The sequence below is a fragment of the Arthrobacter ipis genome (genome assembly GCF_014694315.1).
GTDB classification, from domain to species: Bacteria; Actinomycetota; Actinomycetes; order Actinomycetales; family Micrococcaceae; genus Arthrobacter; species Arthrobacter ipis.
Genome location: NZ_JAAOXD010000003.1, coordinates 884985 through 942655, shown reverse-complemented (window position 1 = coordinate 942655; position 57671 = coordinate 884985). Strand labels below are relative to the sequence as shown.

The following is a 57671-nucleotide window of genomic DNA, read 5'->3' as shown; positions in this document are numbered from 1 at the left end:
CCCGTGCATTTTGCGGCGAGTCCGAGGGCGCGCTCCAGTCCGTAAACACCACCCGCGCCCCGTACCTGTTGAGGGCTTCCAGCTTTTCGGAGGAGATGGAATCACCGGTGACCACCACCACCGGGTGGCCGGTCAGCGCCCCGATCAGGGCGAGCCCGATTCCCGTGTTTCCGGATGTGCTCTCCACAATGGTCCCGCCGGGCTGCAGCTCGCCGCTCCGCTCGGCCGCCCGGACCATGCTCAGTGCTGTCCGGTCCTTGATGGAACCGCCGGGGTTCTCCGATTCAAGCTTGACGAACACGGTGCTCCCCAGCCCGCGGCTCAGCACATTCAGCGGCACCAGCGGAGTGTTCCCCACCCGCGCCAGCACAGCATCAGCGTCCAGGCCCGAATCAACGATAGTCGCCACGTGCCTTGGCTGACGGCCGCTTCCCGTCACGGTGGTCATGATCCTCCTCCGCGGTCATTCGGGCCCGCGTCATGCGGGCCCCCGGCGTCCGGGCCGCTGCCATTCGGAGCACCGGCATTTGAACCGTCCGGATCCGCTGTCCTGAGTTCCGGCAGTCGTGCCAGCAAATCCCCCAGCGCAGTACGCGCGCTGTCGACCAGTACCGCCGCCGGCAGTTGACCGGCCAGCAGTTCCGACAGCCGGGCCACGACGGCGCCGCTGCCTGCTCCGGGCTCCCGGATTTCCGCCTCCCGCAGATCTGTGTCCTGCGCCTCCGCCAAAAGGTAGGAGGCCGTCAATGCCTCGATGGTGAGGAGTTTGGCGGCGGCCTCCACCGAGCGCTGCAGCTGCTGGAGGGCAAGCGGGGCCAAGGTGGAGTGGTCCTCCACGTCCGCGGACAGGGTGGGGGCACCCAGCGTGGCGGGTGCCGCCAGGAACTTCAGCTCGGCCAGGAGGCCGGCGGCCGAGTACCAAAGCAGTCCCGGCAGGTCCTCTAACGCGAGCGGCGTGCCCGCCCGGGCGGCCTCGAGGTTGAGCTGCCGGATGAGGCGCTGCGGCGGATAGAGCTTGGCGATCCGCCGCTCGCTACTGATTCCGACATGGGCCAGTCCCAGCCGCAGCGCCTCGAACGCCAGGGCCAGCTGCATGGGCTGGAAGTTTCCGCCGGACACCATCCGGCCCGAGGCCACATCCGTCAGCGGGTTGTCGCCCCGGCCGTTGAGTTCCACCTCGAGCGCCTCGGCCAGGGCGGTCACCTGGGCCCGGAACGCACCGTGTGTCTGCGGCGCGGCCCGGAAGGACAGGGCGTCCTGGACCGACACCTGCCGCCGCGGGTCTTCCAGCCAGCCGCCGCGCACCAGGCGCCGGACGTTGGCCGCCGAGACGCGCTGGCCGTCCACCGCCTTGGCCGACTGGACGGCCGGCGAAAACGGGCTGAGGTTCCCGCCGCCGTCGTACCTTGCGGTGGCCTCAAGCGAGAGCGCCAGCGCGGTGTCCGCCAAATCGGCCAGCCACCGGATGCGGCAGAGTTCCAGTGCGCCTGCACCGATCGAATAGGAGTTGGCACTGACCAGCGCCAGGGCCTCGCCCGGCGCCAGGACCAGCGGTTCCAGCCCGGCAGCGGCAAGGGCCTCCGCGCCGTCCTGCAGGCCGCCGTCGGGAGCAAGCGCCTGCCCCTCCCCGATGGCGACGGCGGCAACCGCCGCCAACTGGGTGAGGTCCGACGAGCCGACGGACCCGTCGCGCGGAACGGCAGGCACCACGCCCCTGTTGAGCAGTTCGGCATAAAACCGGGCAGTTTCCGGGCGCACCCCCGAGCCTCCCCGCGTGAATCCGATGAGCCTGGCCAGGATCAGGGCCCGGACTTCATCCCGGTCCAGGAGTGCGCCGACGCCGCTGTGGTGGTAGCGCACCACCTGCAGCTGGAAGTCGAGGATGGATTCCTGCTCCACGGCGGTGTCCCGGCCGGAGCCGAGCAGGGTGTTGAGTCCGTAGACCCGGTGGCCGGAATCGATGGCCGCCTGCACCACCTCGCGGGACAGCCCGACGAGTTCGAGGGCTTCGGCGCTGAGCACCACCGCCACTGTGGGATCGGCAGCCGCGGCAGCTACGTCGTCGGCACGGATATGGGCCGCCCCGACCAGGAATGTGCCGCGCTGGAGGCCCGGCATCAGTCCGTCGTGTCCCCCGGGCCCATCCGTAGAACCAGGCCCTGCCATTGCACCAGCCCCGGCCGCCATGGCGTCAGAAGTCCAGCAGGTTCCGGCGGAAGCCGCCGTCGCCGTAGCTTGTCCGCAACAGACCCCGACGGCGGAGCACCGGCGCCAGCCTGTCCAGCACGCCGTGAATGGTGGCCGGGTCCACGAAGCCGGAGAAGAGGAACCCGTCTCCGCCCACTGCAGCCCCGGTTTCCTCGAGATGGTCGGCAATTTCCTCCGCCGTGCCGATGATGGTGTCGCCCGCGCCGCCGCTTCTGGCCTGCAGGATCTGCCGCAGCGTGGAACCCGGGGGCGCAGCCTTGGAGAAGTGCTCCAGGGTGCCCTGGTTGCTGTTGGTGCTGAGCTCGGGGAGGGGCGCGTCGAGGTCGAACTGCTTGAAGTCGATGACGGACAAATAGGAGATCGAATTGAGCTGGCTGTCGATTTCCCGCTGGGTCAGCTCCCGGCGGGCGGCCCGCAGCTCCTCCGCTTCAGCCCTGGAGCCGGTCACGGTGGGTTTGAGGACGAACAGCACCTTGACGTCGTCGGGGTTCCGGCCGGCGGCGGCTGCCTCGGCGCGGATGGAGTCCCGGTACGCCTTCATGCCGTCGGCGCCGCGGGCCAGGGCGATCGCAACATCCGCGTTCGCACCGGCGAAGGCCTTGCCCCGCGGGGATGCCCCGGCCTGCACCAGCACCGGCTCCTCCGGCAGCGGGGCCGTGTTCAGCGGTCCCCGGACCTTGAAGAACTCCCCCTCGTGGTGGATCGGCCGGACCTTGGTGTGGTCCGCGAAGATCCCTGCCCGGGTGTCCTCCCGGATGGCGTCCGGTTCCCAGCTGCGCCAGAGCTTCCGAACGACGTCGACGAACTCCTCGGCCTTCTCGTAGCGGAGGTCGTGCTCGATCTGCTGGTCCAGTCCGTAGTTCTGCGCGGCAAGATCGCTCCCGGAGGTCACCACGTTCCAGCCCAGCTGCCCGTTGGAGAAGTGCTGCAGGGTGGCCAGCAGCCGGGCGGCGGTGAACGGCGGGTAGAAGGAGGCGCTGATGGTGGGAACAATGCCCAAATGCTCCGTGGCGGAGAGCAGGTACGGCACCAGGGCCAGCGGATCGTGCTTCGGCGCAAAGGACGCCTGCGCCAGCGAGACCTCCGCGCTGCCGCCGTAGGTGTCGGGGACGGTGAGGGAGTCCTCGATGATGAACAGGTCCAGTCCCGCCCGCTCAAACTCGCGGACCGCATGCTGGTAGGGGGCGGGCTTCCTCCAGTCGTAGCCCATTCCGTAGCCGGGGGTCCCCCAGCCCTGGACCCCGAAGCCATGGCCCACAAACCATCCAAAGTGCAGCATGGGAGTCACTGTATTCGGGGTCGAATCATTCACTGCGGCCTGGTTTCATCCGGCGTTACGGCGGTTCATCTCCCGTCATTATCCTCCCGGCCACATGCTTTGTAACCGCAACGCGGGGGGCCACGCCCGCCGGGTTCCCTGGCCGAGCTTGCGAGGGAAGGGAGCGGGTGGGGACACTTACAGCCGCTTCCACACCCCTTATTGGGCGATATCTGACCTCGCGTTGCTGTTCGGTCCGTTACGGAAGATGACGACGGCGGCGGTGCGCGCCGCTGTCGTCAGTGTTACGTTTTTGGGGAGTAATGAGTACCGGCATTAAGCCCTGACTGGCCGGTCGGCAACCCTCCATCCACGGCGGGGTGCCTCAGGTGAATACTCGGCATATCGACCACTTCGAGCTGCAAGCGTGAGAAAAGGAGATCCGTCGTGTCAGACGCCCCCGCCGTAGCAACGCTGCCGTCCCAGCAGGATAAACCCGAGGAAAAGCTGTCCTACCGCCTAATCACGGGGCCGGACGACCGTGCGTTCTGTGAGCGCGTCTCGGCTGCCCTTGCCGAGGGGTACGTGCTGCACGGCAGCCCTGCCGCCACCTTCAACGGCACCGGCGTCATCGTGGCCCAGGCCGTCGTCCTGCCCGCCGCCATCGCCAGCGCAGACGCCGCCGTCGCCACCGCCGTGGACCGGCTGGACTCCGACGAGGACCTCGCCGAAGAAGCTTACGAGGGCCACGCATGAGCTACGCGGGAGACCTCACCCCGCAGGACGCCTGGGCAAAGCTTGAACAGGGCGCCGTCCTGGTGGATGTCCGCACCGAGGGCGAATGGGCGCACATCGGTGTTCCGGACACTAAGGCAACGGACAACGATCCCCTGTTCATTCAGTGGACCTTTCCCGGCGGCATCCCCAACCCCGACTTCGTGGAGCAGCTGAAGCAGCAGGCGCCGGAGGATACGGGCGTGGAGCTGGTTTTCCTGTGCCGCTCCGGCCAGCGCTCCATCGCGGCGGCAATCGCCGCCACCCAGGCGGGTTTCACCGCCTACAACGTCCTCGAAGGCTTCGAGGGCGAACCCGACCGATACGGTGAGCGCACCGTGAACGGCTGGAAGAACCGCGGCCTGCCGACGAACCTGGGAAAGAACTAAGTTGACCTTCAATCACGACGCCGCCGGCTGGAGCCCCGATACCCAGGCCGTCCGCGGCGGGCTTGACCGTACCAATTTCCAGGAAACCACCGAGCCCGTTTTCCTGAACTCCGGGTTCGTCTACGAGTCCGCCGAAGCCGCGGAGCGTGCCTTCACGGGCGAGGACGAACGCTTCGTCTACTCGCGCTACGGCAACCCGTCCGTGGCCACCTTCCAGGAACGGCTCCGCCTGCTCGAAGGCACCGAGGCGTGCTTTGCGACGGCGTCCGGGATGTCCGCCGTGTTCACCGCCCTGGGCGCACTGCTCGGGGCCGGGGACCGCGTGGTCGCCAGCCGTTCCTTGTTCGGCTCCTGCTTCGTGATCCTCAACGAAATCCTGCCGCGCTGGGGTGTGGAGACGGTGTTCGTGGACGGTCCGGACCTCGAGCAGTGGCGTGCCGCCCTCTCGGTGCCCACCACGGCCGTCTTCTTCGAATCCCCGTCCAATCCCATGCAGGAAATCGTGGACATTGCGGCGGTCAGCGAACTTGCCCACGCCGCCGGCGCCAAGGTTGTGGCGGACAACGTCTTCGCCACCCCGCTGCTGCAGCGCTGCGGGGACCTGGGCGCGGACGTGGTGGTCTACTCCGGCACCAAGCACATCGACGGCCAGGGCCGGGTGATGGGCGGAGCCATCCTGGGCACCAAGGAATTCATCGACGGCCCGGTCAAGCAGCTTATGCGCCACACTGGTCCGGCGCTCTCCTCATTCAATGCCTGGGTCCTCACCAAGGGCCTGGAGACCATGGCGCTGCGCGTCAACCACTCGTCCGCCACGGCGCTGCGCCTGGCCGAATGGCTGGAGGCCCAGCCCGCCGTCAACTGGGTGAAGTACCCGCTGCTCAAGTCGCACCCGCAGTACGAACTGGCGGCCAACCAGATGAAGGCCGGCGGCACCGTCCTCACGCTGGAGCTTGCGACGACGGCCGGCCAGTCGGGCAAGGAGGCCGCCTTCGCGCTGCTGGACGCCCTGAAGATCATCGACATTTCCAACAATCTGGGCGACGCCAAGTCGCTGATCACCCACCCCGCCACCACGACGCACCGGGCCATGGGACCGGAAGGTCGTGCCGCGATCGGGCTCAGCGATGGAGTGGTGCGGCTGTCCGTCGGCCTGGAGGACGCGGATGACCTCGTCGCGGACCTGGAACAGGCACTCAAGCAGATCTGACTTCTCATTTCTGGCGTCCTTGAGAACGCAGGTGCGGCACGGTTTAGTGGGTGGACCAGCAGGGTTTACCCAGGGTTTACACGGCTGGTCTTGTTAGGCTCCGAGTGCACTGGGCAGACTCTAATAACACCGATGAACCGACTAAACCCAGTCGGTTCAGCACCCCACCCAAGGACAGACGCAGCGATGCGTTCGGGGCCGCGGCCGCGAAGACGCTGCGTGCAGCCTCCCTGACCGGAAGGACCGCCATGGCCGCAGTATTCGAAGTTTTTGTTGACGCAGAGTCCCAGTTCCGGTTCCGGCTGAAGGCCCCCGATGGATCCGTGCTGGCCATCTCCGCACCTTTCGAGGACAAGCGCGCGGCTGCGGCCGGCATCGCCGACGTCCGCGAATGCGCCGGGACGGGGCTCATCGCGGACCTCTCGCCTGCGGCAGCTCCGGTGACAGGGTCCGCTTCGGTGACAGGGGCTCAGGTTCAGGCGGCCGTTCCGGCGCCAGCACCGGCCCAGGTTCTGCCGGCACGGCCCGACCACCGCAGGCAGGGATTCGGCACGAAGCGCACGCCGTCGGAGGCTCCCGGTTCGCCGCTGTGCAGGCCGGCGGCAGCTGCCGAGCCGCCGCAACCAGCTCCCCGGCAACTGATGTACGTAATGAAGGGCCAGCGGGAGTCCGCCGGACAGAGCCACAAGGCCGCCCCGACCTCGCATGACGCCGTACGGCTTTAGTACCGCTCGGCGTAACAGGCACCGGGACGGTTTTACTTAGGTAAGCCTTAACTAATATCCTCATGCGGTGACCACGCAGCTTGATTTCGCGCGGGTACCCTTCGCCGCCGATCTGGCCGGCCACGGGGACAGGCCCGCCATCCTTACCGACAATTTCACTCTCACCTACCGGGACCTGGCACGCAGGGTTGATGCCCTCGCCCTCCGGCTGGGCACGCAACGGCGCCTCGTGGCACTGGCTGCAGCGAACGACGTCGACTCGCTGGTGGCGTATCTCGCCGCCCTGGTAGGCGGTCACCCGCTGATCCTGCTGCCGGAGGACAAGCCGGCGGCACTCGAGTCCCTGGTGGCCGCGTACGACCCCGATGTGGTGCTGCGCTCAGCCAACGGAGAGACATTGTTTGAGGAGCGAAGGCCCGGAACCAGGCACGAACTCCATCCGGACCTCGCGCTGCTGCTCAGCACGTCCGGCTCCACGGGTTCGCCCAAGCTGGTGCGCCTGTCCTCCGCCAGTCTGCAGGCCAATGCGGAGTCGATTGCCGAATATCTGGACATCGGCCCGGAAGACCGCGCCGCAACCACGCTGCCGATGTCCTACTGCTACGGGCTGTCCGTGATCAACAGCCACCTGCTGCGGGGTGCGGGCCTGGTACTCACGGACCTGTCCGTTGTTGACCCGTGCTTCTGGGAGCTTTTCCGTACCGGCGGGGCGACGTCGTTCGCGGCGGTGCCGTACACGTTCGAGCTGCTGGAGCGGGTGGGCTTTGCCGGCATCGACCTCCCCGGCCTGCGATATGTCACGCAGGCAGGAGGCCGGCTCGCCCCCGAACGCGTGCAGAGCTATGCCGAGCTCGGCCGCCGGAAGGGCTGGGAGCTGTTCGTGATGTACGGCCAGACGGAAGCCACCGCCCGGATGGCCTACCTTCCGCCCGCGCTGGCCGCCGAACACCCGGGCGCCATCGGCATCCCGGTTCCCGGCGGCGCCTTCCGCATCGAGCCGGTTCCCGGCCTCGAGCACGGCGAACTCGTTTACACCGGGCCCAATGTCATGCTCGGCTACGCGGAGACACCGGAAGATCTGGGCGCCGGCCGCACGGTCCACGAACTCCGCACCGGCGATCTGGCCCGGAAACACCCCGCCGGCGTCTATGAAGTGGTGGGGCGGCGCAGCCGGTTCGTCAAGATCGTTGGCCTCCGGGTTGACCTCGGCCAGGTGGAGCGCATCCTGGGTGACCTGGGCGTTGAAGCGGCAAGCGCCGGCACCGACCAGGGCCTTGTGGTCGCCGTCGAAGGCAGCCACGACGCCCAGCTGCTGTCCAAGGTCCTCGCCCAGGGTATCGGGCTGCCCCGTACGGCCCTGGAGCTGCACGCCGTCGAGCATCTCCCCCGCCTGGCCACCGGGAAGGTGGACTACCCGGCGGTCCTGGCCCTCTCAACACCGGCGCTCTCTGAGCCGGCGCCGTCCGGCGCGGGGCCGGACCGCTCCCGACCGGACGACGTGCGGCGGATCTTCCAAGACACTCTGGAGCGCCCCGGCATCGGCGACGGCGATACGTTCGTCTCGCTCGGCGGCGACTCGCTGTCCTATGTGGCCACGTCCGTCCGCCTGGAGCAGCTGCTGGGCCATCTCCCGCCGGACTGGCACGTGACGCCGGTCCGCGACCTGGAGCAGCAGCCAGGGACTAAGCCAGCCGGAAAGATGCGGCGGTTCTTTGCCCCGATCGAGACCAGCATCGTGCTGCGGGCCGTGGCCATTGTGCTCATCGTCGGCACCCACGTGGGGCTGATGAAATGGCCGGGTATGGCCCACGTGCTGATGGCGGTGGCCGGCTACAATTTCGCCCGCTTCCAGCTCAGCGGGGAACGGTTTCCCCGGTTCCGGCGCCAGCTCACCAGCGTCGCCAGGGTGGCGCTGCCCAGCACGGCGTTCATCGGAGTGGCCTACCTGATCACCGACCGGTATACGCTGGCCAATGTCCTGCTCCTGAACTCCGTGGTCGGCCCCGAAGCTGTGACCACGCAGTGGCATTTCTGGTTCATCGAGGTGCTGGTCTACATCCTCCTGGGCATGGCGGCCCTGCTGGCCATGCCCTGGGCGGACCGGGCGGAGCGGCGGTTCCCGCTGCTCTTTCCGCTTGCCCTTACCGGCTTCGCGCTGCTCTCGCGCTACGACATCGTGGATCCCGGTGTTCCCCACCCGTCCCCGACCCTGTGGCTGTTTGTCCTGGGTTGGGCCATTGCCCGGACCCGGACAGTGGTTCAGCGGTGTGCGGTGTCAGTCCTCGCGATCCTCACGGTCCCCGGGTGCTTTTTCGGGGATGCGAACCGTGAGCTGACGCTTGTTGCCGGAATCCTGCTGCTCACCTGGCTGCCCACCCTTGCCGTGCCCAGGGGACTGCAGCGCCTGACGGTGCTTCTGGCCAGCGCTTCCCTCTACGCATACCTGGTGCACTGGCTGGTCTACCCGCTGCTGGCAGCGACCAGCCCGGCCCTTGCCGTGGCGGCGTCCCTGGCGGCCGGGATTGCATACTGGGCGCTGTGCACTCGCGTCATGGGCCTGATGGGGCGGAGTGGCTGGCGGCCGTTCCGGGGAAGGCTCAGGCAGCCGTAAGCTCAAACGGGCTGAAGCTCGCGGGCTGCCACGGCAGAGATAAGCACGGAGCCGGCAGCCGTGACGGGGTCAATGACGGGGATCCCCAACCTGCGCCGCAGGACGTCCGTCATGCCGATGCTCGTCAGCCCGGCACTCGCCTCGAGAATGACATCCGCGCCGGCGTCCGCCAGCATGTGTGCGGCGGCAAGCGCATCGAAGATGCCTGTTGGCAGCAGGAAGCCGTCCGGCGTCTCCACACTCTCGGGGCCATCGATCAGGAGCATGCGGTCGCCGAGGGCGTCGGATATGGGACCGGGCACTGAGTGCTTGAGGCCAAGCACTCCCACCCGGCCGCCGAAGGCGAGTGCTGCCGCAGCCGCCGCGGAGCCGGCACCGATCACGGGAATGTCCAGCAGGGCGCGCACCTCCGGCAACCCGGGATCGGCGGCGCAGCTGATGATCAGTGCGTCGACGTCCGAAGCCATGTCCAGTGCAAGCTCCACTACCTTGGGCACGGCACCCTGCAACGAGTCAGCGTCATAGACTCCCGAGGGCTGGTCCGGAATGCACCGGGTGGTGACATCGAAGCCGAAGGTGTCGCGGAGCAGCTTTCCGTGCGAGTTGAGCAGTCGCCGGTCGGTGGTGGTTAAAGCCCTGATGATTCCTACGCGCATGGTCTATTCCTTCCCCCGGGCGGGTGTTGTGCTTTCACACTAGCCAGCCGACGTTTCACGTGGTTTACCGCAAAATGACCACCGGAAACATTCCGGCCCCATGAGCGCGGACTGTGCGGGTCAGTGCGCGGAGTCAGAGCGAGGAGTTAGAGCTGGCGGACGCGCAAGAGTTCCGGGGCGTCCGCGGCATCGGGGCCGACGTACTCCCCGGTTCCCTTGTGCGTGGCGCGCACGGCGTGCGCGACGACGGCGCCCAGCCCGCCGTCGTCGGGCTCTGCTTTGTCCAGCACCACCTGGCGGATGCCGCGCTGCTCAGCAGCGCCGGTGCCGCGTGCGAAGATTGCCTCGACGCCCTGCCGGGCCAGTTCAATTTCGCCGTTCTCGGACAGCACCGGCTCCAGGAAATCGACCAGGGAGTCCACCACGTCTTCGGCAGGCACGGGCCGGAAGCTGCCGAAGTCCAGCAGTTCACCGCGCAGGCCAAAGTTGCTGGCCTGCCAGGCGGCCATCCGCAGCAGCACCGTTGGCACGGGTGCCGGCTCCACGCCCTCACGCCATTCCCGGCATGCCGATTCCACGAGCGCACGGACCAGGACGGCGATCAGCGCGGCGTCCTCGGCGCGGAGGCAGACGTCGGCCACCCGCACCTCCACGGTGGGATGGTTCCGGGAGAGGCGCGCGTCGAAATAGATCATCCCCTCGTCCAGCACCACTCCGCTATCCAGCAGCCGGCTCACCGTGCGGCGGTAGGTGGACAGATTGCCGTAGATGGCGGACGGGCCCGACGACGGCCAGCGGTTCCAGGCCTGCGTCCGGTAGCTCTCGAACCCGGTTTCCACGCCGTTCCAGAACGGGGAGTTGGCACTGAGCGCGATCAGGACGGCCAGCTTGTCCCGGATCCTGTCCAGCACTGCCACGCCTTCGTCGGCGGATTCGATGTAGGTGTGCACATGGAAGCCGCAGGTGAGCTGCTCCTGGGCGGTCAGGCCGAACCGTTCCAGCATCCTGGCGTAGCGCGGGTCCGGCGTGGTGTGGCTGGAGAGGGCCAGCGGCGAGGTGGCCAGGGCCGCAATCCGCGCATCGTGGCCCTGGGCGGCTTCGTCAGCCAGTGCCCTGCCGGCGCGGATCTGGCGCAGCAGTTCCGCATGGTCCAGGCACGGGCGTGTCTGCGTCTCGATCTGCTCGAGCTTGAGTTCTGCGCTCAGGCCCATTTCGTCGTCGTCGCACTTGGTTTCGGCCTTTTTCTTCACCAGCCGGGGCCTGCCCGGGGCGTCGTCGGCAGCGAGTTTGCGGCGCGCCAGCAGGGCATCGGCGAGCGCCAGCGGTTCCCCGCTGTCCGGATCGACGATCAGGAGCTCTTCCTCCACGCCAAAAGTCCGCATGCCTACATTGTGCGCCAGACCAACGGAAACGTCCCCGACATGACGAAGCGCGAACGGACACTTGGGGCCCTTGAAGGGCGCGCCACAAGGGGCCCAAGTGTCCGTTCGCGCTTGGTTTATCGTCAGTCCTGGAAGTACTCGATCTTGGCGCCGATGGTGTTAAGCCGTTCCGCGAGGTCCTCGTAGCCGCGCTCGATGACATAGATGTTGCGCAGCTCGGAAACTCCGCGGGCCGCCAGCATGGCCAGGAGGAGGCAGGCAGCGGGACGCAGCGCGGGCGGGCAGCCCACCTCCGCGGCACGCCAGCGCGTGGGGCCGTTGACGTAGATGCGGTGCGGGTCCAGGAGCTGTATCCGGGCACCCAGTTTGTTCAGCTCCGTCAAGTAGATCGCGCGGTTCTCGTAGACCCAGTCGTGGATCATGGTCTGGCCCTCGGCGTTGCCCGCGATCACCGCGAAGAACGGCAGGTTGTCGATGTTCAGCCCCGGGAACGGCATCGGGTGGATCTTGTCCTCCGGCGCGCGCAGCTCCGAGGGCTTCGTGGTCACGTCCACCAGCCGGGTGCGCCCGTTACGGGCCATGTACTCGCCGGAGACCTCCAGCTGCTGGCCCATCTGCTCCAGGGTGGCCAGCTCGATCTCCATGAATTCGATGGGCACCCGGCGGATGGTCACCTCTGAGTTGGTGACAATGCCGGCGGTGATGAGGCTCATCGCCTCGATGGGGTCTTCCGAGGGGAAGTACTCAATGTCGACGTCGATGGTCGGTTTGCCGGTGATCTTCAGCGTGGTGGTTCCGACGCCGTCGATCTCCACGCCCAGCCGCTGCAGGTAGAAGCAGAGGTCCTGGACCATGTAGTTGGGGCTGGCGTTGCGGATGACCGTGGTGCCGCGGCGGTGGGCGGCGGCCATGATGGCGTTCTCCGTAACGGTGTCGCCGCGCTCGGTCAGCACGAAGGACCTGTCCAGTTCGTCAGTGGGAGGTGCCTGCACGCTGTAGAAGCCGGAACTGGCCTCCACGGACAGACCGAACTGCCGCAGTGCCTGCATATGCGGCTCCACGGTCCGGATGCCCAGGTCGCAGCCGCCGGCGTAGGGCAGCCGGTATTCATCGGTCACGTCAAGCAGCGGGCCCAGCAGCATGATGACGCTGCGGGTCCGGCGCGCAGCCTCGGCGTCCATGGACGCCAGGTCCAGATTCGCGGGCCGGCGGAGGCGGAGGTCGTTGTCGTTGAGCCAGGTGCATTCGACGCCAATGCTGCTCAGAACCTCGACGATTCGGTTGACTTCCTCGATGCGGGCCAGCCGGCGCAGCGTGGTGGTGCCACGGTTGATGAGGCTGGCGCATAGGAGGGCGACCCCGGCGTTCTTGCTGGTGTTGACGTCGACGGAGCCCGACAGCGTCCTGCCGCCCTCTACGCGGAGGTGGGTCATCTGGGATTTGCCGAGCTGGACGAAGCTGCGGCCGAAGATGGCCTCCAGGCGCTGGATCATTTTCAGGCTCATGTTCTGCTTGCCCTGTTCCATGCGGGCCACGGCACTTTGGCTGGTGCCGAGTTCCGCGGCCAACTGGCCCTGGGTCCACCCTTTCTGCCCGCGGGCATCGCGGAGCAGAAGGCCAACATGTTCAACAGTCTGTTGTGTCATGGAGAAAAATATATCAGATATGAGCTATTTTTGCGTCGTGTGCCTTTGGAAGGGTCACACGACCCGTGATATACCCGTTACACGCATAAGCATTCGATAACGGGGCTCCGTCCGTGTGACAGTAGCTGTGATGGCCTGTGCAGCCTGGGTCAAGGACCGTGCATCGGCCTTGACCCGGTCCCGCATCCGGGAGCAAGCTAGCGGTACCTGTTGCGGCCATGAGGGGATGGGAGGCCGCCATGTCCATTTTCAGCTTTGCCGTGCTGGGCAGGAAACACCCCGTTGGGCCTCCGGCTTCAGCCCTGCTGTCCTTCGTGGTGGCTACAGCCGTAGGGTTCATCCCGGGACCGAGGCTCGACGACGGCGCTCCGCCGGCACCCGAATCAACCGTCACACAAGCCTCGCCCAAGGCTTCTGCCACTTCCAGCGGCGCCGCACAGGCGCAGCCGCCCGCGTTCCCGCAATCCCCACGGCCGGTGGCCGGTCAGCCCGTACGGCCGCCTGAGTCCGGCAGGGCCCCCTTGGGCAACGATGTCTCCTGGCCGCAGTGCAGCGGCGAACTGCCCGATGACCCTGCGTTCGCGATTGTCGGAGTCAACAACGGGCGCGCCAACACCACCAACCCCTGCCTCCACCAGCAGCTTGACTGGGGGGAGGACGCAGCTGGGGGGACCGGCCAGCCCCGCCTTGCGCTCTATGTGAACACCGCGAATCCGGGGCTGCGCGGCTCTTGGTGGCCCGTGAGCAATGAGTACGGCGGCAAGCTCGTGACCAACCCCTACGGCACCTGCCAGGGCAAGGAGGACGCGGCGTGCGCCTATATGTACGGGTACGCGAAAGCCTTCGACGACGCGTACCTTCGGACCATCTCCGACCCTGAAACGTACCTTTGGTGGCTGGATGTCGAGACGGGCAACAGCTGGTCAGGCGACAGGAACGCCAACCGGGCGGACCTGGAGGGCATGACCGATTTTTTCCACAGCATCGGGGCCAGGGTGGGCGTCTACTCCTCGGCGCGGCAGTGGGGACAGGTCGTCGGCGAGGTCGGTTCGGCCAGCAGCCTCTACTCCCTGCCGAGCTGGCTGGCCGGGGCGCGCACCGCCGCCGACGCCGGGAGCATCTGTTCCGCGTCGCCCCTTACGGCGGGCGGCAAAGTAGTCCTCACCCAGTTCGTGTCCGACGGCTTCGACTACAACCACTCCTGCACTTGACGCAGGCCGCGAACATTTAGAGCCGGCCCCATGGATCACACCTGCAGCGTCCGCCAGGCCGCCCCCGAAGACGCCGCGGCCCTGGCCCGGCTCCACCTGGAATGCTGGCGCGAAACCTACGCGCACCTGCTGTCACCGGGCTTCATGGAAAGGCAAGGCGTGGAAGATCGGCTGGCCATGTGGCGGCGCCTTCTGGACGGCCCGCATGCGGGCCGCCAGTTCGTAGTGGACGACGCCGGGAAGCTGGTGGGGTTTGCCGGCTCGCTTCCGCCCGAAGAAGGGCTGAGGGAGCAGACCGAGCTCTGGGGCATCTATCTCCTTGCGTCCCACCATGGCAGGGGCCTCGGCCAGGCGCTGCTCGAGGCTGCCATCGGAAGCGAAGGGGCTGCGCTGTGGGTCGCCGAGGACAACGCGCGTGCCCAGGCCTTCTACCAGCGCCACGGCTTCCTCTTCACCGGCGCCAGGGACACGATCGAAGACTGGGAGGGGCTGGCCGAGGTCCGGATGGCGCGGCCGGCGGGGTTGGCGCGCCCGGCGGATTAGGAGCCCTCCAGCCACACCATGTTCCAGGTGCCGGCCCACAGCGCGGCAACCACGGCGCCGGCAGCGATCAGCACCCCGCCGAGCACTACCCAGACGTCCAGCACACTGTACGTGGACACGCGCGCCCAGGTCCGGCTGGCGCCCCCGAACCCGCGGGCTTCCATGGTCACGGCAAGCCGAGTGGCGCGGCGGATGGCCTGGACCAGGAGGCCGAAGCTCTGCCCCAGGGTGGCCCGCATCCGTTGCCACGGGTTGCCGCGCGATCCGACCCCGCGGGCGCGCCGGGCCATGCCGATGGTCTGCCATTCCTCGGCCATCAGTCCGACCAGCCTCATCGCGGCCAAAGTCCCGAGCACAAACCGGTGCGGCAGCCGCGCCTTCTGTGCCAGGGCGTCCGCCAGGTCGGTGGGATCGGTGCAGCTCATCAGCAGCACCGCAGGCAGGGCAATGGCCAGGCCCCGGAGCAGGAAACCCAGCCCCAGCTGGAGGGAACCTTCGCTCATGGACCAGATGCCGACGTCGAGCAGTAGCCTCCCGCTGTCCGGCGACAGGATGGAGGTGCTCCAGCCGCCCACGGCGGCCGCAAGGATCAGCGGCCAGCCGCGCTGCCACAGCAGCGCGGCTGTCAGCCCTGCCAGCGGGAAGACCAGCAGCTCGCACGCGAGAGCCACCGACGCCGACATCCAGTCGATGGACAGCGCCAGGACGAGGGTGATCAGGAAGACCGCGGCAAACTTGGCCAGCGGATTGGCGCGCGTCAGCACCGCCCGGTTTCCGGCAAGTGTCAGTGCTTCCCTCATGTTGCAGCCTGTTCTGACGTTGGCTCGGCGGGTCTGGGTTCAGCGGGGCTGGGTTGAAGCCGGCCGCCGGACCCTAGCCGCAGCTCGGTGCCGCCGAGCACCTGGGTGAACTCCTCATCGTGGGTCACCGACACCACGGCCGTGCCGGCATCGAGCAGTTCCGAAAGGAACGAGGCAAGCTCCGCCCAGGTGTTGGCGTCCTGGCCGAAGGTGGGCTCGTCCAGCACCAGCACCTGCGGGTGCGCCGCCAGGACGGTGGCCACGGATAGCCTGCGTTTCTCCCCGCCGGAGAGAGTGTACGGGTTCGCGTCCACGAGATGCGTGAGGCGCAGCCGCTCCAGCAGCTCGTCGACGCGCTCTTCGCCGTGGCCCAGATGGCGAGGGCCGAACTGCAGCTCGTCCAGGACGCGGCCGGTGACGAACTGGTGTTCGGGTTCCTGGAACACCGTGCCGATCCGGGCGATCAGCTGCTCGGCCCTCCACTTGTACGGGTCAATTCCGGCTCCGCCGCTCAGTTCAACCGTCGCGGAGACCTTGCCGCCCACCGGCGGCAACAGCCCGGCCAGGGTCAGCGCAAAGGTGGACTTGCCGGCACCGTTGGGACCAGTGACGGTCAGCGCCTCGCCCGCCCGGACCTGCGCTGTGACGTCACGCAGGACGGGCTCAGGGGGTACGGAGCGGAAGCCGCGGCGGCGTGGACGCTCCCGCGACACGGCAAGGTTTTCGGCCGCCAGCAGCAGCTGGCCGGTGCTATGTCCAGAGGACGGCAGAGCGCCGGTAGCCGAACGGCGCCGGGTCTCAGGAACGTAGCCGGGGACCCAGACGCCGGCGGCAGTGAGCATCCCGCGCGCCTGCTCGAGAACCTCGTCCGGGGTCCCGTCGATCAGCACCGCGCCGTCCGAGGCGGATCCCGGCTGCAGGACCACGATCCGGTCCACCAGGTCTTTCCAGGCAGCTACCCGGTGCTCCACCACCACCAGGGTGGCCCCGGTCTTGTCGAGGCAGCGGCCCACGGCGTCCCGGACTTCCAGGACGCCGTCCGGGTCGAGGTTCGCGGTGGGCTCGTCCAGCAGGATAAGTCCCGGCCGCATCGCCAGGATGCCGGCGAGCGCCAGGCGCTGCTTCTGGCCGCCGGACAAGGCCGACGTCGGGTGGTTCAGGGGAAGATGTGACAGTCCGACGTCGTCCAGCGCCTCGTGCACGCGGCGCCAGATCTCCTCGCGGGGCACTGACAGATTCTCGGCGCCGAAGGCGACGTCGTCGCCGAGGCGGGAGAGCACCACCTGCGTTTCCGGGTCCTGCTGCATGAGCCCGGCGCGGCCGCGCCGGGAACGGGGCGGCGCGCCGTCGATGAACAGCTCTCCGCTCTCGTCCGCGTCCTCACGGTCGGGTGTCCCGGCGTCGTCCGCGTCACTGTCCCCCAGCACCCCGGCCAGGGCGTGAAGCAGCGTGGACTTGCCCGCTCCGGAAGGGCCCAGCAGCATGACCCGCTCGCCGGGGCGGATGTCCAGGTCGAGGGCATGGACGGCCGGTTTGGCGCGGCCGGCGTGGCGCCAGCCCCAGCCGCGGGCGGTGACCGCGGCGGGGCGGACGCCGGCGTCGTCGTGTCCGGGCATTAGGAGAAGACGGGCTCCGTGGCTGCTTTGCGGGACGCGAAGGAACTCAGCACGCCCGTCTTGGCCAGGCCTCGGGCGGCGATCCAGGACAGGGCGCCCGCGATGACCGCGCCGGAAATGGCGCAGAACACGATGTAGGCGAGTTTGTCGCCGGCCGCGTAGGCGATGTTCCAGCCCCAGGGGGCGAAGGAGTCGTTGAGCCCGCAGAACAGTCCGGCGCCGGCCCCCGCAAGCAGCGAGGCGGGCAGGTTGAACTTCTTGTATGCGAAGGCGGCGAACACAAGCTCCGCCCCCAGGCCCTGCAGAACTCCCGAAATGAGCACCGTGGTGCCGTACTGCGAGCCCATGAGCAGCTCGCCGGTGGCAGCCACACCCTCGCAGAACAGGGCTGCGCCGGGCTTGCGGATGATGAGCATCCCCAGGACCGCCGGAATCATCCAGCCGCCGGCGTAGAGGCCGGTCAGCGGAGGATAGACGGCGTTGACTGGGGTGGAAATGAGGTTGGCGCCCTGGGACCAGGCCCAGAAGATGACGCCGCCGGCAACGGCGATGAGCGCCGCCACGACGATGTCCGCCACGCGCCAGCTGTAGCTGGTCTTCTTGATTGCTGCAGTTGTCATGATGGTCCTCCTGGGGAACAGGAGGGGAAAGCGTTCCCCCGGCTGCGGGTGGCTGGGCCTCGCGCTGCCGGGCACTCTGAGAACTCGACTCCCTTGCGCCGGTACTAGCCGGATCAGGTTCGAGGGTCTGCGGCGGTCCGCACTCTCAGCGCCCTTCCGCGGTTGCGCTGGCAGTTGCCTTTGCATCCCGACGGCGGCGCTCCCCTGTCGTGATAAATCTGCCCTTGTGGGCTGATCCAGTTTACACCGCGTCCGGCCCGGAAACCGGGGCCGCTGTCACAATGCGGGAGTTTTCATTGCGGCGTCGGGACAGCGGTCCGGAGTAGATTGGGGCCATGACGCAACAGGACTCCGGCACCGCTGCCCTGCCCGCCTTTGACCCCGATTCATCCGCGGAACAGCCGGCGGGAGCCTTGGAAGCCCTGATCGGGCAGATCGAAGGGGAGATCGCTGAACTGCAGTTCCCGAGGTTTACGAAGGACGATGCGCTGGCGCTGGGCCTGGAACTGGTCGAACGGGGCAAGGAGGAGAACCTGCCCATCGCCATCGATATCACCAAGGGGGAGCAGGTGCTCTTCCATGCGGCGCTCGAGGGGGCCACCCCGGACAACGAAGGCTGGTTGCGGGCCAAGCAGCGGACTGCAGTGCGCTACGAGGAACCGTCGCTGCTGGTGGGACTGCGCGGCCGGGCCGGCGGCGGACGGATCGAGGACAACGCCTGGTTTGACCAGTCCACCTACGCTGCCCACGGCGGAGCCTTCCCCGTCTATGTGCGCGATGTGGGGGCGGTGGCTGTGGTCACCGTGTCCGGGCTGCCGCAGAAGGCGGACCACGACCTCGTGGTGCAGGCGTTGCGGGAGATCCACCGGTCCATGCGGCTAGGCTAAGGACAGACCAGTGTTCATCACGCGAGGAGTTCCGCAATGAGTTTCTTCATCAAACTGCTTGGCACAGGCATCAGCCTGCTGGCAGGGTTCGCCGGCACCAAGGCCGTCGACACCATCTGGGAAAAAATCACGGGCCGGAAGCCCCCCAAGGGTGACAAGGACGACGTCCCCACCACACTGCGCACGGCCCTCACGTTCGCCCTCGTCTCCGCCTCCGTGAGCGCGGTCATCCAGGTGCTGGCCAACCGGGGCACCCAGCGGGCCATCACCCGCTTCGCGAAGACCCAGGACATCGTCTAGGCCTCCCCGCTGGCCGCGCCTGTCGAGACCAACCACGCTGCGGTCCCCCACACGGGGTGGGTTGCCCGGCAGCCCCTTCCGGGCCGAGACCGGGTTTCCCCAAGCGCGGCAGGGCATACTGCTTGCGTTCTGAACGTGGCAGTGCTGATGACCTCGGCCGGGCTCAAAACAGCCGGACCCGGCACCGCAACCTGCGGTGCCGGGTTCTTTCGCATCCTGCCTTGGCGGCCCACCGCATGCCGCCTGGAGGCCATGAGCACGGTCTCTGCAAGAGCAGCGCGGGTCCCCCCACACCACCGGAAGAAACCTTGAATGCCAAGGTTTTTCCAACCCGTAATCCGAACGTTTTTCCAACCCCCACGATTTTTAGTGGATGCCATCAGCGTCTTTACGAGGAGACAAAAATGGTATCCACACCACATTTCCTGTCAGCCCAACGCCTGACCCCCCGGGACCGCGGCCCCAGCCCTGCGTCCCGCCGCCGCGGCATTGCTGCCGCAACGGCCGTCCTGCTTGCGGCGACAGGAGCAGGAGCCTCGCTGGCGGCAACCCAGGTGACCCAGACGAACCTGAACAAGCTGACCGCGGTCGGACCCGTCAACACCGAGTACGGCTTCCCGTCCTGGTACGAAGACAGCAACAAAACGCGCGTCGAACTGTGCCTGGACGCGGAGAACCCGCTGTGCGGTTTCCTGCCCGGGGACATCCCGGACGAGACCGCACCCATCTCATTCCCGGGCAACTTCCCGGATGAGGCGTTCTACATGCTCGCCGGCTCCGAACTGACCCTCCCCGGCGGGGGCAAGGCCGTCCTGGTCCTCGGCCTGGAGGCAGCGTTCGCCAACACCGTCACCGAAGGCGACCAGGTCGTATTCGGCCGCCAGCGCATCGTCGTCAAGGGCGCCCCGGCCAACACCACACTGACCTTCCGGCACCCCTACGGCACCATCACCATCGACACCGACGGCACGGGAGCCGGCAAGCTCGTCGAAGACATCTCACCCGCAGCAGGCAACTTCAGCACAGCGCTGAAGAGCAACATCGGACCGTTCCTCAAATGGGACCCCGCCGCCGCACCCGCCGCACCCGCCGGCTACCTCGGAGACCCGGGCCAGGACCACACCGTCACCGGAAGCCCCACCGGCTACAATAAATTCTCCGTCAACGGCGGCGGACTGGCCCTGGAAACAGACCAGTTCACCGTGCAGGGCAAGATCTCCACCAACCAGGGAGTCAACACTGACAGCGCCGTCCTGAACGGCAACATGATCGACGTATTCGCCAGCAGCGGCAACGGCGCCCAACTCCAGATCGACGGACAGGCCGGCGCCTTCGAAACCACCCCCATGCTCAGCGACCCCGACACCGGACGGTACTACGCCCGGGTCCAGTTCACCGGCACCGCACCGACGTCGGTCAAGGTCACCAACATTGGCGACAAGCCCGCCAGCAGCAGCCAGATCAACGTCACCAAACCCAGCGGGGTCATGATCACCAAAGCCATCTACGACGGCACCAACCTGACCGTGGGCGCCACCTCCACAGTTGGCTACCCGCTCACCGTCACCGGGCTCGGAACCCTGGAAGCATCGGCCACCGGAACCGGCGCCGAGAAATCCTTCCCGGTGAAGGCCCCACCGGCAACCGTCACCGTGAAAACCGCGGCGGGCGGCACCGCTACCCTGCCGGTCACCATCTCCGGCGGCGCAGCAACGCCGGCCGGGCTGGACCCGGTCACCCCCGCCCCGGACCCCGGTCCCGTCGTCGACACCGGCAACGGCACCGGCCCCGTCCCAGGCGAAACACAGCCGACGACGGCGGTGGCCACCGCCGCTTCAACCGCCATCACCCGCGGCGGAACCGTCCAACTGGACGGCAGCGCCTCAACCGGCGCCGCCAGCTACAAGTGGCTCCAGGTCAGCGGACCCACCGTCACCTTCTCCAGCGACACCACCGCCAAGCCCACCGTCACCGTCCCGTACTACGCCAAGAACACTGACACCGCTCCCCTCACGGCCAAGTCCGACGACCCGGTCCAGCTCCAGCTGGTCGTCACGGACAAGAACGGCATCGGCAGCGCCCCGGCAACAGTCAACCTGACGGTCCAAACGGACACCGTAGCCGTCGCCGGCTCCCGGCACCGGCTCGGCACCGAACTGCGGGTCACGGGAACCTCCACACTGGCCGGCAACACCGCCGTCCTGGTCCCGGCCACCACCGTGGTCATCTACGACACCACGCCCGGCCGGGCCGTCACCAAGATCGGCACGGCACAGGTGGACACCCTCGGCGCCTGGTCCTACCGGGCAAAGCCCGGACCGAACCGGCAGATCACCAGCGTCCTGGTCCAGTCCAGCCGCGGCGGCACCGCAACCGGGGTGCTCGCCACCCGGTAGATCCAACGTTCCACCAAGACCGGTCAGGCCCCGTCTGCACAGCAGACGGGGCCTGACCGGTTTAAGGATGTTGATTGAGCTCAGCGGGCGGTGCGGTTGCCGCCGTCGTCGGCCTCTGATTCCCGGGCCGCTTTGGCCGCCTTTTGTACCACGGCTTCGAGCTCGTCTTTGCTGAGCAGTTCCTTGTGGAGGTGCTTGGTACGGTAGCCCGCGCGGCCCACCATATGGGCGGAAACGGGGACGGTGAGCAGCTGAAAGATCCAGGCAACGAGCAGCACCGGCCACACCCACCACGTCCGCAGCTGCAGGCCCACGGAGGCAAGGAGCAGGAACAGCCCGAGTACCTGGGGCTTGGTGGCGGCATGCATGCGGCTCATCAGGTCGGGAAACCGAAGCAGTCCGATGGCGGCGGCAAGGGACATCAGCGCGCCCACCACCATGAACACGGCCGAAACCGCGTCGATCACAGCGTCCACGGTATTGGGTTCAGGGTTCACTGGGCTGCTCCCGCCTGTCGGCCACGAACCGGGCGACGGTCACCGAGCCGATAAAGCCGATGATGGAGATGGCAACCACCAGCATCAGGTTGTTCAGGTGCCGGTTCACGGCCATGTCGATGCACAGCGCCGCGCCGAGGATGGCCAGCAGCACGTCCGCTGCGAGGACCCGGTCCAGGAGCGACGGGCCGCGCGCGATGCGGATGATCGCGCCCGCGGCGGCCAGGGCCAGCGCCACAGCCGTGAGGGTGAGGACAAGCCCCATCATGCGCCAACCTCCTGGTTCAGGGCGGCAAGCTCTTCCTTCGTTCCCATGATCCGGATGAGCCCCGCCTCTGTGTCGCGGACTTCCTTGCGCAGTTTGAGGACGTCCTCCCCGTTCCGTACGTTCAAACCGTGGATGTAGAGCGTGGACGTGGACCTGTCCACCTCCACCACCAATGACCCCGGAATCAGGGAGATCACGTGGCCGGTGGCCGTCACCATCAGGTCGGAATGGCTCCGCAACGGAACGGCGACGACGGCGTTGGTCACCTTGGGCCCCTGGGCCACCGCCAGGTAGAACACCTGGCAGCTGGCGGCCACCACCCGGCCGAGGAACACCACTGCGAACGGAACGGCCTTCAGTACGTTGAAGCGTCCGCTCAGCTCCACCGGCGGCAGGTAGAACAGGCGCGCCACGGCAACCGCCAGCAGCGCACCGAAGAGCAGGTTGTCGGGGCTGAAGTCCTGCCAGAGCGCTCCCCAGACGATGACCAGCCAGACCAGCAGCGGCAGTTCCTGCCGCAGGGACCCTCTCCGCATGCTCACCTTCCGCCTCCGCCCAGCGCCACAGCCGGCACGGGCGTGCCGTCACCGAGCACTGCCTGGATGTATGAGGACCTGTCCAGCATGGCTGCGGCGGACTGGTCCGCCACCTGGAAGAGCGGCCCGGCGAAGACGGTGAGCGCCACACCCAGCACCACGAGGCCCAGCGTGGACCCCACCATGGTCCACGGCAGCAGGCGCACCGCCGTCGCACCGCCCTCCGGGGCGGGCACCGCCAGGAGCACCGGATCGGGGTGCTCCGCGTCCTCGGCCTTGCGCCAGAACGCGCGGTTCCACACCCTGGCGACGGCCAGGAGGGTCAGGAGGCTGGTCAGCACACCGCCGATCACCAGGGCATAGGCCAGCGGGGTTCCGAGTCCGATGCCGGCCTGCATCAGGCCGAGCTTGCCCAGGAAGCCCGAGAACGGCGGGATGCCGGCAAGGTTCATGGCGGGAACGAAGAACAGCAGGGCCAGCAGCGGGGACAGTTTGGCCAGCCCGGCCAGCCGGTCCACTGAAGAGCTGCCGCCGCGGCGCTCAATGAGCCCGGTGACCAGGAAAAGGCTCGTCTGGATGGTGATGTGGTGCGCCACGTAGAACACGGCCGCCGCCAGCCCGGCCACGGAGGACATCGCCAGGCCGAACACCATGTAGCCGATATGGCTGACAAGGGTGAAGGACAGCAGACGCTTGATGTCGCTCTGTGCGAGGGCGCCCAGGATGCCGACGATCATCGTCAGCAGCGCCACCACCATCAGGGGCGTGTTGAGGCTGTCCCCGGGGAACAGCAGGGTTTCCGTGCGGACCATGGCGTACACGCCCACCTTGGTCAGCAGGCCGGCGAACACCGCCGTGACCGGAGCCGGTGCGGTGGGGTATGAGTCCGGCAGCCAAAAGGAGAGGGGAAACACGGCGGCCTTGATGCCGAAGGCTACCAGCAGCATGACGTGCAGGAGCGTCTTGGTGCCCGGGTCCAGCTCGGAGAGCTTGATGGCCAGGTCCGCCATGTTGATGGTGCCCGTTGCGCCGTAGACCATCGCGATGGCAATCAGGAACAGCACCGACGACACCACCGAGACCACCACGTACGTGACGCCTGCCCGGATACGCGGGCCCGTGCCGCCGAGGGTCATCAACACGTAGCTGGCCGTCAGCAGGATCTCGAAGCCGACGTACAGGTTGAACAGGTCCCCGGAGAGGAACGCGTTGGAGACGCCGGCCACCAGGATCAGGTACGTGGGGTGGAAGATCGACACCGGGGCGTCCTGGTCGCCGTCGGCCATACCCTGCCCGGTGGCGTACACGAGGACGGCGAGGCTCACCGCGGAGGACACCACGAGCATGAGCGATGAGAACTGGTCCACCACCAGGACGATCCCCCATGGCGGCACCCAGCCGCCGATGTTCACCGCTGCGGTGCCGCCGTTCCAGACGGACGCCAGGAGCAGGCACTCCAGCAGCAGGGTGAGCGAGAGCAGCGCTATGCTCACCGCGCGTTGCGCCCGGGAATGCCGGATCAGCACGAACGTCAGCGCCGCCCCCAGGATGGGAAGTACGACGGCGAGCGGGGCAAGGCTTGCGAGGTTCACTTCGCCCCTCCGGCCCTGGGCGCGTTGTCATTGTCAATGGCTGCGATGTTGCCCGATCCCGGCTTCTCCTCCAGCGCGGCATGCTCCGCCAGAAGGGTCCGGCCGCCCGCCTCGACAGTCGCCGCCGGTTCCGCCGCGGCGGAACTGTCCGAACCGTCCGAACCAAGCTTGGGCAACGGGAACTCGGAGGTTTCCACGGGGATGACGGCGTCATCCTCTGCGTCGAAGCTGGGGGTTTCGGCCACGCGGCGGTCCTCGATGTCGTCCTGGATGTCGTCCTGCCGGGCAAGCAGCCAGGTCCGATAGATGATGCCCAGCATGAAAGCCGTGACTGCGAAAGAAATGACGATGGACGTCAGAATCAGTGCCTGCGGCAGGGGGTCGTTGTAGGACGCGGGGTCCGTGTCCTTGCTGAAGAAGGGAGCCAGGCCGGCGTAGCCGCCAGTGGCAAGGATCAGCAGGTTGGTAGCGTTGGCCAGGAGCATCAGGCCCAGCAGCACTCGAGTGAGGCTACGTTCCAGGATCAGGTAAATGCCGCACGCGTAGAGTGCGCCCATGACAGTCAGCAGGGTCAGGTTAACGGTCATGGCTTGCCGCCTTGGGTTGATCCGGCCGGGATACCGGCGGACACCTGGTCGCCGCCCTCAGTGGCCTCCTGCCCGGTGGCCTCCTGCGCGTCCAGCTGCAGGGGACGTTCTTCAAAGTGCTCGTCGATCTCGGCGCCAAGGCTGCGCAGCACATCCAGCACGAGTCCTACGACGACGATGTAGACGCCGGTGTCGAAAATCGTGGAGGTGACGAACTTGATGTCGCCAAAGACCGGCAGCCAGAACTCAATGATGGCGCTCTGGAACACCTGACCGCCCAGCAGCACTGGCGCGGCACCGGACAAGGCGGCGGTGGCCAGGCCGATCCCAAGCAGGGTGCCGGCGCTGATGGGGGTGGCTTCGTGCAGTTCGAAGCGGCCGCCCGCCAGGTAGCGCAGCGTGAGGGCCAGCCCGGCCATGAGTCCGCCCGCGAAGCCGCCGCCGGGGAGGTTGTGTCCCGCCAGCAGCAGGTAGAGCGAGAAGATGATCATCGAGTGGAAGACGAGCCGGGTGACCACTTCGAAGATGATGGAGCGGCGTTCCGGTGCCAGCGTGCGCCCGGCGACGAGCCACGGGTCCCGCGTGGCCGCCGCAAACTTGCGGGTCAGCGCCAGGGCGGCACCGTCCCGCGATGATTTGTCCACGCCATGGCGGCGGCCGACGGTCCCCTCAGCCACGGCCGACGCTGTGCGCAGCCGGTCCCCGCGGCCCCGAACGAAGATGAGGCTCGCCACGCCGGTCGCGGCCAGCGCCAGCACGGAGATTTCACCGAAGGTGTCCCACGCGCGGATATCCACGAGGGTGACGTTGACGATGTTGAGCCCGCCGCCGCCCTCGTAGGCCAGCTTCGGGAACTCGAGGGAGACGGGCGTGGCGATCCGGGCACCCATGGCGTGGATGGCGGCGAAGACCATGGTGGCGCCGAAGGACAGGCCAATGATCACGCGGACCACCCGGTACTTGCCGCCGGTGCGGTCGCGCAGCTCCGGCGGGAGGCTGCGCATGGCCAGCACGAACGCCACCAGGATTATCGTTTCCACAAGCATCTGCGTCAGGGCCAGGTCCGGGGCGCCCTGCAGCGCGAACATCAGGGCAATGCCGTAGCCGGTGACCGAGACCATGAGCACCGCAAGGAACCGCTTGTTGGCCCGGACGGCGGCGAGCGCCCCGATCACGATCCCCGCGCCTGCCACCAGCTGCAGGGGCGAGTTGGGGTCGACGAAATACAGCCCCTCGGGAAGCGGCTTGTTCGCGGCGATCAGGGCGGACAGGGGCAGGACGAAGGCGACAGTGAGGATCACGGCCAGGTAGAAGTACAGCGAACCGCGCTGCGTGCGTCCGGTGATCCACACGGCGACGTCGTCCAGGGCACCGATCGTCAGCTGGTAGCCGCGGTCGGCGTCGAACCAGGGCGGAATGGCGCTCTGGATCCGGTCTACCAGCCCCCGTCCGTAGAACATCGCCGCGCCGGCGGCGAACGTGATGGCAGTCAGTCCCAAGGCTGGGGTCAGTCCGTGCCACAGCGCCAGGTGCCCGGCGGCACCTGCCGCGGAGCCGGCGTCGGACGTTCCTTCCGTGAGCTGCGTTTCCCCGGTAAACAGGGCCGCGTACGGCTGGATCCACGCGTCCACAGGCGCCGGCCACAGGCCGTACACGATGGTGAGGACGCTCAGGGCTGCCGGGGCTGCCAGGAAGGAGGTGCGGATGGCCTTGAACGGGGTGCGCTCGACGCCCGGCTTTACCGCGAAGGCGCCCCACATGAAGCGCGCGCTGTAAGCGAATGTCAACACGGAGCCGAGCACCACGCCTGTCAGGACCACTGCGCCCCAGGGGCCGTGACCGGGCGCTGCGGTGAAGTGCACGAACGCCTCGAGCACCGATTCCTTAGCGACGAAGCCGCCCAGCAGCGGGATGCCGGCCATGGATGCGGCGCCGATGCCGGCAACGATGCCGAGGGCACGGGAGGAGCGGAAAACGCCCGAGAGCTTACGGATGTCGCGCGTGCCGGACTGGTGGTCGATGATGCCCACCACGAGGAAGAGGGTTGCCTTGAAGAGCCCGTGGGCGAGCAGCATGGCCAGGCCAGCAAGGGCGGCGTCGGGCTTTCCGAGCCCCACCACCATGGTAATGAATCCCAGCTGGCTCACGGTGCCGTAGGCCAGGATGAGTTTGATGTCTGTCTGGCGCAGGGCCCGGTAGCCGCCCACCAGCATGGTGGCCAAGCCGAGCCCGAGGACGATCGGCAGCCAGTAGGCGGTGTCCGTAAAGCCCGGGGCGAGGCGTGCCACGATGTACACGCCGGCCTTCACCATGGCGGCGGCGTGCAGGTAAGCGCTCACGGGAGTTGGTGCTGCCATGGCGCCCGGAAGCCAGAAGTGAAAGGGGACGAGCGCGGATTTGGTCACCGCACCGGCCAGGATGAGGACGACGGCGGCGGCCACGGCTCCCGCTGCCGGCCCGGAAACCAGCTCTGGCGCCTGTTCGAGAATGCCGGAGATCCGGTACGTGCCGGCGCTGGCACCGAGCATGATCAGGCCAACGAGCATGGCCAAGCCGCCGGCGGTGGTGACCATGAGGGCCTGCAGTGCGGAGCGGCGGGCCGCCAGTCTTGTCCGTGCATAGCCGATCAGGAGGTAGGACAGGACCGTGGTGAGTTCCCAGAAAATGAACATCATGAGCAGGTCGTCCGCGGTGACCAGGCCGAACATCGCCCCGGCGAACGCCAGCAGCTGAGCCCCGAACCCGCCGAGGTAGCTGTCCTCGTCCTTGAAATACCGTGCGCAGTACACCAGCACCAGGGCGCCCACGCCGAGGACCAGCAGGGACATGACCCACGCCAGGGCGTCCATGCGGAAGGCGAATTCGAGGCCGAGGCTTGGAATCCACGGCACAATTTCGGCGGGCGCGCCGGTTTGTGCCGGGGTTTTCGCGTGGGATCCGGCGCCATAGACGGCGGCGTGCTGGAACAGGAGCCAGACGAATGAACCTGCCGGCACCGCGGCCAGCGCATAAAACGAATTGCGGCCGAACTTCCTGAAGACGAACGGCGCCACAGCGGCCACCGCGAAGTGCACGGCAAGGACTGTGATCACTGGTATCTCCGCAAAGTCAGAATTCGGTTATCAAAAGTTGGAGCTGGCGGTCATTCGTTGGGTTCGGTTCCGACAGTTTATCAAGGGGGTACCGACAGTTTTCCCCGCTAAGGCCGGGCGCATGGTAAGTTTCGCCAGTTCGCGGGAGGTTGTTGGGTCCCTGTTCGCCATGGGCGGATAGCATCGGCCTATGAACTCCGCAGCCGCATCCGAGGCAACGCAGCCGCCGTCGGAACTTGAAGCAGGGGCGCAGGCGTCCAGCAAGGGCCGCGTTCTGGCCTGGGCAGCCTGGGACTGGGGGTCCGCGGCGTTCAACGCGGTCATGACGACGTTCGTCTTCACCGTCTACCTGACGTCCCAGGCGTTCGGCGGCGAAGACCGCGCCTCGGCGGTGCTCGGCGGTGCCCTGGCCATTGCGGGCGCGGCCATCGCCCTGCTCGCGCCCGTCACGGGTCAGCGGTCCGATACCGGGGGCCGCCGCAAGCTCTGGCTGGGAGTCAACACGGCCGCCGTCGCGATCCTGACAGCACTGTGCTTCTTCGTCTTTCCCCGGCCCGGGTTCCTCCTGCTCGGAGTGTCCCTGATCGCCCTGGCCAACGTGTTCTTTGAGTTCGCGGGCGTGAACTACAACGCCATGCTGGCGCAGATTTCGACGCCGCGGAACATCGGCAAGGTCAGCGGGTTCGGCTGGGGCATGGGCTACCTGGGCGGCATCGTGGCCCTGCTCATCGTGCTCCAGCTGTTCGTGCAGCCGCGCTTCGAATGGTTCGGTGCCTCCACGCAGGACAGCCTCAACATCCGGCTGGTGGCCGTGTTCTCCGCCCTGTGGTTCGTCATCTTCGCGGTGCCGGTCATGTTCGCCGTTCCGGAGCTGCCCAAGCCGAAGCGGGCCGCAAGCCTCGGTTTCCTGGCCTCGTACGGACTGCTGGCGCGGAGGATCAAGGCGATCTACCGGACCAGTCCGCACACCATCTTCTTCCTGCTGGCCAGCGCCATCTTCCGGGACGGCCTGGCGGCGGTCTTCACGTTCGGCGGGATCATCGCAGCCGGCACCTTCGGCTTCGAACTGCCGCAGGTCATCTTCTTCGCCATATTCGGCAACATCGTGGCGGCCGCAGGCGCGATCATCGGCGGTTTCCTGGACGACACGGTCGGGCCCAAGGCCGTGATCATCGGCTCCCTCACCGGCCTGCTGGCCGCCGGAACAGTCATCCTGGTGCTGGGCAACGACAACCACACGCTCTTCGGGGTGCCGTGGTCGGGGGCCACGACGTTCTGGGTTTTCGGCCTCTTCCTTTGCCTGTTTGTTGGGCCCGCGCAGTCCTCGTCCCGTGCGTATCTGGCCCGGCTGGCCCCGCAGGGTGAATCCGGTGAGCTCTTCGGCCTGTACGCGACCACCGGCCGTGCCGTCAGCTTCCTCGCCCCGGCCCTGTTCACGCTGTGCATCACCGTTGCCACTCCCCTGGTGGCTCAAGGGGACGCGCAGCGCTGGGGCATTTTGGGGATCATGGTGGTGCTGCTCGCCGGGCTGCTGGTCCTCCTGCCGGTCAAGGCCCCGAGCGACGCCGAGATCGCCGTCGTCCCCCAGTCCTAGCCCGCCACCGGGGGTGAGCGCACACAGACACTTATGCTCCCGGCAGGGCGCACAGATTCAGCCGAAATCGCGCGTTCGCAGACTAGGCTGATGTTATGAACGTGGAAGAGACGGACCTCCCGGGTTTGGGTCGGCGCAAGGACTTCATGACAGCATCCGGCCGGCGTATCGGGGTGGTGGAACTCCGCGAGGGCCAGACCGAACTGTTCGTCTCCACGTGGGATGACCCGGACACCTGCCAGGCCTCGATACCGCTGACCGGCGACGAGGCGGCAACACTCGGGAATCTGCTCGGCGGCCAGCACCTCGCGATGAAGCTGACGGAGGCGCACAGGGAAGTTCCGGGGATCACCACCAGGCAGTTCTCCATCGCCGCGGATTCTCCGTTCCAGAACCAGCCCATGGGCAAGGCCTGCATCCGCACCCGGTGCGGTGTTTCGATTGTGGCGATCATGCGTGAAGGTGAGGTGGTTCCCTCACCAGGTCCCGACGTCCTCCTTCACCCCGGTGACCTGCTGGTCGCCGTCGGCACGCAAGAAGGCCTGGACGCTGCGGCCGACATCCTGCGCAACGGCTGACCGTCATGGACCGCGTGGCCCTGACGCTCATCGAACTGGGGGCAGTGGTGTTCTGCCTCGGCCTGCTGGCACGGCTCGCGGGGCGGATCGGGATGTCCCCCATACCGCTGTACCTGGTGGGTGGATTGTGCTTCGGTGCGGGCGGCGTGGTGGAACTGAGCGGAATGAAGGAGTTTTCCCACCTGGCCGGTGAGATCGGCGTCATCCTGCTCCTGCTTATGCTCGGTCTGGAATATACGGCCACCGAACTTGTGACCGGCCTTCGCCGATCGTGGAAAGCCGGAATCCTCGACTTCGTCCTGAATTTTGTCCCCGGGGCTGCGCTGGCTGCCCTGCTCGGCTGGGGAGTTGTCGGCGCCATGGTTATGGGCGGGGTTACGTATATATCGTCATCGGGCATTGCGGCCAAGGTCATCACGGACCTTGGCCGTATCGGTAACAGGGAGACCCCTGTGGTGCTCTCGATCCTGGTTTTCGAGGACCTGGCGATGGCGGTCTACCTGCCGATCCTCACCGCCACGCTCGCCGGGGTCAGCTTCCTTGGCGGCATGCAGACCGTGGGCGTCTCGCTGGCTGTTGTCACCGTGGTGCTGCTGGTAGCCCTGCGGCACGGACATCACGTCTCCAAAGCCGTGCACAGCGAGAACTCGGAGGTCTTCCTGCTCAACCTGCTCGGCGCCGCCCTGCTCGTGTCCGGCGTGGCGGCCGCGCTCCAGGTGTCCGCCGCGGTGGGCGCGTTCATGCTCGGCATCGCCATCTCCGGCGCCACGGCGCACAGCGCAACGCGGATCCTTGAGCCGCTGCGTGACCTCTTCGCCGCCATCTTCTTCGTGGCGTTCGGGCTCAACACCGACCCTGCCTCCATCCCGCCGGTGCTGGCCTGGGCGCTTGTCCTGGCGGTTGTTACGGCCGCTACCAAGATCATCACCGGAGCCTGGGCCGCGAAGCGCGCAGGCATCGCACGTCCAGGACGCTTCCGTGCAGGCGCCGCGCTGATAGCACGCGGCGAGTTCTCCATCGTCATCGCCGGCCTCGCAGTGACCTCCGGGGTGGTCGAGGCCGAACTCGCCGCCCTGGCCACGGCCTACGTCCTGATCATGGCGGTCATCGGCCCGTTGGCTGCCCGCTACATCGAGCCGCTCGTCAAGAAGCTCTCCCGTCCGGCGCGGCCGGAGCCTGTCCCGGCCTAAGCTTGTGCGCGCTGGACTGCCCCGGGTGCGACGGCGTTCGTGGAAAGGTGAGATCTCTACGCTTTCGAAGCCGCTAAGCTATGAGATCTCACCTCTCGGCGCAGGGCGGACGGGAAAACGGCCCTAGATGTCCGTGCGGTGGAAGTTCAGGTGGCTGCGGCTGGCGGTGGGCCCGCGCTGGCCCTGGTAGCGGTTGCCGTACTCGCCGGAGCCGTAGGGGTACTCGGCAGCGGACGTAAGCCGGAAGAAGCAGAGCTGGCCGATCTTCATGCCGGGCCAGAGCTTGATGGGCAGCGTGGCCATGTTGGACAGCTCCAGCGTGACGTGTCCGGAAAAGCCGGGGTCGATGAAGCCGGCCGTGGAGTGCGTCAGCAGGCCGAGGCGGCCCAGCGAGGACTTGCCCTCAAGGCGCGCGGCGATGTCGTCCGGCAACGAGACGGTCTCGTAGGTGGAGCCGAGCACAAATTCGCCGGGGTGCAGGATGAACGCTTCACCCTCCTCCACCTCCACCAGCCGGGTCAGGTCGGGCTGATCCTCGGCGGGGTCAATGTGGGCGTATTTGTGGTTGTCGAAGAGCCGGAAGAAGCGGTCGATCCGGACATCCACCGAGGACGGCTGGACCATCGCGGCATCGAACGGATCGAGCACAATCCGTTCGGAATCAATTTCGGCACGAATGTCGCGGTCAGAGATCAGCACACCGTCAAAAATACCATTGCAAAAATGCCGGTGCCGCTCCCCTGCCCTGCCCCGCGGGCGACGTCCGCGGTCAACGGCTGCGCCCAGTAAGCGCACGCTGGAACCATTTCCCCGGAGTTTTGTCGAGATCTTGGCCGCAAAAGGCCCTTTAGCTCGCGATATCTGGACAAAAACTGAAGGGGAAGAGCCTGGTCTCAGTCCGCCGTCGACCGTCCTTCGATGACGGCGGGCAGCTTCTCGAGCTGCCGCACCGCCGCCCTGAGCCGGCCCCGGTATGCCGGGCGGACAAAGCTCCAGAAACTCTTGGACGGAGCCTCCAGCACGAACCGCACCCGGGTTCCGGCACTCTCGGTGCTGAGGTAGAAACCGCCGCGCAGGAGGGACGGGCCGGACACCACCTGGAACTGGATTTCGGCGCCGGGCCGCGCCTGGGTGATCTGGTAATCCCCAGCCACGGGGCGGCCCCGCGGACCATCCATGGTCACCTGGTACCCGGTCCCCACGCTGCCGGCGCTGCCCGAACTGGGCCCTACGCTCCGGACATCGGCCTGCCATCTCGGTAGATTGGCGCCGTCCAGGAGGAATGAGTAGACCGTCATGGCGTCGCGCGCAACGAGGACCTCGTGTTCTGCACCTGCCATGGGGATCCTTATCCGACGTCGGGCCCTGCCTTGCGTAGCCCGTTCCCCTGTACTGCAACTAACGAGATTCAGGATAGTCACGTGCGCCGGCCCGCGGCCGCGCACCGCCCGGGCCTTTACCGAACAGTTACGGGAGCCTCCCCGGCCCGGTTTGCCCCACACGCCGCGAGCCGCGATCCAGATGGCCGGCGACGCCGCACAACTGCGCTAAGCTAGGTTCTGCCCCGGGCAGTTTCCGGTGCGACTGCGGCTGTAGCTCAATGGTAGAGCGCTAGCTTCCCAAGCTTGATACGCGGGTTCGATTCCCGTCAGCCGCTCCAAACCTCCCTTGAATGCGCCGCCTCCGGCGTCACGCCGCCCGGCGCACCACCCGCAGCAGTCCCCGCCGGTTCCGCACGTCCACCTTCAGCGTCAGCTCACCTTTGCGGGCAAGCACGACGGCGACAGTCGCCGCCGCGAGCGCCGGCACCCCTCCCGCCACCAGCAGCCCGGCGTGCGGATCCACATGTTCGGCGATGAACCCGATCATGGGTCCGCCGAGGGCCTGGCCGCCGATCAGCACCATGATGTACAGGCTCATCACGCGGCCGCGGATGCCCAGGTTGGAGCTCGTCTGCACCAGCTGGTTGGACGCGGTGAGGAACATCAGGCACCAGAACCCGGACAGCACCAGGGCGGCGCCGAACAGCGGCAGGGTGGGCACCGCAGCGGAAAGGCACAGCATCAGCCCGTACATGCCGGCCGCCAAGACCACGGACCGCAGCCGCAGCTGCCGCCGCCGGGTGGAGGCGACTGCCCCGGTCAGCGCCCCCAGCGCCACAAGCGCATTCAGCATCCCGTAACCGCCCGCGCCGATTCCGTACACGCGGTCCGCGAAGGCGGCGAGCAGCACCGGCAGGCTCATGGCGAACACGGAGATGAAGCCCACCATGAGCCACGGCCAATAGATGGTGGGCTTGCTCAGCGCGTACCGCAGCCCCTCCCGCAGCATGCCCTTGGACTTGGGCGCCGGAGCGCTGACGAACAGTTCGTCGCGCCGCAGCAGCAGGAGCATGGCAACGGTGGAGCAGCAGGCCGCGGCGTTGGCAGCGAAGGCCCAGCCGGCCCCGACGGCGGTCAGCAGCACCCCGGCGATCGCCGGCCCTATCAGGCCGCCCAGCTGGAACGTCGTCGAGTTCACGCTGATGGCGTTGCGCAGATACCGGGGCCCAACCAGCTCATGGACGAACACCTGCCGGGCCGGCTGGTCCAGCACGGTGACCAGGCCAAGTATCAGCGCAATGACGTAGACGTGCCAGACTTCGATCCTCCCGCTGAGCGCCAGGGCGGCAAGCGCCGCGGCGAGGACAGCCGCGGCCGACTGGCACAGAATGAGGATTTTGCGCTTGGAGAACCGGTCCGCGACCATTCCGCCCCACGGTCCCAGCAGAAGCGATGGCAGGAACTGCAGTGCCACTGTGAAGCCGACGGCGGTGACGGAGCCGGAGAGCTGCAGCACCAGCCAGTCCTGGGCGATCCGCTGCATCCAGATGGCAATGACGGCAATGAAGTGGCCCGTGGCGAAGAGGCGGAAGTTGGGAACCCGGAGTGAGATGAAGGTGTGACGCCACGGAAGCCGTTCACTGACGACGGCGACGGGCTGGGTGACGGTGGCCAGTGGCGGCGGTGGGGGTGTCACAGGGGTTCCTCAGGTGAGCGGGCCGGCGGGGATGTCCCCAACGCTATGGCGCTCACCTTCGATTGTGGAAGACTATTGCTCCTATAACTATCATTGCCGAACGTAATGATTGCCCGGTGGAAGGAGGACGCATGTTCGAACCGGCCCAGCTCAGGTCCTTCCTGGCCGTCGCCGAAACTCTGAGCTTCACCAAGGCAGCAGAACGCCTGGGCCTGGCCCAGCCGACGGTCAGCCAGCACGTGCGCAAGCTCGAGGTCGCGGCGAAGCGGACGCTCATCAGCCGTGACACGAGGGACGTCAGGCTGACGGACAACGGCGATGCCATGGCCGGCTTCGCACGGAGCATTCTCGCGGCCCATGATGCCGCGGCCCGCTATTTTTCAGGCTCGGCCATGCGCGGGCGGCTGCGGTTCGGCACGGCCGATGACCTCGCCATCACCGGGCTGCCGCGCATCCTGCGCGAGTTCCGGCAGATCTACCCGCAGATCAACCTCGAGCTCACCGTCGGCCAGAGCGACCAGCTGTACAAGCGCCTGAATTCCGGCCAGCTGGACCTCGTCTTCGTGAAGTGGGTGGCCGGCGCCAAGGACGGCACGGTGGTCCAGCACGACACCTTTTCCTGGGTGGGCCTCGAACAGACAGCACTGGAACTCGGCCAACCGGTGCCGCTGATCGCCTATCCCGCGCCCAGCCTGAGCCGCAAGCTTGCCATCGACGCGCTCGAATCAGTGGGCCGGACGTGGCGCATCACATGCACCACCAAGCAGATCAGCGGCGTGCTGGCGGCAGTCCGCGCCGGCCTCGGGGTGGCGGTGATGCCGTCCTCGCTGGTGCCCGAGGACCTTAAAGTCATCACCCGCCGCTTCGAGCTGCCGCCGGTGGGGGATGTCGATTTCACGCTGATCAGGAACCCGCTGGCAAACGCCGAGGTGATTGACGCCCTGACTCAGGCCATCATGGGAAGAACCCTCAAGAAGCCTGTTTGAGCCAGCCTGGAGCGGGGTAGGGCAGCAAAAATGATTGATAACGATTCGCAGCTGGCCTATGCTGTGACTGTTGCGGTCATGCAGCGGCCGTTAACATGCACAGGTTTCGATAACGAACATGCTTGGTAATGACGCCCGTGTGTTCGGGATAGGTTACGCCGTGACAACAGCCGCAAACCCCCGCTATACCCGCCACCCTATGACCGTGGACGCCGAATACGTCGGCCAGCCCAACTGCGAAAAATGCGGAACAGACGAGTTCATCTACCTTGAGTCCTTCGTGCCGCCCAAGCACCGCCAGGACGGCACCGTCCGGAAACTGGGCGAAGTCGCGTACACCTGCACGCGCTGCGAGGACTTCTCCGCACACAGCGTTCCCGCGTCGTGGGCTCCACCCGGCTGGTATCTGGGCTGAGCAGCAAAAGCTAAGCAACAAAGCAAGAGAACGGGCGGGCACTTGGAGGGTGCCCGCCCGTTCTGTTGCCTTATCGGTCTCGCTGGATCAGCGAGCCCCTAGATCAGCGATGCTCTAGATCAGTGAATCGGAGAGGTGGTTCGGCGTGCCGAACCGGTGCGCCGTGATGCTGACGGCCTGCTCGTGCAGGAACGGCAGCATTTCAATACGGCCGGCCTCAGTCACCTCGTGGGCGTAGATGGCCAGGTCCGGACGGCCCCCGGTCGCTTCGGCCAGGTCAGCTGCGGAGCCGCCGATCAGGCGGATGCGTCCGCCGGACAGCTTGTCAGCCGCGGCGAGACGTCCCGCGGATGCCAGCCACTCGACGTCGTTCTCCACCGTCACAGGGATGTCCAGTCCGGTGAGCACGGAACGCAGCTGGGCAGGAAGTTCGACGCCGGAGGAGACGGTGAGCGGGGCAGCGGCAAGTACGCCGGCGGCTACTGTCCGGACGAGCGCCCGGAGGGATCCGCCGTCGGACAGCCGGACGGTGACCGGCAGTGCACGGTAGCGGAAGATGTTCCGCTCGGCGCTCAGGCCCGAGACGTCCTTCGCGGTGCCGAATTCGTCTGCCCACGCGAGGGCGTCGGAGCCGAGCGACCGCTGCAGGGCCTCCAGGTCGGCAGCGCCGAGTTCGGCCTTCACTGCGTCCACAAGCCGCTGCACCCTGCGGTTTGCGATGCCCGCCGACGCGCCGTGGGTGCTCTCGGTGCTGGTCCAGCCGCCAAGACCGGCGAGGTAGTTAGGGCCGCCCGCCTTGGTGCCGGCGCCAACCGCCGACTTCTTCCAGCCGCCGAACGGCTGGCGCTGCACGATAGCACCGGTGATGCCGCGGTTGATGTAGAGGTTGCCCGCCTGGATGGTGTCCAGCCACAGCCCTAGCTCGTCGGTGTTGAGCGAATGCAGGCCGGCGGTGAGGCCGTACTCGATCTGGTTCTGGATGGCGATGGCCTCTTCCAGGGTGTCCGCGGTCATGACGCCGAGGACGGGACCGAAGAACTCGGTCAGGTGGAAGTAGGATCCGCGCTTGACGCCGTAGCGCACGCCCGGGCTCCAGAGCCGGCCGGTCTCGTCCAGCTTCTTGGGCTCGACGGCCCAGTTCTCGCCCTCGCCCAGGGTGGTCAGCGCGTTGAGCAGCTTGCCGTTGGCGGGCTCGATGATCGGGCCCATCTGGCTGGTGGGGTCCTCCGGGTAACCGACCTTCAGCGAGGTGACGGCGTCGATCAGCTGGTTGTGGAACCGCTTGGACTTGGCAACCGAGCCCACCAGGATCACCAGTGAGGCGGCGGAGCACTTCTGTCCGGCGTGGCCGAAGGCCGAGTAGGCAACGTCCTTCGCGGCGAGATCCAGGTCTGCGCTGGGGGTGACGATGATGGCGTTCTTGCCGCTGGTCTCCGCGAGCAGCGGCAGGTCCTTGCGGAAGGAGCGGAACAGCTCGGCGGTTTCGTAGCCGCCGGTCAGGATCACGCGGTCCACGGCCGGGTGGGAGATCAGCTGCTGGCCGAGCTCACGTTCGCCCAGCTGGACCATGGTGAGCACGTCGCGCGGCACGCCGGCCTCCCACAGCGCCTCGACCATCACGGCACCGCTGCGGCGGGCCTGCTTGGCAGGCTTGATCACGACGGCGGAGCCGGCGGCGAGTGCCGCGAGCGTGGAACCGGCGGGAATGGCCACCGGGAAGTTCCACGGCGGGGTGACCACGGTGAGCTTCGCCGGAACGAAGGTGGCGCCGTCGACCTGGTCCAGCTTGCGGGCGGACTCTGCATAGTAGTGGGCGAAGTCCACGGCCTCGCTGATTTCGGGGTCGCCCTGGTCGATGGTCTTGCCGGTCTCGCTGGCCATGACCTCGAGCAGGTCGGCGCGGCGGGCCTCGAGGACGTCGCCGGCGCGGTGCAGGATTTCGGCACGCTCGGCACCGGACAGCGCACCCCAGGCCTTGCCCTTCTCGACGGCCGTGGCAATCACGGTGTTGAGGGTGTCCGCGTCAGTGATGGTGGCGGCCTCAACGGAGGCGTTGCCCAGGGTCGACGTCGGGACGCGGCCAAGGATGGCCCGGCCCCAGTCGCGGTTGGCGGGCAGGGACGGGTCCGTGTCCGGGGTGTTCTGGAAGCCGGTGCGGGGCATCAGCTCTGCCGGGAGGCTGCGGTTCTGCAGGCGGTTGGGCGGCGGGACCTCGTCGTCGAGCTCTTCCAGGGAGGACAGGAAACGCTGCTTCTCGCGCTCGAACAGTCCCTCGTTTTCGCTGAGTTCGAAGACGGCGGACATGAAGTTTTCCTGGCTGGCGCCCTCTTCGAGGCGGCGGATCAGGTAGGCGATGGCGACGTCGAATTCGGCCGGGTGCACCACGGGCGTGTAGAGCAGCAGGGAGCCGACGTCCTTCTTTACCGCCTCGGCCTGGCCCTGTGCCATGCCGAGCAGCATCTCGAATTCGATGCCGGACTCGACGCCGCGCTGCTTGGCCAGCAGCCAGGCGAAGGCGATGTCGAACAGGTTGTGGCCGGCGACGCCGATGCGGATGTTGCCGATCCGGTCCGGGTGCAGCGCGTAGTTGATGACGCGCTTGTAGTTGATGTCCGAATCCAGCTTGGTGCCCCAGGTGGCCAGCGGCCAGTCGTGCAGCGAGGACTCCACCTGCTCCATGGGGAGGTTGGCGCCCTTGACCACGCGGACCTTGATGGCAGCTCCGCCGTCAGCGCGGCGTGCGGCAGCCCATTCCTGCAACCGGATCATGGCGGAGAGCGCGTCCGGCAGGTAAGCCTGAAGCACGATGCCGGCTTCCAGGTTCTTGAACTCGGGCTTGTCCAGGATCCGGGTGAAGACCGCGATGGTCATGTCCAGGTCCTTGTACTCCTCCATGTCCAGGTTGATGAACTTCGGCTTGGGGAAGGAAGCGGCGCGGGCGAACAGCGGGGTGAGCTTCTCGACGACGTGCTCCACGGCCTCGTCGAATGCCCAGGCGGAGTGCGGGGCCACTGTGGAGGACACCTTGATGGAGACGTAGTCCACGTCCGGGCGGGCCAGCAGGGTGTGGGTTCCCTCGAGCCGGCGGGAAGCCTCGTGCTCGCCGAGCACGGCCTCGCCGAGCAGGTTCACGTTAAGCTTGATGCCGTCCTTGCGGATCTTGGCGATGGCCGGACCCAGCTTGGAGTCGGTGGCGTCAACGATGAGGTGGCCCACCATCTCGCGGAGGACCTTGCGGGCCACCGGAATGACAACCTGCGGCAGAACCGGGGCCATAAGGCCGCCAGCCTGGACAGCCCTGCGCATGTACCAGGGCAGGAAGGCGGGAACCTTCGGGGCGAGGGTGGCGAGGTTGCGGGCAGCGACGTGCAGGTCCTCGGGACGGACCACGCCGTCGACGAAGCCCACGGTGAAGTCCAGTCCGTTGGGGTCCTTCAGGACGCCGGCGAGCTGCTCTGCGGAAGCGTCGACGGGCATCTTCGCGGCTTCGGTCAGCCAGCGGCGGACGAGGGCGATCGCGTCAGCGGCCAGGGCGGTCGCTTCGGCGACGTCGGACCCTGCCGAGGGTGTGGCGACGGCGCCGGCTACGGCGGCGTCCTTGCCTGCCTGCACGCGGTGATCCGTGGCGGTGTTGGTCATGGCTTTCCTCGTTCTTTCGGTGCGATGTGATCGTCTTATTCATCAGTATGAGCCCCGCTTCGCTTAAGATAAAGCGATCTTTCCTGAGCAATACACGTTAGAAATACCGATCGTTCTGTATATCGGTCAGACGCCTATAACGGCCCCGCTCGGGGCCCCGCCTGAGAGGTGAGGGGGCGCGTCGGGAGAATGCCTGCAGGACGTGAGGACGCGTCGGGAAATCCCTGCAGGACCTGAGGACGGATCGAGGGAATTGCTGCAGGATCTGATGGAGCGTTTAGGACCTCAAACGCGTCCTCAGCTTCCGTCGCTACAACCCAAACGCGTCCTCAGCTTCCGTCGCTACAACCCAAACGCGTCCTCAGCTCTCGTCGCTTAAACCAAAACCCTCCCGCACCTAGGAGGTGCGGGAGGGCTCATCGGTGACGCGTCAGAGGTGAGTGGTCTACACCTGTGTGTGCATCTCCACAGCTTCGTCGTGCCGCGGGCTGTTCGGGTTCATCAGCGAGTGCCGCTTGCCGTAGCCGAAGTAGATCACCAGGCCGATCACGAGCCAGACGAAGAAGCGCAGCCAAGTTTCCCAGTGGAGCTGGAACATCAGGAAGGCGGAGGCCAGGACGCCGAACGCTGGGACCACCGGCATCAGCGGCAGGCGGAAGGTTCGCGGCGCCTCGGGCTTGGTGTAGCGGAAGATGATTACGGAAACACACACCACCACGAACGCGGCGAGGATGCCGATGTTGGTGAGGTCGGCGACGGCCTTGATGGGGAACACGCCTGCAAGGAGCGCCGACGCAATGCCGCCGATCCAGGTCACGCGCTGCGGCGTACCGTGCCGGTCCGTCTTCGAGAACCAGCCGGGGAGGAGACCGTCACGGCTCATGGAGAACCACACTCGGGTGACGCCGAGGAGGAACGTGAGCATCACGGTGAGGATGGACAGCACGGCGAAGACCGAGATGATGGTGGCAATGACGGGAAGGCCGACGCCCTGGAACGCGGATGCAAAGCCCGCGGCGGGGTCGATGTCCTTGTAGTTCTGCATGCCGGTGAGCACGAGGGTTGCGGCGACGTAGAGCAGCATGGCGATGATGAGGGACAGGATGATCGCCTTGGGCATGTGCTTCTTGCCGTCGGTTGCCTCTTCCGCCGCGGTACTCATGGCGTCATACCCGAACACCGCGAAGAACACGGTGGCCGATCCTGCCAAGACCGGTCCGAAGCCGCTGGGCATGAACGGGTTGAAGTTCTCGGTGTTGATGTAGAAGACACCCAACCCGATGATGAACAGGATCAGGACAACTTTGATGGCAACGGCAATCAGTTCAAACCGGCCGAAAGTTTTGGTGCCGCGGGAGAGGATCCAAGTCACCAGCAGGCAGACAAGGATGGCGGGCAGGTTGATGATGCCACCCTTCCCCTCGTCCGGCGTCGACGTCATCCAGACCGGCATATGAATTCCAATGCCGGTCAGGAACGCGTCGAAGTAGCCGGAGATGCCAATGGCCACCACGGCCACGATGGCGATGTACTCCAGCAGCAGGTCCCAGCCGATGAACCAGCCGATGATTTCGCCCAGGGCCACGTAGCCGTAGGTGTAAGCCGAACCGGCGCGCGGGATCATGCCCGCGAATTCTGCATAGGAGAGCGCCGCGGCAGCCGAGGCAAGGCCGGCGATCAGGAAGGAAATCAACACCGCAGGCCCGACGCCGGGCGTGTCGGCACTGCCGTGCGCCACGAGTCCGGCCAGCGAGAAGATACCGACGCCGATGATGCCGCCGACGCCGATTGCGGTCAACTGCCACAGTCCGAGGGACTTGAATAGCCCGCTGTGCTTGTTCTCTACTTCGATGTCGTCAATGGGCTTCCGCCTCAAGATTGACTGCGATGGATCTGTTGTACTCATCGGGACTCCTGCGTAGGTGCGGCCCCACCATTTCGCCCTGTGATGGGGATAACTCAATCTGTTTAGTATGCAAGCAGTGTTGCATTAGATAAAGTGCATACTTCTAACCAGTATTCGTTAGTCCAGCTATTCATTTGTGCAACCCAAGGAACAGCCCATGCTTGATGTTCGCCGGTTGAGGCTGCTCCGCGAGCTGAAGATCCGGGGCACGCTCGCCGAGGTGGCAGCAGCCCTGCAGTACAGTCCATCCTCAGTCTCCCAACAATTGGCCCTGCTTGAGAAGGAAGTGGGCGTGGAACTGTTGAGAAAAACAGGCCGCCGCGTGCAGCTGACCCCGCAGGCTGAGGTCCTCGTTGCGCATACAGCGCACTTGCTGGAAACCCTTGAGCAGGCCGAGGCTGACCTGGCCGCGTCCCTGACCACTGTCTCGGGCACCGTGCGGATCGCGGTCTTCCAGTCCGCGGCGCTGGCACTTATGCCCGACGCGCTGACCCGCCTCTCCGCGACCTACCCCGAGGTCCGGATCGAAATGACACAGCGCGAGCCGGAGACGGCGCTGCATGAGACATGGGCCCGTGACTTCGACCTGGTCATCGCCGAGCAGTACCCCGGCCACGCCGCGCCCCGCTACCCCGAGCTGGACCGTGTCCGCCTCACGAGTGACGCCATCCGGCTCGCAGTGCCGCCGGCCGCCGAGGGCAGGGCGAAAGTCGACTCGCTCGCGGACACGGCCGAGATGCCCTGGGTGATGGAACCGCGCGGTGCGGCCTCACGCCACTGGGCAGAACAGGCATGCCGGAGTGCAGGCTTTGAGCCCGACGTCCGCTTTGAAACAGCAGACCTCCAGGCCCAGATCCGCCTGATCGAGTCGGGGAACGCCGTCGCCCTGATGCCGGATCTGGTGTGGACCGGCCGGGGCACAACGGCCCAATTGCTGGACCTTCCCGGCAAGCCCCGGCGGACGGTCTTCACCTCCGTGCGGCGCTCTGGCGCGCAGCGGCCCGCCATCCTCGCTGCCCGCGAAATCCTCGCCTCCACCGCCGCCTCCATTGCGGCCGCCCAGGAAATCGACACCGGAGCGGACGCCTCCGGCGCCCCGACGGGAGCAGCAGCCGCCGGGGTAGAGGCAACGGCAACCGAAGGCACAGTAAGCGAAGGACCGGCAGCCGGAGGGGCAGAAAGAACGGCGCGAGGCGCAAAAGCGGTTTAGCAGATGTTCCCTGGCTCACAGCCAAGCGTTGACCCCGGCGTTAGACTGTTGACGTTATGAATCGCACAATGTTTAAGTCCAAAATCCATCGGGCCACTGTCACGCACGCGGACCTGCACTACGTGGGTTCGGTCACCGTTGACCTGGACCTGCTCGATGCTGCCGACATCCTGCCCGGCGAGCTCGTGGCCATTGTGGACGTCACCAACGGCGCCCGCCTCGAGACGTACACCATCGCCGGCGAGCGCGGTTCCGGCGTCATCGGGATCAACGGCCCCGCCGCCCATCTGGTGCACGAGAACGACACCGTCATTCTGATCACGTATGCGCAGATGACCACCGACGAAGCCAAGGCCTACGAACCCAAGGTTGTCCACGTGGACAAGGACAACCGCATCATCCAGTTGGGCAACGACCCCGCCGAGGGCCTCACCCCGGGTCTGCTGCGTCCGCCGTTCGCGCTCAACAACGCCGCGCTGAGCTAGCCATCGCGGGCCGCTGGCCGCAACCGACCCGGTGCGCAACAGCGAGATCCCTGCCACAAGGTGACCCGCGGCTGAATAAATCTGATTAGGCTGGGATGGTGGATGCCACCCCCTGCCCTAGCCTGCCCCTGACGGCAATCCCGTCGGCAACCCCGTGCTAGGCGTCCTCGCAGGCTTTTTCGTGGTCTGGTCCATCATTCTGGTGGGCATGTTCGTGGGCAGGCGCAAGATCCTGGGCGAGAATGCCCGCCAGGTCCTGAGCGGCCTGACCTTCTTCGTCGCCAGCCCAGCGCTGCTCTTCGAGACGCTGAGCAGGGCAAGCCTGCGTGAAGTTTTCGCCGCCCCGCTGCTCGTTGCAGCGGTGGGCGCCGCCACCACCGCCGCACTGTTCTTTGTCATCGTCAGGTTCCTGCTCAAGCGGACCGTCCCGGAAGCGCTGATGGCGTCCATGAGCGCCTCACTGGCGAACTCCGCCAATTTGGGCATCCCGATTGCCGTGTACGTCCTCGGTGATGCCAGCCATGTCGCTCCCCTGCTGATCTTCCAGCTGGCGTTTTTCACGCCGATGTTCCTCATGGCCCTTGACGCCACCACCAGCTCGCACCGCACCACGCCGCTTCGGTTCGTCATGCTGATCCTGAAAAACCCCATGATTGTGGGTTCGGCCCTTGGGCTGCTGGTCGCCGGAACGGGATGGCAGCTCCCGCCGCTGCTCCTGGAACCGATCCACCTGATCGGCGGCGCCGCAATTCCGGCCATGCTGATGGCGTTCGGCATGAGCCTGAACGGGTCAAAGCCGCTGCAGGCAGCCGCCGGCCGGAGAACCGATGCCCTGCTGGCCAGTGGCTTCAAGCTCTTCGTGCACCCTGCCATCGCGTATCTCTTTGCCCGGTTCGCCCTCGGACTGGACGGCCCGGTGCTGTTTGCCGTCGTGGTCACGTCCGCCCTGCCAACTGCGCAGAATGTTTTCGTCGCCGCCAGCCGGTACAAGGCCGGGCTCACGGTCGCGAAGGACACTGTCCTGATCACCACGATCGTGGCCGTGCCTGCGATGATCGGTGTGGCCCTGCTTCTGGCATAACTGCCGCCCCGTCCCCGACCGCTCCGCGGCTGCCGCCCGAACTGGAGGAACCTTGAACACCACCCTGGACACCGTGATCATCGGAGGCGGGGCCATGGGATCCGCTGCCGCCTGGGCGCTGGCCGACCGCGGGCGTGACGTGACCCTGCTCGAGCAGTTCACGCCCGGCCACCTCAAGGGTGCATCGCACGGCGCCACCCGGAACCTGAGCCTCGCCTACGCCGAGCCCGAGTACGTGGCCATGCTGGCCGAGGCGCTGAAGCTGTGGGCCGAGCTTGAAGACGCGAGCGGCGAACGGCTGCTGGCGCGCACCGGCGTCGTCAATCACGGGCCCGACCCGCGCCTCGGCGGGATCCACGCAGCGCTTAACAGCGCGGGCCTCCGCGCGGACTTCGTTCCGCTCGCTGAAGCCGGCGAGCGCTGGAGCGGCATCCGCTTCGACCAGCAGGTTCTCCACATGCCCGACGGCGGCCAGCTCAACCCCGAGGCCGCCCTTCCGGCGTTCCAGCGGCTCGCGGCCCGGAACGGCGCAGCACTCCGGCACGGGGCGGCGGTTGTGGGGCTGGAAATACTCGACGACGGCGTCCGGCTGACCGTGGACGACGGCGGCCGGACGGAGGTGCTCACCGCCCGGCAGGCGGTGGTCACCGCGGGCGGCTGGACCTCCAAGCTCCTCGCAGGTGCAGTGGGAACGCCGCGCCTGACAGTCACCCAGGAGCAGCCTGCCCACTTCGGCATCACCGACGACGGCGCCACGTGGCCCGGGTTCAACCACTTCCCCGGCGAGGGCGGGGACTACGCGGGCTTCTACTCCCCCGTGTACGGCATGCTGACCCCCGGCGAGGGCGTCAAGGCGGGCTGGCACGGCGTCGGTCCCGTGGTGGACCCGGACCGGAGATCCTACCTGCCCGAACCGCGCCAGCGCGCAGCGCTGCAGCAGTACGCGAGGGACTGGCTGCCCGGCGTGGACGCCGACGCAATGACCGACATCAGCTGCACCTACACCACCGCCCCGGACCACAACTTCGTGCTGGACCGGATCGGGCCCGTGGTCATCGGGGCGGGCTTCGCCGGCCACGGCTTTAAGTTCACGCCGGTGGTGGGCCGGATCTTGGCCGACCTTGCCACCGGAGAGGGCCCCGCACCGGCCATTTTCGCCGCCTCCCGGGCATAAGACCCCCGGCTAAACGCGCTGGTGCCGGTCCAGGAGCAGGGCGCAGCGGATGAACCCGAGGTGTGAGTACGCCTGCGGGTGGTTCCCGAGGTGCGTCTCGGTGCCAGGGTCGTACTCCTCCGGGAGCAGCCCGGTGGGTCCGAACAGATTCACCAGCTGGTCGAAGAGGTCCCAGGCGTCGGCGATCCGGCCCACCGCCACGTACGCCTCAATCAGCCAGGTGGTGCAGATGTGGAAGCCGCCCTCCAGACCCGGCAGGCCGTCGTCGTACTTGTACCTGAAGACCGTGGGTCCCACCCGCAGTTCCCTCTCCACTGCCGTGACGGTGTCCAGGAACCGCTGGTCGCCGACGTCGAGCAGGCCGGACAGCCCGATGTGCAGGACCGCGGCGTCAAGGTCGGGGCTGTCGTAGGCGACGGTGTAGGACGCCGCAGCGTCGTCCCAGCCCTCGCGGAGCACCTCGTCCCGGATGGTGGCGGCGGTCTCCGCCCAGGCAGGCTCGGGGCTGCGGCCGTGGCGGGCTGCGGCACGGAGGGCCCGGTCCAGCGTGACCCAGCACATCACCTTGGTGTAGACGTGGTGCCTCGGTGCGCGGCGCGCCTCCCAGATGCCGTGGTCGGCCTCATGCCACCGTGCCAGCACGGCACTGGCCATCTGGACCAGCAACTCCCAGTGCCCGTCCGGCAGCGATTCCCGGGACTCACTCAGCCCGTGGATGAGCTCGGCGATCGGGCCGAAGACGTCCAGCTGGACCTGGTGGTCCGCTGCGTTGCCGATCCGCACTGGACGCGATCCGGCGTAACCGGGCAGGCTCTCGATGATGGCCTCGGTGGACAGCGGCGCGCCCGTCACGGAATACAGCGGATGCAGCCACTCCGGGCCCGGAGCGTTCGCTAGGATGCCGGTCAGCCACCTGAGGAAACCGTCGGCTTCCGCCGTCGACCCCAAATCCACCAGGGCGTTGACGGTCATGGAGCCGTCCCGCAGCCAGCAGTAGCGGTAATCCCAGTTTCGGGTGCCGCCGATGCCCTCCGGCAGGGATGTGGTGGGGGCCGCGAGCACGCCGCCCGTGGGCTCGTGGACCAGCGCGCGCAGCACCAGGGCCGAGCGCCGCACCAGAGACGGTTTTACGGAGGGCAGCATCAGGCCCTGCACCCAGCGGCGGGAATAATGGGCGACGGCGGCCCTGCGGTCCGTCTCGTCAGTCCAGTCCGGGTGCCCCGGGTCCGTATCGCCGCACCGCAGGTTGAAGACCACCGGCCCGTGCTGCAGGTTAACCTCGGCGGTGGCCGTTGCGTGCCGGCCGTCCGAGGTGATGGCGAAGCTGACGTCCGGCGCCAGCAGGATGATGGGGTCGGAGGTGCCGACGACGTGAAGCTCGCCGCCGCGGGCCTCCATGCTGAACGGCGCGTTGGCGTAGTCCGGCCGGGGTGCGAAGACGATCCGCGCCGCCCCGGTGCCGGTCAGCACGCGGACCAGGCTGGTGATGCCCTCCGGGGCGTGCTCAAGATAGTCCGTCACCGTGACGTCAGCCCACCGCGTTTCCACGATCATGGTGCTGTCCACGTACCGCTGGCCCAGCACACGGGACGCCTTGACCGGCTCCACGGAGAAGTGCCCGGCGGCGTCGCCACCCAAAATATGGGCAAAGAGCGAGCCGGAGTCCGGCAGGGGGTGGCTCATCCAGCAGATCTTGGCATCGGGTGTCACCAGCGCCGTGGAGGAACCGTTTCCGATCATGGAGTGGCGCTCCAGGCCGACGGCGTCCTCACCGAAAAGCCAGGCGCGGCGCAGTTCGAAGAGGATGCCAAGCACCCGCGCGAATGATTCCGGATCCCTTAGGCGGTGTCTGGCCGACGACGGTAGGTCCCCCACCCACAGCCCCATGTCCGGGCCGCGGAGTGTGGCCATGGCCAGTTCGTCGCTCACGGCGTCCCCGGCGTACAGGGCCGCGCTGACCCCCAGCCGGGCCCGCAGGTGGTCCAGGGCATCGGCCTTGGAGGGCTGCACCACGGACAGGTCCAGGACTGAGCCGTCCACCACGAAGAACAGCCCAAGGGCCCGGGCAACCTCCTCCGCTTTTTTCGCGCACTTGGCCGCGACGTCCGGAGCGGCGGACCTGGTGTGAACGGAGACCGCGACGGGTTTCCGTTCGATGCTGACGCCCTTGTAGGCGCCCACCGCTTCGAGGAGCGCCTGGTTGGCCTGCTGCAGCACGGACTCGGTTGCGAGGGACAGCCCGTGGGCGAACCCCATGTCGAACTCGGCCCCGTGCGAGCCCACCAGATGGACCTCGGCGGGAAGCCTGGAGACCGCAGCCAGGTCGCGCAGGGACCGTCCGGAGATGACGGCCGCGTGTGTGTTGGGCAGGGCGGCCAGTGCCCTAAGGGCGATGGCCGCACCGCCGAGTGGCAGTGTTTCCGTGGAGATGCCTTCCGCGGCGCAGAGGGTGCCGCCGTAATTGCAGGCCACGAGCAGCCCCGGCGTCCGGGCCAGGATCTTCAGTTCGCCAAGCAACTGGGGCGTGAGCCCGTCGTCGGCCGCCTCAGACTGGACGAAGGCCCGCAAGAGACCCAGCGGAAGGGATTTGGTCAGCAGTGCGGAATCAGCCACCGCCTGGTTGAGCGGAGTGGGCATGCGCGGCATTCCTTCGGATTATCCCCAATCGGTCTTGGACACCTACAGTGTCCGGCGCGGCCGTTTCCCCTGAATCTCCGGGTTATTGCGTTCATGTAACTTCGCCGGCTCCGTGCTGCCGGCTGGAATCCTTGTGGGGCCCACTATGCGGTTGCCGCGAAGGTCAGACGCGGACCAGTCCGGCTGCCTCCGCAAGGAGCTCCACCGAACGTAGCCGCTCAGCGGTTCCGTTGCTCTGGTGCGCCACGATGAGCTCGTCGGCGTCGGCGTGCCGGGCGAAGCCCTCCAGGTAGTCCAGCACGACGTCCGGGGTCCCTACAGCCGAGTACTTCATCATCTGCGAGACGTGCTGTCCCTGCGGCGAGTCCAGGATCATGTCCGCTTCGTCGTCGGTGAATTGCCGCCCGCCACCGAAGAACAGTGAGACGCGGGCCCGCATTGTGGCGCGCAGCATCTCCTGGGCGTCCGAGGCAGCATCGGCAGCCACCACGTTGACGCCGGCGATGACGTGGGGGGCGGACAGTTGCTCCGACGGTTTGAACTCCCGGCGGTACACGGCGACGGCGTCCTGCAGCGCATTCGGGGCGAAGTGGGACGCGAAGGCGTACGGCAGTCCCAGCTGGGCCGCCAGCCGCGCTCCGAAGAGGGAGGAGCCCAAAATGTAGAGGGGCACGTTGGTCCCCCTGCCCGGCGTAGCCTCCACCCCCTGCACGCGCGTGGGCCCGGTGAGGTAGCCCTGCAGTTCCAGGACGTCCTGAGGGAAGGTATCGGCCGAATGCGGGTCACGGCGCAGTGCCCGCATGGTGTTCTGGTCGCTGCCGGGAGCACGTCCCAGGCCCAGGTCGATCCGGCCGGGATGCAGGGTCTCCAAAGTGCCGAACTGCTCGGCGATGGTGAGCGGAGAATGGTTGGGCAGCATCACGCCGCCTGCTCCGAGCCTGATGCTCTCGGTGTGCGCGGCGACGTGGGCGATCAGCACGGACGTTGCCGACGACGCGATGGAAGACATGTTGTGGTGCTCGGCGTACCAGACGCGCCGGTACCCGAGCTTTTCGGCCAGCTGTGCCATGGCGACGCTCCCGGCAAAGCTCTCCGCCGCCGTCTGGCCCTTGCCGATGGTTGCCAGGTCGAGGATAGAGAGGGGAAGAGTCACGGCAGGATGGCCTTTCGTAGGGGGTTGCGCAGCTGCCGGCCCAGCGGTGGTCCGGCACAGTTGGAACAACGACGGCGGCACCCGGGTTATTTCTGTCTGGCCCGGTGACGCTGTCCACATATCCCGTCCCTCCGCCTGCCGCTATGCTGGCGGCATGGCCAACAAGTCCACCGCAGATAAAGTAGCCACCATCCAAAAGGGCTACGCCTTGGAGGGTGCCACTATCGAGTTGGGCGCCGCCATAGTCGACGGCGAACTCCACAAGGACGCTCCGGTCCGGCTGCCGCTGTCCATGATGAACCGGCACGGGCTCGTGGCCGGGGCCACCGGCACGGGCAAGACCGTCACCCTGCACATGATGGCGGAACAGCTCTCGACAGCCGGAGTGCCCGTGTTCCTGGCGGATATTAAGGGCGACCTTTCAGGGCTTGCCACGGCGGCGGCCGGAAGCGACAAGCTGGCCAAGCGGACCGAAAGCATCGGGCAGGCATGGTCCGGGAAGACGTTTCCGGTGGAGTTCCTGGCCCTCGGCGGGGACGGTGACGGCATCCCGGTCCGCGCCACGATCACGTCGTTCGGGCCCATCCTGCTTTCCCGCGTACTGGAGCTCAATGACACCCAGGAATCGAGCCTGCAGCTCGTGTTCCATTTTGCGGACAAGAACAACCTCGAGCTGGTGGACCTGAAGGACCTGCGCGCCGTCATCCAGTTCCTCATCTCCGACGAGGGCAAGGAACCGCTTAAGGAATTGGGCGGCCTGTCCAAGGCCACTGCCGGCGTCATCCTCCGGGAACTCGTGGGTCTCGAGGCGCAGGGCATGGAGCGGTTCTTCGGCGAGCCGGAGTTCGACACCGCCGAGCTGCTCCGCACGGCGCCTGACGGGCGCGGTGTCATCAGCTGCCTGGAGCTCCCCACCCTGCAGACCAAGCCGATGGTTTTCTCCACGTTCCTCATGTGGCTTCTCGCGGACCTGTTCGAGGACCTGCCCGAGGCCGGCGACCTCGACAAACCCAAGCTCGTGTTTTTCCTCGACGAGGCACACCTGCTCTTCAATGACGCCTCGAAGGCCTTCCTGGAAGCCATCACCACCACCGTCCGCCTGATCCGGTCCAAGGGAGTAGGCATCTTCTTCGTCACGCAGACCCCGAAGGACGTCCCCGCAGATGTCCTCGGGCAGCTGGCCAACCGGGTCCAGCACGCCCTCCGGGCATTCACGCCGGAGGACGCGAAGGCGCTCAAGGCCACCGTCTCCACTTTTCCGGTCAGCGACTACGACCTCGAGGAGACTCTGACTTCCGCGGGCATCGGCGAAGCCGTCATCACGGTCATGAACGAGCGAGGCGCCCCGACGCCGGTTGCCCTGACCCGCCTCCGGGCGCCGGAGTCCCTCATGGGTCCCAGCGCCGCCGAACTGGTCAGGAGTACCGTGGCGGGGTCGGCGTTGCTTGTGAAGTACGGCACTGCGGTGGACAACGTGTCCGCGTACGAGAAGCTGACCGGCAAGGCCGCCGCTCCCACCGGCGCCGCGGCAGCCGGGCAGCCGCCGGCTCCTTCGCCCGAAGTGTTCGTCCCGGGCAGTCCTGGCCCAACGGCGATCGACGACGAAGCCCGCCGGATCGAGGAGGAGATCCTCGGCCGCCCCAGCAGCAGGCAGCCCGGCAGCGGGCGGGCCGAAAACGCACGGCCGGACGGCGGGCCGGTATCGGCGCCCCCCGCCGGACGCCAGGCTCCCCCGACCGGCGGGATGATGGAAGACATCACCGGCGCCCTCGGCGGGGCCCTTGGCAGCGGCCTGAAAAGCATGGCCAGATCCATGGGAACGCAGCTCGGCCGGGAACTCCTGCGGGGCGTTTTCGGCACCTCGTCCCGGCGCCGCCGCTAGCGGAAAGCAGCGCCGACAGCGGTGGCTGAGTCCCGCCGTCGGGCGTTCCTGCACGGTGGGCGGGCGTCATGGGGGCCGCCGTTACTCCGGAGTTACCTGACGTTGCAGGTAACGTGGGGTGCGTGCAAATGAGTCAAGCGTTGGTGAAGACGGCGGCCGGATGGCTGCTGGGCCTCATGCTTGCCATCGTTGGCGCCATCGTTTCGGTCAACCTGGTCAACTCCTCCGTGGCCAGTCCGCAACAGCCCGTGCGCGAATATCTGGAGGCCCTGCAACACGGCGAAGGCGAACGGGCACTTGGCCTGCTCCGCGCGTCGGTACCGGACGCCGACGCTTCCATGCTCGACGGCACCCCCCTGCAGACGGCTGCCGCACGGATCACGAACGTCAAGCTCGGAGCCGCGGTGGGGCGTGGCGGCAACCGGGTGATGGTGCCGATGGACTACACCATCGACGGCAGCCAGCTGCACACCGAGTTCCTGCTGGAGAGCACCGGCACAGAATGGCTGTTCTTCCACAAGTGGTCCTTCGTGCCGACCACGCTACCCACCGTTGACGTGACGGTGGTGAACTCCGGTGAGGCAACGTTCAACGGCGTGCCGGTGAACATGCCCGGCGGCCACAACAGCTTCGCAGTGTTCTACCCGGGCGAGTACGAGGCGTCCCTCAACGGCCAATACTTCGCCGCTCCGCCCACGCGGGCCACGGTCTCCGGACGGGAGGCTCCCGCCGCACCGCTGAACCTGCTCACGCATGCCACGGACGAGCTGAACCAGGCGGTGTCCGCACGGGTCAAGGAATTCCTCGACAAGTGCGCAGCCGAAGCCAGCCGGCAGCAGCAGCTCCAGCCCGACTGCCCGTTCTACCACGTCACCAACAACCGCGTGGTGCCCGGGACCATCAAGTGGAGCATCACCGACTACCCCAAGGTCACCATCGAGCCATTTGACGGCAGGTGGGTGGTGGCGCCGCTGGACGGCAAGGCAAAGCTCACCGCGGAGCAGATCGACCTGTTCAGCGGGGCCGTCTCGCCCCTGGACGTCGAGCACGATTTCAGCTTCACGACGCGTCTGGACATCAACGGCGACACCATCAAGGTCACGCCGCTCCTCACCTTCTAGGAGCCCGCCCGGCCGGTCTGGTCTGGTCTGGTCCAGTTTTGACGCTAGATTCCTTTCGTCATAACCCGGTTCACCGCCCAGGCGACCCAAAGCCGGGCTGGTCCGGCTGCGGCCAGCGCAACGCGCCAGTGTCTCCAGCAGCGAATCGGAGCCCCGTTCCACTCTTGCCAGAACGTCCCGCGCTTTCCCGCACCGGTTGCCAGTCAGGTGTCCGCGTAAGAAAGCGGGGTCACTGTCTCCGCGGTTGTAGGCGCACTCCACCATCACCAGGGATTCCACCGAGGGCAGGCAGAGCAGCGCCTGGAGCAGAACATCCGGTAGCGCGGCGCTGGTTCCATGGCGCTTGGGTTGTGTAAGGGCAAGACGATGGCTGACACACCCATCTGGCGCACGACCGTTGCTGTACCAGTAATGAGGCTGCGGCGCTGGACGGAGATGCCACAATTTGAACCGCGGGGCAGCGGACACGCAGGTTCCACCGGCTGCTTTGATGATGCATGAGGGATCCACACGCACAACCCTGCCCGCCGTCGGACTCGCACGGCAGGCAGAATCTCGGCCATGTGGACAACTGGCCGGCCTTCGGCGCTGCCGGGCTGGCCCAGCTTTGCACCCGCCCGGAAACGGCAGTGGCCCGGTTCCGTGCCGCGAGGGCGGGAAACCGGGCCACTTCGGTCAGTACTGCGAAGGGCCGTTAGTCCATGCCGCGCAGGTCCAGCACCAGTTCGGTGTCGCCGTCGGCCTGCAGCACCACGGGGATGCCCCAGTCCTGCTGATAGAGATGGCACGCGGCGTGGTCCGGGATCTCGCCGTCCTCGGTTTCCGGGCCGTCGCAGGCGGCGGCGCGGGCAGTAATGTGCAGCACGCCCTCCGGAACGTCGGAGGCCAGCTCGAGGGTGCGGAGCAGGCCCACGGAGGTCCCGCCCCCGGACACGAGCAGTTCCGGCGGGGTGGAGGAGATCTTCAGCTGGGTGGGGTCGCCCCAGCGGTCATCGAGCTTCTGGCCGGTGGGCGCCGTGAAGCGGACCGTGAGCTCCAGCAGGCCGGGCGCCACGGGGCTCTTGGGCCGGTGCGTCTGCGCGGCGCCCTCGTCCACCTGCTGCGCTTCCTTGGGGATGGGCACGTACACGAGCTGGTGCTTGTTCGCCTCGACCACCACGAGCAGCGGCTCGGAGCCCGCAACCTGGGTGTGGTCGACGATCACGTCGGACGGCTCGGCCAGTCCCCGCGCCAGCGTGGACACGGTGCCGGCGGCCGGGTCGTAGCGGCGCACAGCACCGTTGTAGGTGTCGGCAATGGCCACTGACCCGTCCGGCAACACCGTCACACCCAGCGGGTGCTGCAGGCGCGCCTCGGAAGCCTGGCCGTCGCGGAAGCCGAAGTCGAAGAGGCCCTTGCCCACCGCTGATTCAACGGTGACGGTGCCGTCGTCGTCGATCACCAGCTTGCGCAGGGCAGAGGTCTCGGAGTCGGCCACCCAGACGTTTCCGTCGGCGTCCTCGGCCACACCTGAGGGCTGCGCGAACCAGGCCTCGTGCGCGGCCCCGTCCAGCAGGCCTTCCAGCCCGTTGCCGGCGACGATTGAAACGTCCCCGGTGAGCGGTTCGTAGCTGAAGATCTGGTGGACGCCGGCCATGGCGATCACCACGGCATTCAGCTTGCTGGACCAGACGACGTCCCACGGTGAACTGAGAGCCACGTCCAGGGGGTGGTCTCCCAGGCGTCCTGTGAAGCCGGCCGCGTCCTCGTCCACGCGGGCGGGCCCGGTCTCGAGGAGCCGCTGAACGCCGCTGCCAACGAGGGTGGTGACCGTTCCGTCAGCGAGGGACAGTCCCCGCAGCCGGTGGTTGACGGAGTCGGCAATCACGACGTCGTAGCCCGTCTTCGCTGCCACGTCTTCCGGCAGCAGGACAAGACCCTGCGGTTCGTTGAACCGGGCGGTGCCGGCGTCGCCGTCGGCGTGGCCCTTCTCCCCGGAACCGTACGTGCTCAGCACGGTATGGAAGTCGGTGCCGAGTTCCAGAACGCGGTGGTGGCCGGTGTCGGTGACCAGCCAGGTGCCGGCGTCAGCGGCGCCGGCGGCAGCACCGGCGTCGGGCGCTGAACTGGCGGACGCTGAACCGGCGGAGGCTGAACCACGGCCGGCCGGAAGGTAGAGGGCCTTGCCGGGGAACCGAAGGGTTCCCGACGTCGGCTCCGGGGCGACGTAAGGGCCGTTGCCGCGGTGCAGTGTGCCGCGGGCCTCGTGCTCGGCGATCAGCTCGGGAATGAGCACGCCCAGGCCGTCGGCGTGGCCTTCGCCCGACAGGTGCGCCACGATGTAGCCCTCGGGGTCAATGACCACCAGTGTGGGCCAGGCGCGGGCCGTGTAGGCCTTCCAGGTTTCCAGCTCGGGGTCGTCCAGGACCGGGTGGTGGATCTCGTAGCGCTCCACGGCGGCGGCCAGCGCGACAGGATCGGCCTCGTGCTCGAACTTCGGCGAGTGCACGCCCACGGTGACCAGGACGTCGGAGTACTTTTCCTCCAGCGGCCGGAGTTCATCCAGCACATGGAGGCAGTTGATGCAGCAGAAGGTCCAGAAGTCCAGGAGCACGATCTTGCCGCGCAGGGCTTCCAGGTCCAAAGATTTGCCGCCGGTGTTCAGCCAATTGCGGCCCACCAGTTCGGAGGCGCGGACCCGGAGGTGGGTGCGTACGGTTTCGCTCATCAGCGTCCTTCCAGCTTAGAGTTGCGTTCAGCCAGCTTGGCGTCGCGTTCAGCCAATTTGGCAAACATATCGTTGTAAGCGGTGAGATCGGCGTCGTTATTCCTGTCCGCCGCCCGGTCGGTGCGCCGGGTTTCGCGTTCATCCGACCTGGACCACATGATGGCGACGCCGATCGCCACCAGCAGCGTCGGCACTTCGCCGATGCCCCAGGCCACTGCGCCGCCCATTTGCTGGTCCAAAAGTGCCGACGGCCCCCAGCTGCGGCCGAGGTTGCCGAAGTAGTCTGCGGCCAGCAGGTTGGTGCCGCCCATGATGGCCACGCCGAAGAAGGCATGGAAGCCCATGGTGGCCAACAGGAGCAGGAGCCGCAGGGGGTACGGCGCGCGGCGCGGCAGCGGGTCGGTGCCTATCATGCTGAGCACGAAGATGTACCCCGTCAGCGCAAAGTGCAGGTTCATCAGCTCGTGGCCCACATGCTCGCGCATCGCCAGGCTGAAGGCGTCCGAGTAGTAGAACAGCACAATGGAGCCGGCAAAGTTGGCGGCGGCGAACAGCGGGTGGGTGACCACCTGCGAGAACTTCGAGTGCACGAACAGCAGGAGCCATTCCCGGAGGCCGCGGGACCCGTCCGCCCGTGCCGGAAGGGCCCGGAGCGCAAGCGTCACGGGGGCGCCGAGCACCAGGAAGATCGGGGCAACCATGGTGAGGGCCATATGGTCCACCATGTGCGCGGAGAACAGTACGCGGCCGTATACCGACGGCGGTCCCGACGTGATGTAGGTCAGCACCAGCAGGCCGATGATCCAGTTCGTAGTGCGGAACCAGGACCACTTGTCCCCGCGTCCGCGCACCTTGGCCACGCCCAGGAGGTAGGACACCAGCCCGAAGATCGCCACGGCAATCCAGAGCCAGTCCAGGCGCCACTCGGTGAGCCAGCGTTCGGGCGTCAGTTCAGGCGGCAACTCGTAGCCGGAGAGGATGAATGCCGGCGAGGCGTCCGGGGCGTAGGAAGTAGGTTCCGGCGGCGCTGAACGGCCCAGTGCGACCGCGATGCCTGACGTGGCGCCCATAATGAGCAGTTCGATGAGAATCAGCTGCCAGAGCACACGCCGCGCGGACATGGCCGCTCCTGTACGCGCCAGCTGCGGGATGACCCACTGCCGGTGCATGAAGCCGATTCCGCCGAGTACCAGTGTGGCGGCGGCCTTCGCGAGGATCAGCTGGCCGTAGGCCGAGCCGAAGAGGTCACCCCAGCTTGTCACCCGGATGCTGGCGTTGACGACGCCAGATGCGAAGACCAGTGCAAACGCGAAACCGGCGAGCGAGGAGAACCGGCGGAGGACCGGTTCGGTGATGTCGACGCCGCCCTGCAGGGACGCCTGGCCGCTGCGGGCCTGGTTGCGCGGTGCCAGGATGCCGGAGAGCAGTGCCAGCAGGATGATACCGCCCACCCAGGCGCTGACGCCCACCAGATGCAGGCCCAGCGAGTTGATGGCACCCTCGTGGTCGTTGGAGCTGGCGGAGTGGCCGATCAGGGCAGTGGGAACCAGACCGATCAGTGCCAGCAGCAACGTAAACGCCAGGCCGGTCAGCGACCGCACCCCGAAGAGGGCCGTTGTCACCACGGCTGCGATGATCGTCACGGCCAGCCAGGCGCGCCCGGTCTCGATGTCCGTCATGAAGTACACGAGGGCGCGGGTGAATTCTGCATCCCCGGAGATGCCCTGCCCCGCCACGTCGGAGTACGTCAGCACCAGCACGGCGATGGCGGACAGCGTCCACGCCACGCCGGCAGCCGCCGCGGTGGCCAGGGCACGGGTAAAGGCCGGGTGCTCGGGTGCGTCATTGTCCTTCGACCGTGCACCACCGAGCTTGTGCGGCAGGATGCCAGCGGCAAAGATGAGCCCGCCGATTACAGCGGCAAGGGAGACGTTGTGGATGGCCTTGCTGACCGGGAGCCCCCAACGTACCAGCGCGCCGGGGTCGGAGACTTCACGGGCGGCTGCGGCACCGGAGAACAGCAGCGCGGCCACCAGCCCCAGGAAGAGGGCACCGAGTCCGGCCAGCTGCCACGGCCGCTGAATGCCGAAGGCACTGTCAGTGGCCCTGGTACCCGAATCGGGCGCGGGTTGCGGAGTAAGGGGTTTTGCTGCTGAAGGCACCTATCCATTGTCCGCTACCGTCGCCACGGCGGCGAATCGGGGTTTCGGCGAACCGAGGGTTAAAAGCAAGAGGAGCGGCAACCTCGTGGGTTGCCGCTCCTCTGAGCTGCGAAAGACTACTTCTTGGAGACAGCGGCCTTCAGCTTGGAACCAGCGGTCAGCTTGACGCTGTGGCCGGCTGCAATCTGGATGGTTTCCCCGGTCTGCGGGTTGCGGCCAGTGCGGGCTGCACGGTCGGTGCGCTCGACTGCGAGCCAGCCCGGGATGGTGATCTTCTCGCCAGCGGCGACAGAAGATTCGAAAACCTCGAACAGTGCATCGAGCACGGAGTTGACGGCTGCCTGGCTGGTGCCGGCCTTGCCTGCTACCTCGGAAACAAGTTCACTACGGTTCTTAGCCATGTATGTCCTCCTGGACGCTCTTGATTCTGGATCCTGCATGCGGCGTGCGTGCAAGCCACTGTTCGAAAACTTACCAGCTTGCACCGGTGAGGGGGATAAATTCCGCGTGTTTCCGCCACTTATTGACCTAAATCACCGGTATTTCGAGGATTTCCAGCCGAACGCGGCCTCCGCCCCAGATCCTCACCCATATTCCGCCGCCTCCCAGCCGGACGCTTCCTCACATCCCGTCGCCTCAACCCCGACCCTTCCTCACGTCCCGTCGCCTCAACCCGGATGCTTCCTCACTCTGGCGGGGTGCGGAAGCGTTTACGAAAAGACTGCAGGAGCTGAGGACGCGTCCGCGGAAAAGCTGCAGGACGTGAGGACGCGTCCGGGAAAGAGCTGCAGGATCTGAGGGAAGGGTTCGGCGGGGCCGGGGGTGGTGTGGCCCTGGGTGTTAAATGGGTCAGGCCCCGACGTTAGTGTCGGGGCCTGAGCCGTAAATAGTGTCCGGCGGTGACCTACTCTCCCACACCCTCCCGGGTG

The 57671-nt window shown here is 67.1% G+C and carries 46 protein-coding genes, 1 tRNA gene and 2 riboswitches (1 of these 49 only partly in view); of the genes, 22 read left to right on the top strand and 25 right to left on the bottom strand.

All coding sequences use genetic code 11. From position 1 onward, the window contains the following. From G9E11_RS11345 to G9E11_RS11335, 3 genes are all read right to left on the bottom strand, one after another. Window positions 1-448, bottom strand: the beginning of a protein-coding gene (locus G9E11_RS11345) for a PLP-dependent cysteine synthase family protein (RefSeq protein WP_190605618.1). Its footprint begins 602 nt before the window's first position; 448 of the gene's 1050 nt are visible here — the first part of the coding sequence; it begins with the start codon at window positions 446-448; the stop codon falls past the left edge of the window. Beyond that, window positions 445-2118, bottom strand: a complete 1674-nt coding sequence (locus tag G9E11_RS11340; protein WP_246468852.1) for an aromatic amino acid ammonia-lyase — start codon at window positions 2116-2118, stop codon at window positions 445-447. Before G9E11_RS11340 ends, G9E11_RS11345 begins: the two co-directional genes overlap by 4 nt. 73 nt (window positions 2119-2191) lie before the next feature. Continuing rightward, window positions 2192-3487: an NtaA/DmoA family FMN-dependent monooxygenase gene (locus G9E11_RS11335; protein WP_190605616.1), complete on the bottom strand. Its 1296-nt coding sequence runs from the start codon at window positions 3485-3487 to the stop codon at window positions 2192-2194. 298 nt (window positions 3488-3785) lie between these two features. Then, window positions 3786-3900, top strand: a riboswitch (SAM riboswitch). Between the two features lie 13 nt (window positions 3901-3913). On the opposite strand from G9E11_RS11335, the gene G9E11_RS11330 reads away from it, so the two are divergent. The 5 genes from G9E11_RS11330 to G9E11_RS11310 all read left to right on the top strand — a co-directional run bounded on the left by G9E11_RS11330 (window position 3914) and on the right by G9E11_RS11310 (window position 9175). Continuing rightward, window positions 3914-4222 carry a DUF1737 domain-containing protein gene (locus tag G9E11_RS11330; RefSeq protein ID WP_190605615.1) on the top strand — a complete coding sequence of 103 codons (309 nt, stop codon included), beginning with the start codon at window positions 3914-3916 and terminating at the stop codon, window positions 4220-4222. Continuing rightward, window positions 4219-4629, top strand: a complete 411-nt coding sequence (locus G9E11_RS11325) for a rhodanese-like domain-containing protein (protein ID WP_190605614.1) — start codon at window positions 4219-4221, stop codon at window positions 4627-4629. Before G9E11_RS11330 ends, G9E11_RS11325 begins: the two co-directional genes overlap by 4 nt. A gap of 1 nt (window position 4630) precedes the next feature. Continuing rightward, window positions 4631-5839 carry an O-succinylhomoserine sulfhydrylase gene (locus G9E11_RS11320; protein ID WP_190605613.1) on the top strand — a complete coding sequence of 403 codons (1209 nt, stop codon included), beginning with the start codon at window positions 4631-4633 and terminating at the stop codon, window positions 5837-5839. A 248-nt stretch (window positions 5840-6087) separates the two neighbouring features. Next, the gene (locus G9E11_RS21495; protein ID WP_190605612.1) at window positions 6088-6564 is read left to right on the top strand and encodes a YegP family protein; all 477 of its coding nucleotides are present in this window, start codon (window positions 6088-6090) and stop codon (window positions 6562-6564) included. A gap of 67 nt (window positions 6565-6631) precedes the next feature. Continuing rightward, window positions 6632-9175: an AMP-binding protein gene (locus G9E11_RS11310; protein WP_190605611.1), complete on the top strand. Its 2544-nt coding sequence runs from the start codon at window positions 6632-6634 to the stop codon at window positions 9173-9175. A gap of 2 nt (window positions 9176-9177) precedes the next feature. Here G9E11_RS11310 and G9E11_RS11305 read toward each other — a convergent pair whose 3' ends face one another. From G9E11_RS11305 to G9E11_RS11295, 3 genes are all read right to left on the bottom strand, one after another. After that, window positions 9178-9831 carry an aspartate/glutamate racemase family protein gene (locus G9E11_RS11305; RefSeq protein WP_190605610.1) on the bottom strand — a complete coding sequence of 218 codons (654 nt, stop codon included), beginning with the start codon at window positions 9829-9831 and terminating at the stop codon, window positions 9178-9180. Between the two features lie 146 nt (window positions 9832-9977). Then, window positions 9978-11213, bottom strand: coding sequence for a glutamate--cysteine ligase 2 (locus tag G9E11_RS11300; RefSeq protein ID WP_190605608.1), 1236 nt, complete (start codon window positions 11211-11213; stop codon window positions 9978-9980). A 122-nt stretch (window positions 11214-11335) separates the two neighbouring features. After that, entirely contained in the window at window positions 11336-12859 is a 1524-nt protein-coding gene (locus tag G9E11_RS11295) for a UDP-N-acetylglucosamine 1-carboxyvinyltransferase (protein WP_190605606.1), read from the bottom strand. Between the two features lie 239 nt (window positions 12860-13098). Here G9E11_RS11295 and G9E11_RS11290 point away from each other — a divergent pair, with 239 nt between their 5' ends. Then, a complete protein-coding gene (locus tag G9E11_RS11290; protein WP_190605604.1) occupies window positions 13099-14070 on the top strand; it encodes a glycoside hydrolase family 25 domain-containing protein in 972 nt (323 codons plus the stop codon). A gap of 30 nt (window positions 14071-14100) precedes the next feature. Continuing rightward, window positions 14101-14613 (top strand): GNAT family N-acetyltransferase, encoded by a 513-nt coding sequence (locus tag G9E11_RS11285; RefSeq protein WP_190605602.1) that lies wholly within the window; start codon window positions 14101-14103, stop codon window positions 14611-14613. Here G9E11_RS11285 and G9E11_RS11280 read toward each other — a convergent pair. The 3 genes from G9E11_RS11280 to G9E11_RS11270 are packed head-to-tail and all read right to left on the bottom strand — an operon-like array spanning window position 14610 to window position 17649. Next, window positions 14610-15413 (bottom strand): energy-coupling factor transporter transmembrane component T family protein, encoded by an 804-nt coding sequence (locus tag G9E11_RS11280; protein WP_190605600.1) that lies wholly within the window; start codon window positions 15411-15413, stop codon window positions 14610-14612. The genes G9E11_RS11285 and G9E11_RS11280 overlap by 4 nt on opposite strands. Further along, the gene (locus tag G9E11_RS11275) at window positions 15410-17029 is read right to left on the bottom strand and encodes an ABC transporter ATP-binding protein (protein WP_190605598.1); all 1620 of its coding nucleotides are present in this window, start codon (window positions 17027-17029) and stop codon (window positions 15410-15412) included. Before G9E11_RS11275 ends, G9E11_RS11280 begins: the two co-directional genes overlap by 4 nt. After that, window positions 17029-17649 carry an ECF transporter S component gene (locus tag G9E11_RS11270; protein ID WP_190605597.1) on the bottom strand — a complete coding sequence of 207 codons (621 nt, stop codon included), beginning with the start codon at window positions 17647-17649 and terminating at the stop codon, window positions 17029-17031. Before G9E11_RS11270 ends, G9E11_RS11275 begins: the two co-directional genes overlap by 1 nt. A 72-nt stretch (window positions 17650-17721) precedes the next feature. Beyond that, a riboswitch (TPP riboswitch) is annotated at window positions 17722-17865 on the bottom strand. A 119-nt stretch (window positions 17866-17984) separates the two neighbouring features. On the opposite strand from G9E11_RS11270, the gene G9E11_RS11265 reads away from it, so the two are divergent. The 3 genes from G9E11_RS11265 to G9E11_RS11255 all read left to right on the top strand — a co-directional run bounded on the left by G9E11_RS11265 (window position 17985) and on the right by G9E11_RS11255 (window position 21232). Then, entirely contained in the window at window positions 17985-18536 is a 552-nt protein-coding gene (locus G9E11_RS11265; RefSeq protein ID WP_190605595.1) for a heme-degrading domain-containing protein, read from the top strand. A gap of 36 nt (window positions 18537-18572) precedes the next feature. After that, window positions 18573-18836 carry a DUF4235 domain-containing protein gene (locus tag G9E11_RS11260; RefSeq protein ID WP_102973435.1) on the top strand — a complete coding sequence of 88 codons (264 nt, stop codon included), beginning with the start codon at window positions 18573-18575 and terminating at the stop codon, window positions 18834-18836. Window positions 18837-19240: 404 nt separating this feature from the next. Beyond that, window positions 19241-21232: a hypothetical protein gene (locus G9E11_RS11255; protein WP_190605593.1), complete on the top strand. Its 1992-nt coding sequence runs from the start codon at window positions 19241-19243 to the stop codon at window positions 21230-21232. A gap of 80 nt (window positions 21233-21312) precedes the next feature. On the opposite strand, the gene mnhG is transcribed toward G9E11_RS11255, so the two are convergent. Genes mnhG through G9E11_RS11225 form a run of 6 tightly spaced genes read right to left on the bottom strand, consistent with a single transcriptional unit; the run spans window position 21313 to window position 27804 of the window. Further along, complete coding sequence (gene mnhG / locus G9E11_RS11250; protein ID WP_190605591.1) at window positions 21313-21729, bottom strand: monovalent cation/H(+) antiporter subunit G; 417 nt, start codon at window positions 21727-21729, stop codon at window positions 21313-21315. Further along, window positions 21719-21997 carry an MrpF/PhaF family protein gene (locus tag G9E11_RS11245; protein WP_190605589.1) on the bottom strand — a complete coding sequence of 93 codons (279 nt, stop codon included), beginning with the start codon at window positions 21995-21997 and terminating at the stop codon, window positions 21719-21721. The genes mnhG and G9E11_RS11245 overlap by 11 nt, the downstream gene beginning before the upstream one ends. Then, on the bottom strand, window positions 21994-22539 hold the full coding sequence (locus G9E11_RS11240; protein ID WP_190605587.1) for a Na+/H+ antiporter subunit E: 546 nt from the start codon (window positions 22537-22539) through the stop codon (window positions 21994-21996). Before G9E11_RS11240 ends, G9E11_RS11245 begins: the two co-directional genes overlap by 4 nt. Beyond that, complete coding sequence (locus G9E11_RS11235) at window positions 22536-24125, bottom strand: Na+/H+ antiporter subunit D (protein WP_190605585.1); 1590 nt, start codon at window positions 24123-24125, stop codon at window positions 22536-22538. Before G9E11_RS11235 ends, G9E11_RS11240 begins: the two co-directional genes overlap by 4 nt. Continuing rightward, a complete protein-coding gene (locus G9E11_RS11230) occupies window positions 24122-24712 on the bottom strand; it encodes a Na(+)/H(+) antiporter subunit C (RefSeq protein WP_190605583.1) in 591 nt (196 codons plus the stop codon). The genes G9E11_RS11235 and G9E11_RS11230 overlap by 4 nt, the downstream gene beginning before the upstream one ends. Then, window positions 24709-27804, bottom strand: coding sequence for a Na+/H+ antiporter subunit A (locus G9E11_RS11225; protein WP_190605581.1), 3096 nt, complete (start codon window positions 27802-27804; stop codon window positions 24709-24711). Before G9E11_RS11225 ends, G9E11_RS11230 begins: the two co-directional genes overlap by 4 nt. A 190-nt stretch (window positions 27805-27994) precedes the next feature. On the opposite strand from G9E11_RS11225, the gene G9E11_RS11220 reads away from it, so the two are divergent. The 3 genes from G9E11_RS11220 (at window position 27995) to G9E11_RS11210 (ending at window position 31166) form a co-directional block, all read left to right on the top strand. Next, the gene (locus tag G9E11_RS11220) at window positions 27995-29398 is read left to right on the top strand and encodes an MFS transporter (protein ID WP_190605579.1); all 1404 of its coding nucleotides are present in this window, start codon (window positions 27995-27997) and stop codon (window positions 29396-29398) included. Window positions 29399-29493: 95 nt separating this feature from the next. Further along, window positions 29494-29976 carry a cation:proton antiporter regulatory subunit gene (locus tag G9E11_RS11215; protein WP_190605578.1) on the top strand — a complete coding sequence of 161 codons (483 nt, stop codon included), beginning with the start codon at window positions 29494-29496 and terminating at the stop codon, window positions 29974-29976. 5 nt (window positions 29977-29981) lie between these two features. Beyond that, the gene (locus G9E11_RS11210; protein WP_190605577.1) at window positions 29982-31166 is read left to right on the top strand and encodes a cation:proton antiporter; all 1185 of its coding nucleotides are present in this window, start codon (window positions 29982-29984) and stop codon (window positions 31164-31166) included. Window positions 31167-31289: 123 nt separating this feature from the next. On the opposite strand, the gene dcd is transcribed toward G9E11_RS11210, so the two are convergent. Together dcd and G9E11_RS11200 are read right to left on the bottom strand one after the other, a co-directional pair. Next, window positions 31290-31865: a dCTP deaminase gene (gene dcd / locus G9E11_RS11205; protein ID WP_111902374.1), complete on the bottom strand. Its 576-nt coding sequence runs from the start codon at window positions 31863-31865 to the stop codon at window positions 31290-31292. Between the two features lie 194 nt (window positions 31866-32059). Continuing rightward, window positions 32060-32506, bottom strand: a complete 447-nt coding sequence (locus G9E11_RS11200; RefSeq protein ID WP_190605576.1) for an SRPBCC family protein — start codon at window positions 32504-32506, stop codon at window positions 32060-32062. A 246-nt stretch (window positions 32507-32752) separates the two neighbouring features. Here G9E11_RS11200 and G9E11_RS11195 point away from each other — a divergent pair. Further along, window positions 32753-32826 (top strand) — tRNA-Gly (locus G9E11_RS11195). A gap of 29 nt (window positions 32827-32855) precedes the next feature. Here G9E11_RS11195 and G9E11_RS11190 read toward each other — a convergent pair. Continuing rightward, window positions 32856-34184 carry an MFS transporter gene (locus G9E11_RS11190; RefSeq protein ID WP_190605575.1) on the bottom strand — a complete coding sequence of 443 codons (1329 nt, stop codon included), beginning with the start codon at window positions 34182-34184 and terminating at the stop codon, window positions 32856-32858. 131 nt (window positions 34185-34315) lie between these two features. On the opposite strand from G9E11_RS11190, the gene G9E11_RS11185 reads away from it, so the two are divergent. After that, window positions 34316-35170, top strand: coding sequence for a LysR substrate-binding domain-containing protein (locus tag G9E11_RS11185; protein ID WP_190605574.1), 855 nt, complete (start codon window positions 34316-34318; stop codon window positions 35168-35170). Window positions 35171-35330: 160 nt separating this feature from the next. Continuing rightward, the gene (locus G9E11_RS11180; RefSeq protein ID WP_311764349.1) at window positions 35331-35585 is read left to right on the top strand and encodes a hypothetical protein; all 255 of its coding nucleotides are present in this window, start codon (window positions 35331-35333) and stop codon (window positions 35583-35585) included. A gap of 114 nt (window positions 35586-35699) precedes the next feature. Here G9E11_RS11180 and G9E11_RS11175 read toward each other — a convergent pair whose 3' ends face one another. After that, a complete protein-coding gene (locus G9E11_RS11175) occupies window positions 35700-39224 on the bottom strand; it encodes a bifunctional proline dehydrogenase/L-glutamate gamma-semialdehyde dehydrogenase (protein ID WP_190605573.1) in 3525 nt (1174 codons plus the stop codon). 445 nt (window positions 39225-39669) lie between these two features. Next, window positions 39670-41130 (bottom strand): amino acid permease, encoded by a 1461-nt coding sequence (locus G9E11_RS11170; RefSeq protein WP_190605572.1) that lies wholly within the window; start codon window positions 41128-41130, stop codon window positions 39670-39672. 157 nt (window positions 41131-41287) lie between these two features. On the opposite strand from G9E11_RS11170, the gene G9E11_RS11165 reads away from it, so the two are divergent. The 4 genes from G9E11_RS11165 (at window position 41288) to G9E11_RS11150 (ending at window position 45080) form a co-directional block, all read left to right on the top strand. After that, entirely contained in the window at window positions 41288-42340 is a 1053-nt protein-coding gene (locus G9E11_RS11165; RefSeq protein ID WP_190605571.1) for a LysR substrate-binding domain-containing protein, read from the top strand. Between the two features lie 56 nt (window positions 42341-42396). Next, on the top strand, window positions 42397-42825 hold the full coding sequence (gene panD / locus G9E11_RS11160; RefSeq protein WP_190242970.1) for an aspartate 1-decarboxylase: 429 nt from the start codon (window positions 42397-42399) through the stop codon (window positions 42823-42825). A gap of 154 nt (window positions 42826-42979) precedes the next feature. After that, on the top strand, window positions 42980-43906 hold the full coding sequence (locus G9E11_RS11155; RefSeq protein WP_190605570.1) for an AEC family transporter: 927 nt from the start codon (window positions 42980-42982) through the stop codon (window positions 43904-43906). Window positions 43907-43958: 52 nt separating this feature from the next. Continuing rightward, window positions 43959-45080: an FAD-dependent oxidoreductase gene (locus tag G9E11_RS11150; RefSeq protein WP_190605569.1), complete on the top strand. Its 1122-nt coding sequence runs from the start codon at window positions 43959-43961 to the stop codon at window positions 45078-45080. Window positions 45081-45089: 9 nt separating this feature from the next. On the opposite strand, the gene G9E11_RS11145 is transcribed toward G9E11_RS11150, so the two are convergent. Both G9E11_RS11145 and G9E11_RS11140 read right to left on the bottom strand, forming a co-directional pair. Then, window positions 45090-47717 carry a trehalase-like domain-containing protein gene (locus tag G9E11_RS11145; RefSeq protein ID WP_190605568.1) on the bottom strand — a complete coding sequence of 876 codons (2628 nt, stop codon included), beginning with the start codon at window positions 47715-47717 and terminating at the stop codon, window positions 45090-45092. Between the two features lie 163 nt (window positions 47718-47880). After that, window positions 47881-48870: an LLM class flavin-dependent oxidoreductase gene (locus tag G9E11_RS11140; RefSeq protein ID WP_190605566.1), complete on the bottom strand. Its 990-nt coding sequence runs from the start codon at window positions 48868-48870 to the stop codon at window positions 47881-47883. 154 nt (window positions 48871-49024) lie between these two features. On the opposite strand from G9E11_RS11140, the gene G9E11_RS11135 reads away from it, so the two are divergent. Next, window positions 49025-50752 (top strand): helicase HerA-like domain-containing protein, encoded by a 1728-nt coding sequence (locus G9E11_RS11135; protein ID WP_190605564.1) that lies wholly within the window; start codon window positions 49025-49027, stop codon window positions 50750-50752. A 128-nt stretch (window positions 50753-50880) separates the two neighbouring features. After that, complete coding sequence (locus G9E11_RS11130; protein ID WP_190605562.1) at window positions 50881-51873, top strand: hypothetical protein; 993 nt, start codon at window positions 50881-50883, stop codon at window positions 51871-51873. 694 nt (window positions 51874-52567) lie between these two features. On the opposite strand, the gene G9E11_RS11125 is transcribed toward G9E11_RS11130, so the two are convergent. From G9E11_RS11125 to G9E11_RS11115, 3 genes are all read right to left on the bottom strand, one after another. Then, a complete protein-coding gene (locus G9E11_RS11125; RefSeq protein WP_190605560.1) occupies window positions 52568-54580 on the bottom strand; it encodes an NHL domain-containing thioredoxin family protein in 2013 nt (670 codons plus the stop codon). Next, window positions 54580-56742: a bifunctional copper resistance protein CopD/cytochrome c oxidase assembly protein gene (locus G9E11_RS11120; RefSeq protein WP_190605558.1), complete on the bottom strand. Its 2163-nt coding sequence runs from the start codon at window positions 56740-56742 to the stop codon at window positions 54580-54582. The genes G9E11_RS11125 and G9E11_RS11120 overlap by 1 nt, the downstream gene beginning before the upstream one ends. Before the next feature lie 116 nt (window positions 56743-56858). Next, window positions 56859-57143, bottom strand: coding sequence for an HU family DNA-binding protein (locus G9E11_RS11115; protein ID WP_003803320.1), 285 nt, complete (start codon window positions 57141-57143; stop codon window positions 56859-56861). Window positions 57144-57671: the final 528 nt, after the last annotated feature.

What these genes read in the sequence shown, in the direction of transcription:
- G9E11_RS21495 (WP_190605612.1), top strand. Translation starts at nt 6,088, where the DNA reads ATGGCCGCAGTATTCGAAGTTTTTGTTGACGCAGAGTCCCAGTTCCGG.
- G9E11_RS11230 (WP_190605583.1), bottom strand. Translation starts at nt 24,712, where the DNA reads ATGACCGTTAACCTGACCCTGCTGACTGTCATGGGCGCACTCTACGCG.
- panD (WP_190242970.1), top strand. Translation starts at nt 42,397, where the DNA reads ATGAATCGCACAATGTTTAAGTCCAAAATCCATCGGGCCACTGTCACG.
- G9E11_RS11165 (WP_190605571.1), top strand. Translation starts at nt 41,288, where the DNA reads ATGCTTGATGTTCGCCGGTTGAGGCTGCTCCGCGAGCTGAAGATCCGG.
- G9E11_RS11210 (WP_190605577.1), top strand. Translation starts at nt 29,982, where the DNA reads ATGGACCGCGTGGCCCTGACGCTCATCGAACTGGGGGCAGTGGTGTTC.
- G9E11_RS11115 (WP_003803320.1), bottom strand. Translation starts at nt 57,143, where the DNA reads ATGGCTAAGAACCGTAGTGAACTTGTTTCCGAGGTAGCAGGCAAGGCC.
- G9E11_RS11270 (WP_190605597.1), bottom strand. Translation starts at nt 17,649, where the DNA reads ATGACAACTGCAGCAATCAAGAAGACCAGCTACAGCTGGCGCGTGGCG.
- G9E11_RS11175 (WP_190605573.1), bottom strand. Translation starts at nt 39,224, where the DNA reads ATGACCAACACCGCCACGGATCACCGCGTGCAGGCAGGCAAGGACGCC.
- G9E11_RS11245 (WP_190605589.1), bottom strand. Translation starts at nt 21,997, where the DNA reads ATGATGGGGCTTGTCCTCACCCTCACGGCTGTGGCGCTGGCCCTGGCC.
- G9E11_RS11335 (WP_190605616.1), bottom strand. Translation starts at nt 3,487, where the DNA reads ATGCTGCACTTTGGATGGTTTGTGGGCCATGGCTTCGGGGTCCAGGGC.
- G9E11_RS11285 (WP_190605602.1), top strand. Translation starts at nt 14,101, where the DNA reads ATGGATCACACCTGCAGCGTCCGCCAGGCCGCCCCCGAAGACGCCGCG.
- G9E11_RS11280 (WP_190605600.1), bottom strand. Translation starts at nt 15,413, where the DNA reads ATGAGGGAAGCACTGACACTTGCCGGAAACCGGGCGGTGCTGACGCGC.
- G9E11_RS11145 (WP_190605568.1), bottom strand. Translation starts at nt 47,717, where the DNA reads ATGCCCACTCCGCTCAACCAGGCGGTGGCTGATTCCGCACTGCTGACC.
- G9E11_RS11135 (WP_190605564.1), top strand. Translation starts at nt 49,025, where the DNA reads ATGGCCAACAAGTCCACCGCAGATAAAGTAGCCACCATCCAAAAGGGC.
- G9E11_RS11295 (WP_190605606.1), bottom strand. Translation starts at nt 12,859, where the DNA reads ATGACACAACAGACTGTTGAACATGTTGGCCTTCTGCTCCGCGATGCC.
- G9E11_RS11130 (WP_190605562.1), top strand. Translation starts at nt 50,881, where the DNA reads ATGAGTCAAGCGTTGGTGAAGACGGCGGCCGGATGGCTGCTGGGCCTC.
- G9E11_RS11185 (WP_190605574.1), top strand. Translation starts at nt 34,316, where the DNA reads ATGTTCGAACCGGCCCAGCTCAGGTCCTTCCTGGCCGTCGCCGAAACT.
- G9E11_RS11290 (WP_190605604.1), top strand. Translation starts at nt 13,099, where the DNA reads ATGTCCATTTTCAGCTTTGCCGTGCTGGGCAGGAAACACCCCGTTGGG.
- G9E11_RS11255 (WP_190605593.1), top strand. Translation starts at nt 19,241, where the DNA reads ATGGTATCCACACCACATTTCCTGTCAGCCCAACGCCTGACCCCCCGG.
- G9E11_RS11260 (WP_102973435.1), top strand. Translation starts at nt 18,573, where the DNA reads ATGAGTTTCTTCATCAAACTGCTTGGCACAGGCATCAGCCTGCTGGCA.
- G9E11_RS11220 (WP_190605579.1), top strand. Translation starts at nt 27,995, where the DNA reads ATGAACTCCGCAGCCGCATCCGAGGCAACGCAGCCGCCGTCGGAACTT.
- G9E11_RS11275 (WP_190605598.1), bottom strand. Translation starts at nt 17,029, where the DNA reads ATGCCCGGACACGACGACGCCGGCGTCCGCCCCGCCGCGGTCACCGCC.
- G9E11_RS11125 (WP_190605560.1), bottom strand. Translation starts at nt 54,580, where the DNA reads ATGAGCGAAACCGTACGCACCCACCTCCGGGTCCGCGCCTCCGAACTG.
- G9E11_RS11325 (WP_190605614.1), top strand. Translation starts at nt 4,219, where the DNA reads ATGAGCTACGCGGGAGACCTCACCCCGCAGGACGCCTGGGCAAAGCTT.
- G9E11_RS11215 (WP_190605578.1), top strand. Translation starts at nt 29,494, where the DNA reads ATGAACGTGGAAGAGACGGACCTCCCGGGTTTGGGTCGGCGCAAGGAC.
- G9E11_RS11305 (WP_190605610.1), bottom strand. Translation starts at nt 9,831, where the DNA reads ATGCGCGTAGGAATCATCAGGGCTTTAACCACCACCGACCGGCGACTG.
- G9E11_RS11300 (WP_190605608.1), bottom strand. Translation starts at nt 11,213, where the DNA reads ATGCGGACTTTTGGCGTGGAGGAAGAGCTCCTGATCGTCGATCCGGAC.
- G9E11_RS11340 (WP_246468852.1), bottom strand. Translation starts at nt 2,118, where the DNA reads ATGCCGGGCCTCCAGCGCGGCACATTCCTGGTCGGGGCGGCCCATATC.
- G9E11_RS11265 (WP_190605595.1), top strand. Translation starts at nt 17,985, where the DNA reads ATGACGCAACAGGACTCCGGCACCGCTGCCCTGCCCGCCTTTGACCCC.
- G9E11_RS11170 (WP_190605572.1), bottom strand. Translation starts at nt 41,130, where the DNA reads ATGAGTACAACAGATCCATCGCAGTCAATCTTGAGGCGGAAGCCCATT.
- G9E11_RS11200 (WP_190605576.1), bottom strand. Translation starts at nt 32,506, where the DNA reads ATGGCAGGTGCAGAACACGAGGTCCTCGTTGCGCGCGACGCCATGACG.